Here is a 56,715-nt window from a genome sequence, read left to right as displayed (position 1 = left end):
CAGCGCCTTGCCGGGGCGCCACGACGCGAACACCACCAGCGCCACGCAGACCCAGCCACGGCCGTTGACCATGTTGAAGAAGAACGCGTTGAACGCGGCCAGCGTCAGGAAGCTGCCGGCCACGCCCATCAGCGCGGAACCGGCCACGATGGCGCCCATGCGCAGCCGCGTGACGGACAGGCCCTGGCCTTCCGCAGCAGCCGGGTTTTCGCCCACCATGCGGATCGCCAGCCCGACCGGCGTGCGGTTCAGCACCCAGGCCAGGATCGGCACGGCGGCCAGCGCAATCAGCGTCATGGGCGTTTGCCCCGCCAACACCGGGCCGATCAGCGGAATGCCGTCCAGGAATTTCATCTCGGCAAACGGCGTGATGGTGGGCGGCGTGTTCACGCTGGGAAACGTCACGCGGTAGGCAAAGTACGACAGGCTGGTGGCAAGCAGCGTCACGCCTAATCCCGACACGTGTTGCGACAAGCCCAACGGCACCGTCAGCACGGCATGCAGCAAGCCGAACACGGCGCCGGCCAACGCCGCCGCCAGCACGCCCACGTACAGCGGCGCACCCAAATACACGACGAGCCAGCCGGTGAACGCACCCGCGGCCATGATGCCTTCGATGCCCAGGTTCAACACCCCCGCGCGCTCACACAGCAGCACGCCCAGGGTGCCCAGAATCAGCGGCGTCGCCAGACGCAGCACGGCGACCCAGAAGGCCGAGGAACTGATCAGATCCATCCATTCCATGGCGTGCTCCTCAAGCCCGGTTGCGGCGCAGGCGGTACTGCGCGAATAGCGTCGCAACCAGCATGGCAAGCAACGAGGTGGCGACGATGACGTCGGCGATATAGTTCGGCACCGCGATGGCGCGGCTCATGCTGTCCGCGCCCACCAGCATGCCGGCGACAAAGATACTGGCCAGCACCACGCCCAACGGATGCAGCCCGGCCAGCATGGCGACGACCACGCCGGTGTAGCCGTAGCCCGGCGACATATCCAGCGTGACGTAGCCGGTGCGGCCCGCCACTTCGATGGCGCCCGCCAGGCCGGCCAGCGCGCCCGACAACATCGCGGTGCCCAGCATCACGCGGTTGACCGGCAGGCCAAGGAAACGCGAGGCGTGCGCATTGGCACCCACGGCGCGCATCTGGAAGCCGAAGACGGTGTAGCGGTTCAACAGCCACAAACCCAGCGCCAGGCCGGCCGCCCACAGCAGGCCGGTGTGCGCACGCGTGCGTTCGATCAGCTTGCCCAGTTCCAGGTCGCCGTTAAGCGCTACCGATTGCGGCCAGCCCATCGCCATCGGGTCCTTCATCGGGCCGTCCAGCATCATGGACACGAACAGCAGCACGATGAAGTTGCCCAGCAGCGTGGTGACCACTTCGTCCACGCCCAGGCGGGTCTTCAGCAGCGCGGGAATCAGCAGCAGCAAAGCGCCCGCCAGGGCGGCCGCCAGCATCATGCCGCCGAACAGTACCGGCACGGGCAAGTCGAAGCCGGTGCCGTCATGCAGGCCGCCGATGGCGACCGCCGCCAGGGCGCCCAGATACAGCTGGCCCTCGGCGCCGATGTTGTAGAAGCGGGCGCGGAACGCCACGGCACAGGCCAGGCCCGTCAGCATCAGCGGCGTGGCGCGGGTCAGCGTTTCAGACAGCGCAAAGCGTGAGCCGAACGCGCCTTCGAACAGCAGCGCGTAGGTGCGGCCGACGGGGGCTCCCGCCCACGCCACCAGCAAGGTACAGACCGCCAGCGTAAAGAGGATGGCCGCGATGGGGGCCAAGGCCAGCGCCAGACGGCTGGGCTCGGGGCGGCGTTCCAGGATCAGTTTCATGCGAAAGATGCTCAATAGAGGGGGCGTCGGCGCGGGGCGGAGCGATCCGTCACGCGCGGGTTCCCGTCATGGCCAGGCCGACGGTGGCCGGCGTCCAGTCGGCCACCGGTTTGACGGCGACCAGCTTGCCGCCGCACAGCACGGCGATGCGGTCTGCCAGGGCGAAGATTTCTTCCAGGTCTTCAGACACCAGCAGCACGCCGGCGCCGCGCGCGCGGGCGGCCAGCAGTTGCTCGCGCACATAGGCGACGGCGCCGATGTCCAGGCCCCAGGTCGGCTGGTCGGCCACGATGAAGCGCGGTTCGCGCGCCAACGTGCGGCCCAGGATCAGTTTCTGCATATTGCCGCCCGACAAACTGCGCGTGCGCACGTCCAGCGAGGCCGCGCGCACGTCGAACTGCTTGGCCAGCGACGCCGCATACGCGCGGCCCGCGCGGGCGCGGATCAGGCCGTAACGCGCGAAGCGCTTGTCCTTCAGGTCTTCGACGATGGCGTTTTCCCATAGCGGGCTGTCACCGATCATGCCTTCGCCGTGGCGGTCTTCCGGAATGCGGCCGACGCGGGCGGCCGTCCAGCCGGCCGGCGTGGTGGGCGCGGCGGCATGCTCGGCGCCCAGCCGGATCGTGCCGTCGGAGGGCTGGCGCAAGCCCGTCAAGACCGACACCAACGCCTGCTGGCCGTTGCCGGCCACGCCCGCGATGGCCACGATTTCATGTTTGTGGACGGTCAGGTCCAGGCTGTCCAGACGCGGCGCGCCATCGCGGCCGTCGCGCACGGTGACCTGCGACAGGGTCACGACGGGCGCGGCCTGTTCGGCGGCGGCCACCGCTTCGGCGCGCGGCATGACGACCTTGCGGCCGACCATCAATTCCGCCAGTTCGGCGGGGCTGGTGCCGGCGGTGTCGCGCTCGGCCACCAGTTTGCCCTGGCGCAGCACCGCCACGCGGCGCGAGACGGCCATCACTTCGTCCAGCTTGTGCGAAATGAAAATCACCGCCAGGCCATCATCGACAAAGCCGCGCAGGGTGGCGAACAGGTCTTGCACTTCCTGCGGCGTGAGCACTGCGGTGGGTTCGTCCAGGATCAGCACGCGTGCGCCGCGGTACAGCGCCTTCAGGATCTCGACGCGCTGCTTTTCGCCGACGGAAAGCGTGCCCACGCGCGCATCCGGATCCACCGCCAGGCCAAAGCGCTGGCCCAGTTCAACCAGGCGGCGGCGCGCCTTGCCGCGGCCAGATGCCAACTTCCACAGCGATTCGGTGCCGACCATGATGTTGTCCAGCACGGTCAGGTTGTCGGCCAGCGTGAAGTGCTGGTGCACCATGCCGATGCCGGCCGCCAGCGCCGCGTCGGGCCGGCCGGCGGGCAACGGCTTGCCGAAGACTTCGATACTGCCGGCGTCGGCCACATAGTGGCCGAACAGGATCGACACCAGGGTCGACTTGCCGGCGCCGTTCTCGCCCAGCAGGGCCAAGACTTCGCCTTGCGCGAGCGTCAGCGAAACATCGTCATTGGCCGTCAGGCTGCCGAAGCGTTTGGTGATCCCCGTCAGTTGCAGGGCGAGAGGCGCTTGATTCATCGTGCCGAGGACTTGGGTTCTTTGTCGACGACCTTCACCGTGAAGCTGCCGTCCAGGATGGCTTTCTGCTTGGCCTGCACGCGGGCGACCAGTTCGGCCGGGATCTTCGATTCAAAGGTGCCCAGCGGCGCCAGCGACGAACCCTTGTGCTTCATCAGCGAATATTGGCCGTAGTCATCAGCCTTGAACGTGCCGGCCTTCACTTGCTTGAGCGCTTCATCGATCGTGGGCTCCATGCTCCACAGGGCCGACGCCACCACGGTTTCCGGGTACTGCGGCTGCGTGTCGATCACGTTGCCGATAGCCAGCTTGCCACGCTCTTTGGCCGCATCCGACACGCCGAAGCGTTCGGCGTACAGCACGTCCGCGCCCTTGTCGATCATCGCGAAGGCGGCTTCCTTGGCCTTCGGGGGATCGAACCACGAACCGATGAAGGTCACGGTGAATTCGGCCTTCGGGTTCACTTCCTTGGCGCCTTCGATGAAGGCCTGCATCAGGCGGTTCACTTCAGGGATGGGATAGCCGCCCACCAGGCCGATCTTGCCGGTCTTGCTCATGCCGCCGGCGATCATGCCGGTCAGGTAGGCGGGTTCCTGGATGTAGTTGTCGAACACCGAGAAGTTGGGTTGCTGCGGCTTGCCCGAAGAGCCCATCAGGAAGGCGGTCTGCGGATAGTCCTTGGCCACCTTGCGGGCGGCGGCTTCCACGGCGAAGGCTTCGCCCACCACCAGCTTGTTGCCTTGCTCGGCGTACTGGCGCATGACGCGCTCGTAGTCGGCGTTGGTGACGTTTTCCGAGAAGGTGTATTCGATGTCGCCGCGGTCCCGGGCAGCGGTCAGCGCCTTGTGGATGCGCGACACCCATTGCTGTTCGACCGGCACCGTATAGATGGCGGCGACCTTCGTTTTGGCCGGCGCCGCGGCCTGGGCTTGCACCGCGCCCGAGAACAGCAGCGCGCCAGCGGCGGCGGCCGCCAGCTTGAGCAGGCCGCGGCGGGCGATGGCGCCGGCGGACGAGGTGGACAGGGATTTCATGCGGATGACTCCTTCGCGGGGATGGAAAGGGAACCGTGGGAAGACGATGCGGATGCCCGACCGCGGCCGCCGGCGGGCATGTTCGGCGCGAGCGGTCGGAAACGTGGGCGTGGGATCGGTCATGGGATGGGGGCGCCAGGGGCGCGTCCCATCCGAATGGTCGGTGCGCAGCCAGTCCAGGCGAAGCAAGTTGTATGCCATGAGGCATTCCTGCGACAAGTCGGGGAAACCTGATGGACGGGCAGGATTATAGGCACCCCGGCGGGGAAACGTGGCACCAAGGTGGTGCGCCGTGTCCCACGGAATGGACATTGGGCGGGTGAAACGCCGTGTTGCGATGCAAGGCGCACGCGCGGCCCGCCCGGCAGACCGTGGCAAGCCTAAAATCCGGGAATAAGCCGCGCGGGGCGCGGCAAGCTGGAAGATCCATGCAAGACATTCAATTGCTGCTCGAACAGTACGGCGGGTGGCTGGTGTTCGCGAACGTCCTGGTCGAACAGGCGGGCTTGCCCGTGCCCGCTTATCCCATGCTGATCGCGGCGGGCGCCTTGGGCGGCGCGGCCGGATGGCTGACGCCCTGGCTGGCCGCCACCGTGGCCTGCCTGCTGGCCGACTCGCTTTGGTACGTTGCCGGCCGGCGCTACGGTGCGCGTCTGCTGGGGGTGATCTGCAAGATGTCGTTGTCGCAGGATTCCTGCATCCGCCAGACGCAGCGCCTGTACCTGCGCATTGGCGTGCGGGCCTTGCTGGTGTGCAAGTTTCTGCCGGGCGCGGGCGCGCTGTCGACCGTGATGGCGGGCCTGACGGGCACCGCCTATCGCCGTTTCCTGCTCTACGACTTGGTGGGCGCCATGATCTGGTCCGGGTCCGCCTTGCTGTTGGGCGGGCTGTTCCATAGCGTCATCAATGACGTGCTGGAAATCCTGGGCACCTATGGGGCCATGGGCCTGGGCGTGCTGGCGGCGGTGCTGGCGCTGTATATCCTGGCCCGCTTCCTGCGCCGCCGGATCCTGCTGCGCAGCCTGCGCGTCATTCCCCGCCTGTCGGTGGACGAACTGATGCAATGGCGCCAGGACGGCCGCAATACCCTGGTTTTTGACGTGCGCCCCGAAGCGCAGCGCGACGCCGAACGCATTCCGGGCGCCATCGCCGTGGACCTGAAGGCGCCGCTGCCGGCATTGGACCCGCAAGCCCTGGAGTCGGACATCGTGGTGTATTGCGCGTGCCCGAACGAAGTATCGGCCGCGTTGCTGGCCTCGCGCTTGCGCACGGCGGGCTATCCCAAGACCTGGGCGTTGCGCGGCGGCTACGAGGCCTGGGCCGAGCACAACCACGCGGTTTGAGCACGCGGCTCGCCATAGCGACCGCGCTGTCCGGCGGGTGGGCGGCGGCGGGTTTTCGGGCAGGCCCGGCGGGCGCGCCAAGCGCATAATTCCATATCAGCCCGCGCAACAGGCGGGCAGCGACAGGAGAGACAAATGCGGTTGTTGTTCTTGGGTGCCGGCGGCACCGGTGGCTATTTCGGCGGACGCGCCGCCCAGGCGGGCGCGGACGTGACCTTCCTGGTGCGCGAACCGCGCGCGGCGCGGATCCGCGAGCACGGCTTGCGCATCCAAAGCCCGTTCGGCGACGCCACGCTGCACCCCAAGCTTGCGACGCAGCAGACGTTGCAGGGGCAGTACGACGTAGTCGTGCTCAGCTGTAAAGCCTACGATCTGGCCAGCGCCATCGAGGCCATCCGACCCGCAGTCGGCCCCGATACGGCGGTGCTGCCCATCATGAACGGCGTCTTGCAATACGACGTGCTGGACCGCGAATTCGAGCCGCACCGCGTGCTGGGCGGACTGTGCCAAATCAACGCCACGCTCGGCCCCGAGGGCGAAGTGGTGCACCTTGGTAAACATGCCAGCATCGTCTTTGGCGAACGCGCCGGTCCGGCCCGCAGCGCGCGCGGCGTGGCGCTGGAGCAGGCGCTGATGGGCGGCGAATACGTCAGCCGCCTGAGCGAAGACATCTACCAGGACATCTGGGAAAAGTACGTCATGCTGACGACGCTGGCGGCCGGCACCTGCCTGATGCGCGGCGCAATCGGGCAGATCGCGTCCACCGACGACGGCATCGACATCCTGAAAAGCCTGCTGCAGGAATCGCAAGCCGTCGCGGCCGCGTCCGGCCACGCGGTGCGCCCCGAAGCGGATGCGTTCGCGCAGAAGCTGATGAGCGACCGCACGCAGCCCATGACGGCATCCATGTTCCGCGATCTGCGCCAGGGCTTGCCGGTCGAAGCCGACCACATCGTGGGCGACATGGTGCGCCGCGCCCGCACGCTGGGCGTGGACGCGACTTACCTGCGCGTGGCCTACTCGCACCTGCAGGTCTATCAGGCGCAGCGCAACGCCGGTTGAGTCCCGCTGATTGATGCACGAATTGCAAAAAACTCTTCCGCTTTACCGGGTTTTTTGTTCGGATTCGACCGAATAGTATGGATTTGCCTGAACCGGGGCGTGTCGCGGCGCGTCGTGCGCCCCCTCCCCGGTTCTTCCTCCCTTAGGAGCAAGACCATGAAAATTGCATTGATCGGCATCACCGGCCGCGTAGGTTCACGCGTGGCCGACGAATTGTTGAAGCGCGGCCATCAAGTGACGGGCATTGCCCGCACTCCGGCCGACGTGAACGCGCAGCCCGGCCTGACCATCCAGCAAGGCGACGCCACCGATCCCGAAACGCTGACCCCGCTGTTGACCGGCCATGACGCCGTCATCAGCGCCACGCGCTTTGTCTCGACCGACGCGCGCCCGCTGCTGGCCGCCGTGAAGAACGCCGGCGTGCCCCGCCTGTTGGTCGTGGGCGGCGCGGGCAGCCTGCTTGTGGCCCCCGGCAAGCTGCTGATCGACACCCCGGAATTCCCCGACGCCTACAAGCCCGAGGCCCGGGCCGGCGTCGTATTCCTGGATACGCTGCGCCAGGAAAAAGTGCTGAACTGGACCTTCCTGTCGCCGTCCGCGTTATTCGAGCCGGGCGAACGCACGGGCACGTTCCGCGTGGGCGATGACCACCTGCTGGCCGACGACGAAGGCAAGAGCTGGATCTCGATGGAAGACTACGCCATTGCGCTGGCCGACGAGATCGAGACACCCAAGCACTCGCGCCGGCGCTTCACCGTCGGCTATTGATTCCGCCGTCAGGCAATGAAAAAGGGAGCCCGTCAAGGCTCCTTTTTTCGCTGTGCGGCGGGGCCGGAACCGCCGGTTTTATTTGTAAACTGGCAGACCGCCAGCCGGCGTCACCTGAGTTGTCCTGTATGCGTATGAAGTTGAAATCGTTGGCCGTCTGTGCGCTGGTCGCCTCCCACTGCCTGGCGTCGGCGCCAGCGCTTGCGGCTGCGCCCCAGTCGAACAAGGACATCGTCACGGCGTTCTTCCGGATGATGTTCCAGGACCGCGAGATCGACGAGGCGGTGCGCCTGTACGTCAGCCCCGACTACATGCAGCACAACCCGTACATGCGTGATGGTGTCGGGCCGATGGTGGATTTCTTTCCGCCGTATTTCGACCAGCATCCGCAAGCCATTGTCGAGATCAAGCGCGTGATCGCGGAAGGCGATCTGGTCGTCATCCACAACCAGTGGCGCGATTCGCCGGAAGACCGCGGCCAGGCCGTCGTGGACATCTTCCGCGTCGACAAGGGCAAGATCGTCGAGCACTGGGACGTCAGCCAGGAAATCCCCGAAAACCCCGCCAACCAGAACGGCATGTTCTAAGCGCCCTGCCATGTCCAACATCGAAGCCGTAGACCTGCCCCGCGCGTATCTCCTGCTGAATCACGGCCCCACGGTGCTGGTGACCAGCGCCCATGGCGACGCGCGCAACGTCATGGCGGCCGCCTGGGCGATGCCGTTGGATTTCAATCCGCCCAAGATGCTGGTGGTGGTGGACAAAAACACCTACACCCGCGAACTGATCGAGGCGTCGGGCGAATTCGCGTTGTGCATCCCGTCGCGCGCGCAAGCCGCCGCCACCTTGCAGGTGGGCTCGGAATCGGGCCGCGGCGAAGACAAGTTCCAGGCCAGCGGCCTGTCGACCTTCCCGGCCAGCAAGATCGGCGCGCCGCTGGTCGCGGATTGCCTGGGCTGGCTGGAATGCAAAGTCGTGCCCGAGCCGCACAACCAACAGGCTTATGATCTGTTCATCGGCGAGGTCGTCGCCGCGTGGGCGGCGCTGGATGTGTTTTCGGGTAACCGCTGGCACTTTCCGCAAGACGACCGGCGTTCGGTCCACTATCTGGCCGGTGGTTCTTTCTTCGCCACTGGCGAGGCTTTCAACGTTTCAGAATCGGAGTAGCCCTTATGCGCAGCGTGTATCTCGCGGGTTTCGACGTATTCCTGCCCGATGCCGTGGCGCATGGACAGCGGCTCAAGGCGTTGTGCGCCACCTATGGGTTCGACGGCCTGTTCCCACTGGATAACACGGCCCCCAAAGACCTGTCGGGCGCGGCGCTGGCGCAATGGATCTACCGCGAGAATGTGGCGCTGATCCGGCGCGCCGACATGGTGATGGCCAACCTGAACGTCTTTCGCGGCGCTGAACCCGATTCCGGCACGGCCTTCGAAGTGGGCTACGCCATCGCTTGCGGCAAGCCGGTATGGGGCTATACCAGCCAGGCGGGCTCGATGATCGATCAGGTGGCGGTGGGCGCGGCGGCGGACGACGGCGCGTCGCGCATGGTCGATGCCGAAGGCTATACCGTGGAAGACTTCGGCCTGAACCTGAATTTGATGCTGGCGTGCAGCGCCCGCATCGTGGTGGGCAAGGCGTCGGATTGCCTGGCCCGCATGGCCGAAGACGCCAGCCGCTGATTGCGCGGGCTGGTTGGCGGCCGCCAGTCGGCAGCCGCCGGCTTCCTGATCAAGCCGCTGTTTTTCGGCGCGTGGTCTTCTTGGCCGCGGCAACGGACTTGCCGGCTTTCGGGGCGCTTGTCCGCTTGCGCGGCGCGGCGCCGCCCGGCGTCGCCAGATACCCCATCACGGCATCCACCACAGCCTGTTCAAGCTGCCCGGTGGAAAACCCCGCCGGCGGCTCCAGCGCCGCCGCATGCACCAACGATTCCATGATGCGCAGCACGACGTAGGTCGCCAGGTCGCGGTCTTGCTGCGCGATCTCGGCGCGGTGCAACTCCAGCAGATGCCGCATGCGGCGATGGATGTCCTGGTCGGCCAGGCTGTGTTCGCGCGGCGTATCGAACAGCGGGAATTCGCGTTCCAGCACGCGGTGCAGCGCGGGATCAAGCAGATGCGCGTGCAGCATCGCCTGCACGATGGCTGCCACGCGCTCTTGCAGCGTGGCGGCGGGGTTGCTGTTGAGCACGTCGTCGATGACGTCCAGCATCTGGTTGTCGTGGCGCTGATGCAGCGCCGCGATCAGCGCATTCTTGTTCGGAAAGTACTGGTACAGCGACCCGACGCTGACGCCGGCGGTCTCGGCGATCAGGTTGGTATTGGTGCCCGCATAGCCATGCGTGGCCAAAACGCGAGCCGTCGCCTGCAGGATGGTGTCGACGGTGTGCTGCGATCGAAGCTGGCGCGGTGATTTTCGGGGCTGTGGGATGGCGGTCATGGATGCGGGGAAAGGCGAGTATCAAACCTGAGCATCGGCTCATAAAATTTACGGCAGGCAATCCGATTTGGTACCCGCAAGCGCGGATTATGCCATCCGCGAATTCTCCGCGATGGTTTCGGATTGTCATGACCCTTTCAAGGATTTTTCATGTCGAACGTTTCGACGGCCGAGGCTTTGCCTGCGGCCCACGGACCCGTGCGCTCTGTTTTTGCGCAGCTGCTGCCTTTGGTCTTGGCCGTGTTCATCGGGTTTTTCATGGTTGGCCTGCCGATGCCGGTATTGCCGCTGTACGTGACCGGCACGCTGGCGATGGGCGCGTTGGTGGTGGGCGTGGTGGCGGGCCTGCAGTTTGCCGCCGCGCTGTTGTCGCGGGCGTATTCCGGCGCGCTGGTCGATCGCCGCGGCGCCAAGCGCGCGGTGGTGACGGGCTTTCTGCTGGGCGCGGCAGCGGGTTTGCTTTATGTGCTGGCCGAGGCATTGTCGGCACGCCCGCAAGCGGCGCTGACCGCGTTGCTGGCGGGCCGCGCGCTGATGGGATGCGCGGAAAGCCTGATCGCCACCGGCGCGCTGAGTTGGGGCGTGGGCCGCGTGGGACCGCAGAACGCCGGCCGCGTGATGGCCTGGGTGGGCGTCGCGATCTACGCCGCCTATGCGCTGGGCGCGCCGGCCGGGATGCGGCTGTATGACGCCGCGGATTTCGCGGGCATCGCGTGGGCGACGGTCCTGATTCCGCTGGCGGCCTTGGCGGTGGTGCTGCCGCAGGGCGGCGTGGCGGCGGTGGGCGGCGCGCGCACGCCTTTCTATCGCGTGCTGGGCCTGGTGCTGCTGCCCGGCATGGGCCTGGCGTTGACCAGCGTGGGCTTTGGCGTGATCACCGCGTTTGTCAGCCTTCTCTTCGCGGAGCGCGGCTGGGAAGGCGCCGCGTGGATGTTCAGCGCTTTCGGCGTGGGTTTCATCCTGGCCCGGGTGTTTTTTGCGGGCCTGCCCGACAAGTTGGGCGGCGCGCGCGTGGCGCTGGTGTGCGTGATGGTCGAGGCCGTGGGCCAGTGGCTGATCTGGTCGGGCGCGACGCCGCTGTGGGCGTATGGCGGCGCGTTGCTGACGGGGGCGGGCTATTCGCTGGCTTTCCCGGCGTTTGGCGTGGAGGCCGTGCGGCGCGTGCCGGCGGCAAGCCGTGGCGCGGCCATGGGGGCGTATGTGGCGTTCCTTGACGTGGCGTTGGGGATCAGCGGGCCGGCGGCAGGTTGGCTGGCGGCCAGCCAAGGGTATGGCGCGGCGTACCTGATGGGCGGCGCATGCGCGCTGGCCGCGGTGCTGGTGGCGGTAGCGTTGAGGCGTCCGGCGCGGCCGTGACGCGATGCTGTTGCCAATCGGGGCCGGGCGTCGCCTCGGCCCCGATGGCCTGCGCGGGACTTAGACGGTGGCGGCCATTTCCAGGACTTCGTCGTCCACGGTTTCGGCCTGACCGTCCTTGAGCTTTTGCAGGTGGTCGGCAAGTTCGGCGATGGTCAGCGCCACCAGGCCGTGCTGGGCGGCGTAGCGTTCAAGCGCCGCGCCGCGCATCATGGTGCCGTCGGCGTTCATCAGTTCGCAGAGCACGCCGGCGGGCCGCAGGCCGGCCAGGACGGCCAGGTCGACGGAGCCTTCGGTGTGGCCGCGGCGGGTCAGCACGCCGCCGGGCTGGGCGCGCAGCGGGAACACATGGCCGGGGCTGACGATGTCTTCGCTTTGGGCCGAGGGCGAGATGGCGGCGCGGATGGTGGTGACCCGGTCGACGGCGGATACGCCGGTGCTGACGCCTTCGCGCGCTTCGATGGACACGGTGAAGGCGGTGGCGAAGCGGCTTTGGTTGCGCTGGACCATGGGGGGCAGTTCCAGGCGGTCGAGCGTTTCACCGGGCAGACAAAGGCAGACGATGCCGCTGCCGTCGCGGATCAGCTGGGCCATGACGGGCACGGTCAGTTTGTCGGCGGCGACGATCAGGTCGGCCTCGTTTTCGCGGTCGAAGTCGTCCATGAGGATGACGGGACGGCCCAGGCGCAGGTGATGCAGGGCGCGCTGCAAACGAGCGGCGAAAGGCTGTGAAGCCAGGCTGGGAAGGGATTGCTGGGTATTGAGGGTGGACATTGAAACGCTCTCGCAAATTAAAGTGGGCGAAAAACGTTTCAGGGCTAATCGACAGCCGAACGCAATACGGTCATCCGGGCGCAAGTGCGCCCGGGCAATCGGGAATGTGCCGGCACATCTTCTCTCATCCGGACTATGACCGTCGGCTCTGGCATTTCACCAGATCTGCTGACCCCGATGTCCGTGAAGGACGCCGGGCGCTCGCGGGCTCGCCACATTGCATGGCATACCGCCGGTGGGGAATTGCACCCCGCCCTGAAGACGTACTGCATGTCGTGTTAACGACTTTTGGAATTGTACGCCTGTCTGGTTTTTGGGGGGGAATATGCTTATCGCGGGTGGGGATTTGGGAATGCGGGGGGTGGGGTTCTTGGGACGCCTGGCGCCAGGGTGGCCCGGGGTGCGCGGGTCAACGATTGCGGTCCGGAGCCTTCGCTCCGGACTGCCCCTGCGTCATCCTCGTTGCCGCCTGCGGCGGCTGCCTTCGGATTCCCTTGGGCGCATCGACTCCCCGCGCACCCCGGGCCACCCCCGCGCCAGGCTCTGTCAGCTGGATCATGGCGTCAGCCGGAGAGAGTGGTGTGCTTGGCGTTTTGCTGGCGGACGGGGCGGCGCGGAGGGGGGGCGGGGTCGCCAAAAAAGGCCGCGCGGGCGGCCGTTTTTGGCATTTGGGTGTCTAGCGGGTTGAGACGGCCCTGCGGGCGGAGGGAGGCGGGGCGCGTCGCGTCGCGTCGGTTGGCGGTTGGGCTGGCTTACTTTGCCGGGGCGGGCGTTTCCGCCGATTTTGCTGTTTTTGCCTGCTTTGCCGGTTTTGCCGAGTTTGCCGGTTTGGCCGGTTTTGCCGATTCGGCGGGTTCGGCTGCTTCCGTGACTTCCACTGGCGCAGGCTTCTCTGCTTTTTTCTTCTTCTTTTTCGGCAGCGCCAGCATCGTGCCGCGGCACGGGGGGGTGCCGCACAGGCAGCGGTAGCCTTCCTTCAGCGCCTTGGTGATGCGGCCGTCCAGGACCAGGCCGTAGTCGTAAGACAGTTCGGTGCCGCGCGGCAGGTCGCGCAGGGCGACGATGTAGACGCGTTTGCCGTGCTTGCCTTCCTGCGCCTCGCAGTTGGGTTCGCAGGAGTGGTTGATCCAGCGGGCGTCGTTGCCTTCGTCGCCGCCGTCGATCACGCGGCCGGAGCTGAGCGCGAAGAAGAAGGTGTGGAAGGGATCGTCCGGATTGGTCGGGTGGCGGCGGTCGGCTTCCTTGGCGCTGATGCGCGCGCCTCCGTATTCGATGATGCGCGTGCCCGCGGGAATCTTGCGGGCGGCGAAGACGCCGTTGCCGTGCAGCTTGGAGCGGCGGACGACATGCCAGGGCTTGATCGGGGTGTCTTCGGTGGTCATGGAGGCGTGGGTGGCGGTGAGACGAAACAGAATTATATCGACGCGTCTTTGACAGGACGACAGGCGTATAGTGGGCGCGCCTCATCCTTACTTGATATTCATCATGATCGTCCGTCCGCGTCCCTCTGCGCTGGCCTTGTTCTTTATTTTGCGCGGCTCCATCATCCCGCGCATTTTCAGCAGGCTCATCGTCATCACGCTGCTTGCTTGCGTGGTGGTGTGGATGTACCACCGGCAGCTGTTTTCGCCCGCGCACCTGACGGCGGTGCCGTTTTCGCTTTTCGGCCTGGCGCTGTCGGTCTTCATGGGGTTTCGCAACAACGTCTGCTATGACCGCTGGTGGGAAGCCCGTAAGCAGTGGGGCGACTTGATCGTGCAGGCGCGCAGCCTGGCGCGCGAAAGCGCGGTGCTGCTGGCGGCCAGCACGGCCAATCCGGTGCAGGAACGGCTGGTGCGGCGCTGCATCGGTTTTGGGTACGGCCTGGCGGCGCGCTTGCGCGGCCAAGACATGGTCGAGGCGGTGCGGCCCTGGGTGCAGCAAGACGAGCTGGACACGCTGGCCGGCTGCCGCAATGTGCCGGACGCGCTGCTTATGGCGATCAACCGCGATCTGGCGGCCTGTCTGCGGCGCGGCGAACTCAGCGACATCCTGTATCAGGGCCTGACCCAGCGCGTGGCGCAATGCGCCGCCATCCAGGCCGCCTGCGAACGCATTAAGTTCACACCTTGCCCGTTCGCCTATTCGCTGTTGCTGCATCGCACCGCGTGGCTGTTCTGCCTGCTGCTGCCGTTCGGGCTGGTGGGCACGCTGGAATACCTGACCCCGGTGGCGGTCATCATCATTGCCTACACCTTCTTCGGGCTGGACGCGCTGGGCGACGAGCTGGAAGACCCGTTCGGCCTGGAAGAGAACGACCTGCCGCTGTCGGCGCTGGCCCGCGTGATCGAGATCGACCTGCTGGAAGGCCTGGGCGTGCGTCCGTTGCCGCAAGCGGCTATGCCCGTGGATTACGTGCTGCGCTAAGCGCGGGTCATCCCGCCGGGCCCATCAGCGGCAGCATGGTTTCCTTCAGGCGGCGCAGCACGAAGCAGGATTTGCTGTGGCGGATGCCGGGGATGCGGTAGAGCTGTTCGCGCAGCAGGCGTTCGTAGTCGCGGGTGTCGCGCACGGCGATGCGGATGTAGTAGTCGTAATCGCCCGACACCAGAAAGGCTTCCAGCACTTCGGGGATGGCCGCCAGGGCGCGGCCGAACTCGTACAGCGTTTCCTCGCTGTGGCTTTCCAGCGTGACGTGCACGATCACCGTGTCCATGAAGCCCAGGCTGGCCGGGTCGATGTCTACGGTGTAGCCGCGGATCACCCCGGCGCTTTCCATGCGCTTGATGCGGTTCCAGCAGGGCGTGGACGACAGGCCCACCGCGGCGCCGATGTCGTTCAGGCTGGCGCGCGCGTTCTCTTGCAGCACCTTCAGAATGGCCAGGTCAAACTTGTCCAGGTTCATTTTCTTTGATTCCTCCAAATCGAAGATAAATTTACTCCGTCTGGCTGGGAATCGTGGAAAAGAAGATAAAAATTCTTCCAGGCTACGAATAAGATAGATAGCATGAACGATCGCCTGCACCCCACCGCCGCCGCCGCGCTTGCCGCCACTGAAGCCCCTGTTTCGAATGGGGCGAAGATTCTGCTCGATACGCTGATTGCGCACGGCGTCGACACCGTGTTCGGCTACCCCGGGGGGGCGGTCCTGCCGCTGTACGACGCGCTTTACGCGGAACCGCGGCTGCGCCATGTGCTGGTGCGCCACGAACAGGCCGCCGTACATGCGGCGGAAGGCTATGCCCGCAGCACCGGGCGAACCGGGGTGGTGTTCGTAACATCCGGCCCCGGCATGGCCAACACCACGTCCGGCCTGCTGGACGCGATGTGCGATTCGATCCCGGTGCTGTGCGTTAGCGGCCAGGTGGCTACCGCCGCCATCGGCACCGACGCGTTCCAGGAATGCGACGCCATCGGCATTTCGCGTTCCGTGACCAAGTGGAATACGCAGATCCGCGCCGTGGATGACGTGGCCAATGTGGTGGCCCGGGCGTTCGAGCTGACCCGCCAGGGCCGGCCCGGCCCGGTGCTGGTGGACTTTCCTAAAGACGTGCAGTTGGCGGTGCCGCGCGATGCGGACGACGACGCGTCCGGTCTGCCCTCGCAGCAAAAGCTGGCCGCGCTGCGTGCGCGCCGCCAGTCGGGCAAGCTGGCGCCCAAATTGCCGCAATCGGCGGTGCGTCGCGCGGCCGCGCTGATCGCGCAGGCCAAGCGGCCCATCTTCTACGGTGGGGGCGGGCTGGTGAACGCCGGCCCCGAGGCCTGCGACGCCTTTGCCGATCTGGTCCGCCACACGGGGGCGCCCTGCACGCTGACCCTGATGGGCCTGGGCGCGTTCCCGGCGTCCAGCCCGCAGTTCGTGGGCATGCTGGGCATGCACGGCACGGTCGAGGCCAACCTGGCGATGCACAACGCCGATCTGGTCGTTTGCATCGGCGCCCGCTTCGACGACCGCATCACCGGCAAGATCTCCGAATTCTGTCCGCATGCGCGCAAGATCCATATCGATATCGATCCGGCTTCGATCAATAAGGTTGTTCGGGTCGATGTGGCGCTGGTGGGCGATTGCCTGCCGCTGGTGCGCGCGTTGCGCGCCGAGCTGGGCGACGAACCGATGGACGCGGCGCGTCTGGCGCCGTGGTTCAAGCGCATCCACACGTGGCGCAGCCAGGATTGCCTGGGCTTCACACCCGCCGCCGACGCGATCCTGCCGCAGCATTTGATGGCGAGCCTGAACGACGCGCTGTCGGGCCGCGACGCCATCGTCTCCACCGACGTGGGCCAGCACCAGATGTGGGCGGCGCAGTATCTGCGTTTCGACAAGCCGAACCGCTGGCTGACTTCAGGCGGCGCCGGCACGATGGGGTATGGCGTGCCGGCCGCCATCGGCGCGCAGGTCGCGCACCCGGACAAGACGGTGGTGTGCGTCAGCGGCGACGCGTCGGTGCTGATGAATATCCAGGAACTGTCCACGGCCATGCAGCACCAGACGCCCGTGAAGGTCGTGCTGTGCAACAACGGCTACATGGGCATGGTGCGTCAGTGGCAGGAACTGATCCACGGCGGCCGCTACAGCCACAGCTACAACGCGTCCTTGCCCGATTTCGTGGCGTTGGCGCGGGCGTTCGGCTGGGGCGCGGCGCGGGTGGACGACCCCGCCAAGCTGGAGGCCGCGCTGGCCGAATGCCTGGCGCATGACGGCCCCTACTTCCTGGACGTGGCGGTGTCGGCGCAGGAAAACTGCTTCCCGATGATGCCGGCGGGCCACGGCCATCAGAAGATGATGCTGGCTGAAGGCGTCTGGTATCAGGACGAGACGACCTGATTCTGGCGGCGAAGGCGTCTGGTGTCAGGATGAGATGACCTGATTCTGACGGACGGTGATGGGTTGCGCGCGGCGGGGGCCGTCTTGCGCGGGTCGATCATTCCGCGCTTCACCCATCCTACAAGGCGCCGCACATCATTCTTGGCTGGCACGTCACCCGTAGGATGGGTGGAGCGCGGCCAGCCCTGCATGTTCCGGGACGGTCGCGGCCGCGCGAAACCCATCGCGCGAGCCTCCGGCCCACCTTAAAACTGAATCGACAACCCGCCGTCCACCACCAGCACGTGGCCGTTCACATAGGACGCGGCCGGCGACGCCAGGAACACCGCCGCGCCGGCGATTTCTTCCGGTTCGCCCCAACGCCCCGTCGGGTTGCGCGCGGCGATGCGCGGGCCGAAATTCGGGTCCGCCACCATGGCCGCATTCGTTTCCGTCGCGAACGTGCCGGGCGCGATGGCGTTGCTGGTGATGTGCTGGCCGCCAAATTCCGCAGCCAGCGCGCGCACCATCCCCGTCAGCCCCTGCTTGGCCGCGGGATAGACCGCGTCGCCCGCGCGCGCCAGTTCGCCCACCACCGACGTGATGGCGATCAGCCGCCCGCCGCCCTGGCGCACCATGCGTTCGGCCGCGAACTTGGCCAGTAGCATCCCGGCGACCAGGTCCGTATCGATCAATTCCCGGATTTCGGCCGGCGTGGTGTCGCGCAACGTCTTGCGATTGCGCGCGCCCACGTTGTTGACCAGCACGTCCAGGCGCCCGTGTTCGTCGTCGATGCGCTGGAATGCGCGGGCCATGTCGGCGTCGTTGCTGACGTCGAACGGCAAGGAATGCGCGGCCAGGCCCGACGCCGTCAGATCGGCCACCGCGGCATCAACGGCCGCGGCGTTGCGGCCGTTGATCAACACACGCGCACCACAGCCCGCCAGCGCCCGCGCAATACAAAACCCCAGCCCGCGCGCGGACCCGGTCACCAGCGCGACCTGTCCGGTCAGATCGAAGTTACGCAGATAAGGTAGTGTCTTCAACGTCAAGTCTCCATCCTCCCGCGCCACTCGTAGCGCTTTGGCGGCGGGTTTCCTTCATTCCCTGAACTCCGGCGCCCAATGCAGCAGGCGGCGTTCCAGCCAGGTCACACAATAAACCAGCGCGATGCCCACGATGGACAACAGCGTCACGGCTGCGAACATGTCGGTGGCGTTCAACGTGGCCAGCGCGGTGATCATCAGGTAGCCCATGCCGGTGGTGGAGCCCACGAATTCCGCCAGCACCACGCCAATCAGCGCGAAGCTGATCGCGTTGGGCAAGGCGGCGAAGGTCCACGCGGCGGCGGTCGGGATGCATACCCGCCACAGGATCTGGCGCGGCGAACCGCCTAGGGTGCGGCAGAAATCAACCAGCTCGCGTTCCACGCTGCGGCCGCCCTTGTAGGTGTTGAAGAACACCAGGAAGAACACCACGAACCACGACGTAACCACCTTGGATGCCAGCCCCAAGCCGAAGAACATGGTGATGAGCGGCACGAACGCGATGCGCGGCATGGAATTGAACGCGACGATGAAGGGGTTGAACACGTCGGCCAGGAAACGGCTGCGGCTGAGCGTCATGCCGACGATGAAGCCGCTGCCCACGCCCACCACCAGCCCCACCATCGTGGCCTGCAGCGTCAGCCACAGGTGCGGCCAGACCGAGCGCGGCCCGGGCTGCACCCATTCCCACAGACGCACCGCCACGCGCGACGGCTGGCTGATGAAGAACGGGTCGAACAGCGTGTTCTGAGTGAACCATGGGATGCGCGTCAGCGTCTCCCATGCGCCCAGGATGACAGCCAGGATCAGCACCTGCCACACGGTGATGCGCACGCGGCGGGCGACGGCGGCGCGGCGGTCCAGGCGCAGCTGGTCTTGCAGGAAATCGGAGGTTTCAGTCGGGATCATGACGCAAGGGATTCAGGCGGCGGCGCGGAACTGCTGGCCCAGCACGCTCCAGAGGCTTTGCACGTGGGCGACGAACTGCGGCGTTTCGCGCAGCGTGAAGACGTCGCGCGGATGCGGGATGCGGATGCGCTCGTCCAGCAGCACGCGGCTGGGCGGACCGGACAGCACCACCACGCGGTCCGACAGCAGGATGGCTTCGTCCAGATCGTGCGTGACCATGACGATGGTCTGGCCCAGTTTGCGCCAGATTTCCATCAGTTCGCGGTGCAGGTGCGTCTTGGTGTGGGTGTCCAGCGCGCCGAAGGGTTCGTCCAGCAGCAGGATGCGGGGCTCGACGGCCAGGCTCATCAAGAGGGCCACGCGCCGGCGCATGCCGCCCGACAATTGATGCGGGAAGGCGTCGGCGAAGGCGCCCAGGTGCCCGAGTTCAAGCAGTTCCGCCACGCGGTGCTCGATTTTATCGGCGGCCACGCCCTGGAATTTCAAGCCCAGGGCCACGTTCTTCTTGACGCTGAACCAGGGCAGCAAGGTGTCTTTCTGGAAGATGTAGCCCAGCGCGGGCGGCACCTGGCCGTCCACCACCCGCCCATCCACGCGGATGGTGCCGGTGGTGGGGCGCAGGAAGCCGGCGATCATGTTCAGCAGCGTGCTCTTGCCGCAACCCGAGGGGCCGACGATCGACACGAATTCGCCCTGTTCGACCGTCAGGCTGACCTCGCCCACCGCGTGCGTGGTGCCCTGGCGTGACTGGTAGGCTTTGCCAACGCTGTCCAGCGTGATCATCACAGGCCCCGCGCTTTCCGCACGAAAGCCATATTCACGCATTTGGCATAGGGCACCGTCTTGATCTCGTCGTTCGAGAACTGCCGGCCGTCGCCCATGATGGCCGTCATGCGGTTGTACGCGTCTTCGGTGATGAGGTTGTCTTTCAGGAACACGGTGTCTTTGTAGACGCCCAGCGTTTTCTCGATGGCCGCGCGCGGGAAGGCGTTCAGGTAGTCGTCGTAGATGACGTCGGCGATGCCGGCGGCGCTGGTGGCGGTGATGAAGTCTTGCGCCTTGACCATGGCGGTCACGAAGGCCTGCACCACCTCAGGACGCTTCTGGATAGTGTCTTCCAGCGTCAGCGCCGCGATGCCAGGGACGTCGCCGCCCATGAATTCGTTCCACGAGCTTTCGGTGGTGGCGTCGAAAATGGGCACGCCCCAGCCTTCCTGGCGGGCCTGTTCCATCATGGACATGGTAGCCATGCTGGCCGACACCGAGCCCGTCTTGAGCGCGCCCAGCATTGTGGCCAAGTCGCCCAACGGACGAATGTCGACCTTGTCGGCCACGCCCGCTTTCTGCATCAGGTACAGCGCCATCAACCAGGTGCTGGACTGGGGCTGGGTGGCGCCCACCCGTTTGCCGGCCAGGTCCTTCAATGATTTGATCTTGCCGCTGTCGAAGTCTTCGCGGCGAACAATGACATTGGCATAGGTAAGCTTGCGGTCAAAGCCGAACACCAGGGTCGCGGGCTTGCCGGCGATGGTCAGCGCGGGCGCGGCGGTAGCCGCCGTGGCGCCGAATGCGATCTGGCCGGCGGCCAGCAGTTGGTTGGTGCGCGGGCCGCTTTGCGAATTCAGGTACTCGACGTCCAGCCCGCCTTCACCGAAATAGCCCTTCTTAAGCGCCACGTAGCCGGCCGCGAAAAACGGGTCGATGCTGCCCTGTCCGTAAACGACGCGGCCCAGCTTGGGCTGCGCGAACGCCACGCGCCCATTGAGCAGGCTGACGCCGGCAAACGCCCCGGCGGCGGCCAGCATGCGGCGGCGGGTGGAGAAATCGGGGCGGTAGGTCATGTCTTCCTCGGACGTTGGTTGGGTTGCAGCTGTTTGGCGTAAACAATACCCCAGCGTCTGCCGCCCAACAATGGAAAACGCCCGGTTGCCCGGGCGTTGGTCGACTTCAGCGTGGTTGAAGGGTTGCGCGCTCTGCGTCAGTGCGCGCAACCTATCAGGCTCGCGTGTGGCGTTATGGCGGTAGCGGTTAAGACATCACCGCTGCTTGATGGGTTGCGCGCGATCGGCGTCCGCGTTCTTGCGGGCACTTTCTCGCGCTTCACCCATCCTACGATGCCGTTTTCTTGGGGGCGGCCTTCTTCACGGCCTTCTTGGCGGCGGTTTTTGTCGCTGTTTTCGTCGCGGTCTTCTTGACCGCGGCCTTCTTGGCCGGCGCCTTCTTCGCGGCGGTCTTCGTGGCTGTCTTTGCCGCCGTCTTGCCCGGCGCGCGGCCCGGCTTTTCAGGGCGCGGCTCGAACTCGAAGCCGACCTTGCCGTCCGGCTGGCGCACCAGGAACGCCTTGAACTTGCGGTTGGTGCGGCTGGACACAAAGCCTTCCAGCAAATCGGTGCGGCCATCGGTCAACAGCTTGCCCATCTGCTGGGCCGAGATTTCCTGCTGCAGGATGACCTTGCCCGAGCGGAAGTCGCAGCTCTTTTCGGGGCCGACGGATTTTTCGCAGACGTAGCTCATGCCGTGTTCGAACACGCGCGATTGGCACTTCGGGCACGGACCCACCGGCGTGTGGCCAGAGAAGTCCACGGCTTCGGCATCGTCCTCGTCGTTTTGGCCGAAGTCGAATTCCAGCTTGTATTCATCGCTGATGCGCAGGATGGCGGCAAACGGCCGGCCCATTTTGCTGATGAAGCCTTGCAACGGACCGATCTCGCGCTTGGCCAGCAGTTCTTCCACTTCCGGCAGTTCGAACGTGCGGCCGCCCGGGTGCTTGCCGATCGAGAAGTCGCACGCCGTGCAGGCGAAGCGGCGATAGTTTTCCTTCACCACGGCGCCGCACTTCGGGCACGGCGTTTGCAGCGTGGCGTAGTCGCCCGGCACCGTGTCGCGCTCGTATTCCTTGGCGCGCTTGACGATCACCTGGGTCATCTGCGCGATTTCGCGCATGAAGGCTTCGCGGCCCAGGCCGCCCTGCTCGATCTGCTTGAGCTTGTGTTCCCATTCGCCAGTCAGTTCCGGCGAGGTCAGTTCGGTGACGTCCAGGCCGGACAGCAGCGTCATCAGCTGGCGCGCCTTGGCGGTGGGCACCAGGTCGCGGCCTTCGCGGCGCAGGTACACCTCGTTCAGCAGGCCTTCGATGATGGCGGCGCGCGTGGCCGGCGTGCCCAGGCCGCGCTCGGACATGGCTTCGCGCAGCTCTTCGTCGTCCACCAGCTTGCCGGCGCCTTCCATGGCCGACAGCAAGGTGCCTTCGTTGAAGCGGGCCGGCGGCTTGGTCGACAGGCCCACGGCTTCGACGTCCTCGGTGCGCACGGTCTCGCCGTCCGCCACGGGGACCAGGTTGGCGTCTTCGCCCTGGGCTTCCTTGCCGTAGACGGCCAGCCAGCCCGGGGTGACCAGTACCTTGCCGTCGGTGCGGAAGCGGTGCCCCTGCACTTCGGTCAGGCGGGTGGTCACGCGGTATTCGGCGGCCGGGAAGAACACGGCCAGGAAGCGCTTGAGCACCAGGTCGTACAGCTTGGCCTCGGCTTCGCTCAGGTCATGCGGGATCTGCAGCGTGGGGATGATGGCAAAGTGGTCCGACACCTTTTTGTTGTCAAAGATGCGGCGGTTAGGCTTTACCCATTGCTGGTTGACGACCGTATCCGCATGGCGGGCCAGGCCGCCCACGGCGTTCGAGCCGCCCTTGGCCAGCGCGCGCATCGTTTCCTGCACCGTGGTGATGTAGTCCTCGGGCAGGTAGCGGGAATCGGTACGCGGGTAGGTCAGCGCCTTGTGGCGTTCGTACAGGGTCTGGGCCAGCGACAGCGTGGTCTTGGCCGAAAAGCCGAACCGGCCGTTGGCCTCGCGCTGCAACGACGTCAGGTCGTACAGGGCCGGCGACATCTGGGTCGACGGCTTGGATTCTTCGGTGACGTTGCCCGGCTGGTCGCGGCAGGCGGCCACCACGCTTTGCGCGGCGGCGGCCGACCACAGGCGCGATTCGCGCTTTTCCGGGTCGCGGTCGTCTTTCTTGAACTGCGGGTCGATCCAGCGGCCTTCGTACAGGCCGGCGGCCGCGATGAAGGTGGCACGCACTTCCCAGTAGTCGCGCGGCACGAAGCGGCGGATGCGCTCTTCGCGCTCGGCCACGATCGCCAGCGTGGGCGTCTGCACCCGGCCCACCGGCGTCTTGAAGAAGCCGCCGTCCTTGCTGTTGAAGGCCGTCATGGCCCGCGTGCCGTTGATCCCGACCAGCCAGTCGGCTTCGGCGCGCGAACGGGCGGCCGCTTCCAGCGGCTTGAGCTGCACGTCGTCGCGCAGGTTGGCGAAGGCTTCGCGGATGGCGGCCTGCGTCATGGATTGCAGCCACAGGCGCTGGATCGGCTTCTTCACGCCCGCATACTGAATGATGTAGCGGAAGATCAGTTCGCCTTCGCGTCCCGCGTCACAGGCGTTGATGATCGCGTCCACATCCTTGCGCTTGGCCAGGCGGACCAGCAGCTTCAGGCGTTCGGCGGACTTCTTGTCGGTGGGGCCCAATTCGAATTCCGGCGGAATCACGGGCAGGTGCGCGAAGCTCCACTTCCCCTTGACCGGATCGTTGGGCGCGACCAAGCTCAGCAAATGGCCGATGCTGGACGCCAGCACGTAACGTTCGCTTTCAAAATAGTCGCCCTCGCGCGCAAAGCCTCCCAAGGCGCGTGATATATCAAGGGCCACCGAGGGCTTCTCGGCAATAATCAGCGTTTTATTCATGTGTATCCAGTGGCGGTAGTCCCGCCTTAGTAGCGCGGATAATAAGATCGGAGATTCGCCAGATGCAAGTCGGCACTGAAAGACAAGCGGGATCCGAACTACACGCTTGGCGTCAATTCTTGGCCCGAAGCACCCTTTGGCTAGGCGTTTTGCTGCTGGGCAGCGCCGCGATTTGCTGGGTCGCCGCCAACTGGCAGGACATGACAAAAGTGCAGCGCTTCGCCGGCACGCAAGGTCTGCTGGCGATTTCCGCGCTGGCTGCCGCCTGGGCCGGATTGCGCCTTCGCGGCACGCCCGGCGTGCGGCGCAGCATCCCTGGCGCGCTTCTGGCCTTGGCCGGCATTTTGCTGGGCGCCTTGCTCGCGTTATTAGGCCAAACTTACCAGACTGGCGCCGATACCTGGGAATTGTTCGCCTGGTGGGCGGTCTTGCTGCTGCCGTGGGCGCTGGCCGCGGCCAGCCAGGCGGTGTGGCTGCTGTGGATCCTGGTGCTGAACGTGGCGGCCGCGCTCTGGCTGGGTGAACGGATGTTCTCGTGGCTGTCCGTGTTTGGCGGATCGGACACCGTCAGCCTTGTCATGGCGGCGCTGAACCTGGTGCTGCTGCTGGGCTGGGAGCTCGCCGCGCACCGCTGGCGCGCCAGCACGCTGATCGGCCCGCGCATCCTGGCGGCCCTGGTCATCAGCGCGCTGGTCATGGCCCTGATGTTCGTCGGCTTTTTCTTCGGCCGCGAGCAAGGGTTCAGCGGCATTGCGTGGCTCGCCGTGACGGCGGGGCTAGGCTTTTATTATCAGCGGGTCCGGCGCGACCTGGTCATCCTGGCCATGCTGGCCGCTGGCGTCATCTGCGTGTCGCTGCGATTCGTAGGTGAATGGCTGCTGCGCCTGGAGCCCGGCGTGTGGGCCGCGCTGCCGCTGGCGGCCTTGCTGATGGCCGAAGCCGTGCTGGCGGCGCGCTGGCTGCGCAAGCTGGCGGCCGAACCTCGCGCGGCAGGGCCCGCCGCCGCCGACGCCGAGCCGGCTTCGGCATCGGCCGGCAATGCCGTGGAGCCCGCCGATTCCGGCGCGCCCGTGGCGCAGCTGGCGCCGGCGGCCGCGCCGCACGCTGAACCGCCCTGGTATGTGCAGTGCCTGCTGGGCCTGAGCGCCTGGCTGGCCACGCTGCTGCTCCTGGTTTTCGTGGGCTTCTCGGGCATCGTCACGTCCGAAGAAGGCGCGCTGGTGGCCGGGCTGGTCCTGTGCGGGGCCGGCGTTGCGGTGCTGCGCAGCGACGCGGGCCCCTTCTGGCGGCAATGCGGCACGGCCATGGCATTCGCCGGGCAGTTGCTGATCATTTACGGTTTGTCCGATTCCACCTCGTTCACCAGCGCTTGCGTGTTCGTGCTGCTGATGGCCACGGCCATCTATGTGCTGGGCCCCGATGTGATCCTGCGTTTCCTGTCCGGACTGCTGATCGCGGGAGCCGGCGCCAGCCTGATCTGGCGCGGCCTGTCGCCCCAGCTGATGCGCGACGACCTGGTGGAGGCGTGGCTGGATTTCGATCCCACGTTGTCCAACGTCGTGTGGCTGCCCATCGCCGTGATCGGCGCCTGGGCCACCGCCGTGATCCTGACCATGGGCCATCGCGGGGGCGCCAAGCGAGACCATGCGCTGCAGCCGCTGGCCTGGGCCTTCCTGCTGTCGGTGCAGGGCATGGTGTGGCTGGCGGGCGGGATTTCCGCCCTGCATCTGCCCGCGATGTGGCAGCTGAATCCCCAGGGCGCCCTGTTCGTCACCGCGGGCGCCTTGCTGCCGGCGGCAGCGGCGATGGCGGTGCTGTGGCCCCGCCGCCATATGTTGACGGCCGGCGTTACCTGGGGCGTACCGATCGCACTGCTGATCCTGGCCGGCTTCTGGCTGCCCAGCCCGGGCGTGGGGTTCGCGCTGGCCTGGCTGCTGTTGGGCTTTGGGTTGAATCAGCTGCGCCTGATCGTCTTCGGCGTGATCAGTCTGCTGGCCTACCTGGGCGTGTACTACTACCAACTGGATGTGCCGCTGCTGCAAAAGGCGCTGTGGCTGGGCGGCGGCGCCTTGCTGCTGTTCGTCTTGCGCGGCCTGGTCTGGCTGGTGCCGCGGCTGATGCGCACCCAGTCGCCCGACCGGCGTGCCCCGCTGCCGCCGGTTTCGGCGCCGTTGCGCTGGCGCACGCTGGCTATCCTGGGCGGCCTGGCGCTGGTGCTGGTGGTGGCCAACGGCGGCATCTGGCAGCGTGAAAAGCTGCTGGCCTCGGGCAAGGTCATTATTCTGGAACTGGCGCCGGTGGACCCTCGGTCGCTGATGCAGGGCGACTACATGGCGCTGGACTTCGCGGCCAGCCGCGATATCACGCGCCTGCGGCTGGGCGGCGAGCGTCCGGTCGACGACGAAACCCTGCCGGGCTTCGAGCCCGACGGCTATGTGATGCTTCAGACCGACGCGCGGGGCGTGGCCACGCCGCTGCGTATCCAGCCCGACGTGCATCCGCATACGGACAGCGAGGTGCCGTTGCGCTACCGCGTCCGTGACCGCGGCGTGCGCATCGTGACCAATGCCTGGTTCTTCCAGGAAGGCGAAGCCAAGCGCTTCGAGGTCGCCCGCTACGGCGAGCTACGCGTGGGCGACAACGGCGAGGCCTTGCTGGTGCGAATGCTGGGCGCGGACTTGCAGCCGCTATAGCGGCAAGGCCGGCTCAGGGTCCGGCTCAGGGTCAGGGCCCGGCTCAGGGTCAAGGTCAGGGGAAGCGCCGCGCCCAGTGCGCGGTGGCTTCGCTTAGAAACTGCCCGCAGTCGGCGCCGGCTGAAAGGGGGGCAAATCCCAAGGCGCGCCAGGCGCCCCGTAGCGCCTCCAGGGGCGCTTGCATGTCAATGGCGGGGGCCCCGTTCTGCTTGGACAGCTTCAGGCCGCTGGCGGGGTCCAGGATCAGCGGCACATGCAGGTAGCGCACGGGGGGCAGGCCCAGCAGCCGGCCCAGCACGCGTTGGCGCGCCGTGGAACTGAGCAGGTCGGCCCCGCGCACCACGTCCGTCACGCCCTGTTCGGCGTCGTCCACCACCACCGCAAGCTGATAGGCCCATAGCCCGTCGGCGCGTCGCAAGGCAAAGTCGCCCACTGCCTGCGCCACGTCTTGCGCTTGCGGCCCCAGCCACCGGTCTTCAAAGTGCTCGACGCCAGCGGGAATGCGCAGGCGCCAGGCGCGCGCCTTGCGGCCTTCCGGTAAACCGTGGCGGCAGGTGCCAGGGTACGGGCGTTCGCCGTCCGCGCCGGGTGCGGCCTGGCCACGCAAGGCCGAATCGGCGATTTCGCGGCGCGTGCAGCCGCAGCCATAGGTCAGGCCGCGCGCGGCCAAGGCATCGAAAGCGGCTTGGTAAGCGGCGTTGCGTTGAGACTGCCACATGACGGCGCCGTCCCAATGCAGGCCCAGCGCGTCCAGTTGCGCCATGATGGTATCGGCGGCGCCCGGCACGGTGCGGGGCGTATCCACGTCTTCCATGCGCAACAGCCAGCGCCCGCCGTGGGCGCGCGCATCCAGCCAACTGGCCAGCGCAGCCACAAGTGAACCCGCATGCAGCGGGCCGCTTGGGCTGGGGGCGAATCGGCCTACGTAGTTCACAGCAACGACAAGGGGCCCCAATGTATGGGGCCCGAGCGCAGGATCATCAATGCAGCAACCGCACGCCTTCTTCGTCCAGCAGCTCTTCCAGGACCAGGTTGTCGATCTCGGCTTCCTGGCTCCAGAGAACCATTAGGGCGATGATCTTGATCTTGGACAGCGGCACGGGCGTTTCCGGCGAAGCCAGGCCCCGGTCGATGACGATTTCGCGCAACGGCGCCGGCAACACGCCGGCCGATTCCAGGAAGGCGATGAAGCCAATGGATTCGGTGCCGAGCTGGCTGTATTCGTTGTCGGTGTAGATCCGGGTTCCCGAAGTGGGAGCCTGAGCGAGGTCGACGCATCGTTCCGTGGTCTCGGCCAAACCGTACAGCCAGCCGAGAGCGTCGTCGATGTCTTCGTGCTCGAAACCGGCGGCGGCAAGCCGCTTAGCGAGCACATCGGCCGCAGGACAGGCTTGCGGCGTGTAGTAATTCTCGAACAGATAAACCAGGATATCGAACATATGGCGCAGTTTTGTGCCTGTTTGCACAGTCGGCCCGCAGATCGGCAGACCAGCAAACATGAATTTTACTTTACGCTGATTTATTTAGCCGGGCAACCGGCGGAAAGGCGGAATGTTGTATGTCGTCACCCTGTGGATACAGGCCGCCATTCTGCCGGGATTTGCTGCCAAAATACGGGATTGCGCGAAATAAAAAAGGGGCGGACTGTGGTCCGCCCCTTTTATTTTCAAGCCTTCCCGGTCAGGCCGCTTTGGCAGCGGTCTCCAGTTTCAGTTCCGCCAACTGCCGGATGAAGACGGGGATGCAGATGGCGAGTCCGATCAGGCCGGTGGTCAGGCCCGGGACGATCGTGAGCAGCGCGCCGAGGGTGCACAGCCACCGTTCCCAGCTTTTCATGCCCACCAGCATGTAACGCGAGAACGCCGCCGACAGCAGCACCAGCCCGACCATGCAGCCGGCGAGGGTCACGAAGAAGTCGTACCAGGTGAAGCCCTGCACCGAGATCAGCAGCGATGGCGAAAACACGAACACGAAGGGCACGATCAGTTTGGTGATGCCCAGCCTGAACGCCGTGTTGCCGGTCTTGAAGGGGTCGCTGCCCGCCATGCCGGCCGCCGCATAGGCGGCAAGCGCAACCGGTGGCGTGATGTCGGCCAGGATGCCGAAATAGAACACGAAGAAGTGCGCCGCGATCGGCTGCACCCCCAGCTGCACCAGCGTGGGTGCGGCCACGGCGACCATGATCAGGTAATTGGCCGTGGTGGGGATGCCGCAACCCATCAGGATGCACACGAGGCCCGTCATGATCAGCGCGGCGACAAGCGTCAACGACTGCGTGTTGGCGATCGCTTCCGGGATCACCACCGACGCAACGCCGGCGATGGACTGCGCCGCCGAGATGACGATGTACGAGATCTTGAAGCCCACGCCCGTCAACGTCACCACGCCGATCACGATACCCACGGTGCCGGCCGCGGCGCCCACGGCCAGCGCGTACTTGGCGCCGGTCTCGAACGCTTCGTACAGGTCGCGCAGGCGCAAGCGCTGGAATGGATTCAGCAGGCCCACCAGGATGCAGCCGGTGATGCCCGCGAACGCCGCCAGATACGGCGTGCGGCCGCTGGCCAGCACGCCGATCAGCAGAAACAGCGGAATCAAGGTCGGCCAGCGCATCTTGAATGACTGCTTGAGCTTCGGCATTTCTTCGGGCGTCAGGCCGCGCAGCCCTTCACGCTTGGCCTCGAAGTGCACCTGCATGAACAGGCCGAAGAAGTACAGGAAGGCCGGGAAAATGCCTGCGATGGCGATCTGCTGGTAGGGGATGCCCAGGAATTCGATCATCAGGAACGCGGCCGCGCCCATGATGGGCGGCGTGATCTGCCCGCCCGTGCTGCTGGCGGCTTCGACGCCGGCGGCGAAATGCCGGGGGTAGCCGACGCGGATCATCGCGGGAATCGTCAGCGAACCCACCGTGACCGCATTGGCCACCGACGAACCGGACAACATGCCGAACATGGCCGAGCCAAACACCGACACCTTGGCCGGGCCGCCCGCATAGCGGCCGGCAACGGTCGAAGCCACGTCCAGGAACAACTGGCCCAGCCCGATGCGGGTCGCCAGCACGCCGAACAGCACGAAGTGGAACACGTAGGTCGCCACCACGCCCACCGCCACGCCGTACACGCCCTGGCTGGTCAGGTACATGTGGTTGACGATCTGGGACCAGGTGTTGCCGGCGTGCTGCAGCAGCCCGGGGAAATACGGGCCGAACATGGCATAGGCCATGAACACCAGCGCGATGACGGGCAGCGGCCAGCCCATGGCCCGCCGCGTGGCCTCCAGCAGGCCGATCAAGAGGATCGAGCCCATGAACACGTCGATCGGCAGCGGATTGCCGACGCGGAACGCAAGGTCTTCGAAGATATAAGGGATGTACATCACCGACAGTGCCAGTGCCACGGCGATGACCCAGTCATACAGCGGTATGCCCCCCGGCGCGTACCAAGTGGACTTGGGTTCGCGCTGATAGTGCGACTTTGAAAATCCGAACACCAGGAAGATCAGGCTTAGCACGAAGGCCAGGTGCACGCCGCGGTGCGTGGCCTCGCGCAGCAGGCCGAAGCCGGCGGTGTAGTAATGGAAGATCGAGAGCGTGACGAGCAGCCCTGAAACGATCCAGGTGGCGGTCTTGTCCAGCGGCCGGAAGCGGATCTCGGCATCGTACTTCTCCGCCAATTGCTGGGTTTTTTCGTGGTCTATTTCCATCGCCGTGATTCTCAGGATGATTCAGCAAGCAGGGCCGCTCATGGCGGCCCGACTCAAGCGCGGCGCATAACACGCCGCAGGTAGATACACTTTCCCGCCCCCTTGCAGCGAAACGGCACGCCCGCCGCACAACGCCGCCGCCACCGATCCGGGCCGCGTGGATCCGGCTTTGCCGGTCCACAGCGGCGCCCCTGGGGGAGGCGCCGCAGGCGCCAGGGGGGGCCTACTTCACTTCAGCAGGCCGATTTCCTTGTAGAACTTTTCGGCGCCCGGGTGGAACGGAATGCCAGCGCCCTTGATGGCGTTGTCGCGCGTGATGAGCTTGCCCTTGGCGTGGCCGTTGTCCAGCGTCTTGCGCGTGGCGTCGCTGTACAGCGCCTTGGTGACGTCATACACGACTTGTTCCGGCAGCTTGGCCGACGTGACCATTTGCGCGTTGACCGAGATGGTCTTCACTTCGCCGACGTTCTGGTAGGTGTTGGCGGCGATGGTGTCGGGCGTGAAGAACTCCTGCTTGGCGCGCAAGGCGTCGATTTCCGGGCCGACCAGCGGCACGATCTCGATGCCCGCGCCGCTGGAGGCCAGTTCGGCGATGGCGCCGGCCGGCGCGCCGCCCACGAAGAAGAAGGCGTCCAGGCCGCCGTCCTTGAGCTTGTCGCCCGCCTGGTTCGGCTTCAGGTATTCGGCCTTGATGTCCTTGTCGGTCATGCCGTAGGCGCCCAGGATCAGGCGCACGTCCACCAGCGTGCCGGAGCCCGGCTCGTCCATGGACACGCGCTTGCCCTTCAGGTCGGCCACGCTTTTGATGCCCGCGCCCTTGCGCGTCACCAGGTGGATGCTTTCCGGATACAGGGTGGCGATCAGGCGCAGGTCTTGGGCTTTGGGCTTGCCTTCGAACGTGCCGGTGCCGCTGTAGGCCCAGAACGCCACGTCGGATTGCGTGAAGCCGGCTTCAAACGAGCCGCCCAGGATGCCGTTGATATTGGCTACGGATCCGTTGGACGCCACTGCCGTGGCGACCAGCTTGCCCGGTTGGGAGACGGCGTTGGCGATGATGCCGCCGATCGGATAGTAGGTGCCGGCGGTGCCGCCCGTGCCGATGCGGAAGAATTGCTGGGCCTGTGCGGAACCGACGGTGCCGACCGCGGCGACGGCAACGGTCAGGGCGGTAATCCAATGCTTGAGTTTCATGCGAGCTTCTCCGGGACTTTATGACGGGTTTATCAACGTGACGCCTTGCGTCGGGTCGTTCTTGCCGCGCGCGTTCGCCAAGGCAAAAACGGGCCTCCCCCTGGGGGCCTTTCTATGATGAAATTCTGGCATGTAGGGGTCCCGTAGCCAATGGTTACGGGGCTATCGTTTACCTGGGGGTGAATTGTCCTTTGGGTTATGGACGGTCATGTTTTGGTTATGGCGTGCGGTTACACGATCACGCGCTTACGTCCCATGCGGTACAGATAACGGAGTCACCCTGATGTCCCAGGAAGTCATACGCGGCATAGCGCTGCCCCCGCCCGCGCAACCGGGCGACCCTCTGGCCCGCGTTGACACGCCCAGCCTGGTGCTGGACCTGGCGCCGTTCGAGGCCAACCTGCGCGCCATGCAGGCCTGGGCCGACCGCCATGACGTAGCATTGCGTCCGCATGCCAAGGCGCATAAATGCCCGCAAATCGCATTGCGCCAACTGGCGCTGGGCGCGCGCGGCATCTGCTGCCAGAAAGTCAGCGAAGCGTTGCCCTTCGTGGCGGCGGGTATTCGCGACATCCACATCAGCAATGAAGTGGTGGGGCCCGCCAAGCTGGCCCTGCTGGCGCAATTGGCGCGCACCGCCAAAATGAGCGTCTGTGTCGACAACCCGCAGAACCTGGCGCAGATTTCCCAGGCCATGACGCAGGCCGGCGCCGAGATCGACGTGCTGGTCGAAGTGGACGTGGGGCAAGGCCGCTGCGGCGTGTCGGACGACGCCCTGGTGCTGGCGCTGGCGCAACAGGCGCGTGACCTGCCCGGTGTGAATTTCGCCGGATTGCAGGCCTATCACGGCTCGGTGCAGCACTTTCGCACGCGCGAAGAACGGTCGCAGGTTTGCCGGCAGGCGGCGCGCATCGCGGCGTCGTATGCGCAACTGCTGCGCGAAAGCGGCATCGCGTGCGACGTCATCACCGGCGGCGGCACGGGCAGCGCGGAATTCGACGCGGCAAGCGGCGTCTTCACGGAACTGCAGGCGGGGTCCTACGCATTCATGGACGGCGACTACGGCGCCAATGAATGGGATGGTCCGTTGACGTTCCAAAACAGCCTCTTTGTGCTGTCCACGGTGATGAGCGTGCCCGCCCCGGACCGCGTCATCCTGGATGCCGGGCTGAAGTCCACCACCGCTGAATGCGGCCCGCCCACGATCTTTCAGGAAGAGGGCCTGGTCTGTGCCGCCATCAACGACGAGCACGGCGTGGTGCGGGTGACGCCGGGGGCGCAGGTGCCCGCACTGGGCAGCGTGTTGCGCCTGGTGCCTTCGCACGTGGACCCCACCTTCAATCTGCACGATGGGCTGGTCGTGGTGCGCGACGGCGTGGTCGAGGACATTTGGGAGATCGCGGCGCGCGGCTTCTCGCGCTGAACCGCAGCGGGCCGCCGGCGCGCGCATGTTGTGCGCGCCGCGTCTGCGCTTCAGGCCGCCAGGTTCGTCATCCCCAGGAATTGCCGTAATTCGGGGGTGGCGGGCGCCGAGAACAATTCCTCGGGCGGGCCGATCTCGTGCACGCGGCCTTGATGCATGAACACCACGCGGTCGCACACTTCGCGCGCAAAGCGCATCTCGTGCGTGACCATCAGCAAAGTCATGCCGTCGGCCGCCAGTTCGCGCACCACCGACAGCACTTCGTTCACCAGTTCCGGGTCCAGCGCGGACGTGATTTCGTCGCACAGCAGCGCCAACGGCTGCATGGCCAGCGCGCGGGCAATCGCCACGCGCTGCTGCTGCCCGCCGGACAGCTCTTCGGGCCAGGCGTCGAACTTGTGCGCCAGCCCCACGCGGGTCAGCATTTCGCGCGCCATGTCGGCCGCCTGCGCCTCTGGCATGCGCTTGGCGACCATGGGCGAGAGCATCACGTTGCGCCCCACCGTCAGGTGCGGGAACAGGTTGAATTGCTGGAAGATCATGCCCACCTTCAGCCGCAACGCGCGCAATCGCAACTCGTCGTCGCCCAGTTGCGCGTCGGCCACCATGATGGCGCCGCCGTCGATCTGTTCCAGTCCGTTCACGCAGCGCAGCAGCGTGCTCTTGCCCGAGCCGCTTTTGCCGATGATGGCGATGACCTCGCCGGGTTCGACGCGTAGCGTCACCCCCTTCAGGACTTCGTTGTCGCCGAATTTCTTGCGGACGTCTTCAAGGGCGATGAGGGGCATGCAACTTCCTTTCCAGCCGGAGGCTGAGGCGCGACAAGGGCCAGCACAGCGCGAAGTAGATCAGCGCGGCGCAGGCATAGACGGTGAAGGGGCCGAAGGTGGCGTTGGTGATGACGGTGCTGGCTTTGGACAGCTCCGTGAACCCGATGATGGACGTCAGCGCGGTGCTCTTGACGATCTGCACGGCGAAGCCCACGGTGGGCGCGATGGCGATGCGCAACGCTTGTGGCAGCACCACATGGCGCATCTGCTGAACGTAGCCCAGCGCCAGGCTGGCCGACGCCTCCCATTGGCCCTTCGGAATGGCCTCGACGCAGCCGCGCCAGATCTCGGCCAGGAAGGCGCCCGACCACAATGTCAGCGCCGCGCCGGCGGCCAGCCAGGGCGGCACTTCCACGCCCAGCAGCGACAGGCCGAAGAACGCCAGGAACAGCTGCATCAGCAGCGGCGTGCCCTGGAACAGCTCGATATAGGCCCAACTGACGCGGCGCATTGCGGCCACGCGCGAAGTCCGCATCATCAGCGCCAGCACGCCCATCAGTGCGCCGCCGACAAACGCCACGAGCGATAGCGCCACGGTCCAGCGCGCGGCCAACAGCAGGTTGCGGACGATGTCCCAGGGGGTGAATTCAATCATCTTGCCGCCTTGCGGAACAGGCGCCGTCCGGCCAGGCGCAGCAACTGGCGTAGCAGGATAGCCAACGCCAGATAGATGCCGGTGGTGATCAGGTACACCTCGAACGCGCGGAAATTGCGCGACTGGATGAAGTTGGCGGCAAAGGTCAGGTCTTCGGCGGCGATCTGCGAACACACCGCCGATCCCAGCATCACGATGACGATCTGCGACGACAGCGCCGGCCAGATGCGTTGCAGCGCCGGTTTCAGCACCACATGCCGGAACACCTGCAAGCGTGTCATCGCCAGGCTGGCGCCGGCCTCGTACTGGCCCTTGGGCGTGGCGTCGATGCCGGCGCGGATGATCTCGGCGCTGTAGGCGCCCAGGTTCAGCGCCATCGCCAGGCAAGCGGCCTGCATTTCGCCCAGTTGCACGCCCAGCGACGGCAGGCCGAAGAACACGAAGAACAACTGGATCAGGAAGGGCGTGTTGCGGATCACCTCGACATAGGCCGCCACCGGCACGCGCAGCCAGGCCGGACCCTGCGTGCGGACCCAGGCGCAGGCGATGCCCAGCGCCACGCCGGCCACCGCGCCGAACGCGATCAATTCGACCGTAACGCCGATGCCCTTGACCAGCACCGGCGTGTAATCGAAGACCGCGCCGAAATCGTATTGGTAAGCCATGATGGCCGCCGGCGGGGCTTACAGGTCCTTGGGCAGTTCGGCGCCCAGCCACTTCTGCGAAATCGCGGACAGCGAACCGTCGCGCCGGGCCGCGGCCAGGATGTCGTTGACCTTGGCGCGCAACTTGGGCTCTTCCTTGTTCATGCCGATGTAGCACGGCGAATTCTTGATCAGGAACTTGGTTTCCGGTTTCTTGGCCGGATTGCGCGCCAGGATGGCGGCGGCGACCACGTTGCCCGTGGCGATCATCGGCACCTGACCCGACAGAAAGGCCGTGATGGTGCCGTTGTTGTCTTCGTAGCGTTTGAGCGTGGCGGATTCGGGAGCAATCTTCGACAGTTCGATGTCTTCCACCGAGCCGCGCGTGACGCCGATGGTCTTGCCCGCCAGGTCGGCCGCCGACGACACCTTCAGGTCCGCGGGGCCGAACACGCCGTTGAAGAACGGCGCATAAGCGTCCGAAAAGTCGATGGCCTTCTCGCGTTCGGCGTTCTTGCCCAGGCTGGAGATCACCAGGTCCACCTTGCGGGTCTGCAGGTAGGGCACGCGGTTGGCGCTGGTGACCGGCACCAGTTCCAGCTTCACGCCCAACTGCTTGGCGATCAGTTGCGCGGTGTCGATGTCATAACCCAAGGGCTTCATGTCGGCGCCCACCGAACCGAACGGCGGGAAATCCTGCGGCACGGCGATCTTGATCGTGCCCGCGCGGACAATATCGTCCAGCGTGTCGGCGTGCGTCAGCGGCGCGGCCAGCAGGCTGGCGGCGGTGCAAAGGGACAACAACAGGGTTCTACGGTTCATGAGGGACTCTCCAGGGCGCGCACCGCCCGGGACGGGTCAATGCGTTGCACACCGATTCGGTATACAAAGCTGGAAAAGCAAGTTCCGTGCCATTTCACGCCTGCCACGCAGCGGCCGGATACAGCCCGGCGATGCTCCGGTTTGGTGCGGCGAACGCGCCGGATGCGGGCATGCGCGGCACCGGTTTGGGTCGCGCTGCCGGACGCGGGGTCAGCGCTTCATTTGGGGCGCCCTGCCGGACGCTGGGTCAGCCCTCCAGATGGGGCTGCATCAGGGCGGCGAACCAGTCGTGGAAGACAGCCAGGCGGCGCGAGCGCTGGCGCCGGTGGGGGTACAACAGCGACACCGGCATCGGCGCCGGGCGCCAGCCCGGCATGACCTCAACCAACTTGCCGGCGTCCAGCAAGTGCTGCACATCAAAACGGGGAATCTGGATAAGCCCCAGCCCGGCCAGGCAGCAGGCGATGTAGTTTTCGGCGTTGTTCACCACCACGCGGGCGGGCACGCGCGCCAATTGCCCGGCGCCGCCTTCCGCCAGGTACTCCCACGGCAGTTCCCGGCCGGTCTTCGGCGACGCGTAACCCACGGACCAATGCCCCGCCGACAAGTCATCGGGCAGGCGCGGTTCGCCCTGTTCACGCAGGTAGTCGGGGCTTGCGCAATTGATCAACGCGATATGCCCCAGCGGCCGCACGACCAGGCTGCTGTCATCCAGCGCGCCGATGCGCACCGCGCAGTCCACCCCTTCCTGCACCAGGTCGATGGCGCGGTCGGTCGAACTGAGCACGAGTTCAAGGCGAGGATGGCGGCGCAGCAAGCCCGGTAGCGCGGGCGCGATCAGCCGGCGTGCGACGCGGCTGGGTGCATCGATGCTGAGCCGGCCCGACACCTGGCGCTGCCCGGCGTGGAACAGCTGGTCGATGTCTTCCACTTCCGCCAATAGCGGGCGGACGCGTTCCAGCAGTTGTTCGCCGTCCGCCGTCAGCCGGACTTGCCGCGTCGTCCGATGCAGCAAGCGCACGCCCAACTGCGTCTCCAATTGCTGAATGGCAGCGGAGACCGACGCGCGTGGCACCTCCAGGGCGTTGGCGGCCTTGATGAAACTGCCCATGTCGGCGACTTGGGCGAACACGCGGTATTGGTCGAATCGGTCCATGCGTTTGGCTTCCCCTGCCGCCCACGGGCGGATCGCCCTGTGGATAACGGCAGGTAAGAGTGTTGGGCCCGTCAATACTATAAGGAACCCCGCCCAGACCAAAAGGAACCTTGCGCAGGCCCGGCTGCTTACTTCGTCGTATAGCCGCCGTTGATCAGGATGGTCTGGCCGGTGATCCACCAGCCGTCGCTGACCAGATGGCGGATGAAGGGAACCACGTCCTCGATGTCGGTCAGCCCGGTCTTGCTGAACGGCGACAGCGCGGCGGCGGTCTTGTGATACGCCACGGCGTCGGCGCCTTCGGCCGGGTAGAAGAACGGCGTGTCCATGGGGCCGGGGCCGACGGCGGTGACGGAAATACCGCGTGCGCCGAACTCCTTGGACGCGGCGCGGGTGTAGTGCTCGACAGGCGCCTTCGTGCCCGCATAGGCGGCGTAGAACGGCGTGAACGCGCCGAGCAACGACGTCACCAGCGTGCAGACCTTGCCGTTGTCGTTCACGTGGCGGCCTGCTTCGCGCAAGAAAAAGAAGGCGGTCTTGGAGTTGACGGCGGTCATCTTGTCGTACTCGGCTTCGCTGATCTCGGTGAAGGGCTTCTTCAACACTTTGCCGACGGTGTTGATGGCAATGTCGGGTCGGCCCACGGCGGCGACGGCGTCGGTGAACAACTTTTCAACGGCGGCGGCGGTGGTCAGGTCGCCTTGCAGCGCGACGGCTTTGGCGCCAGCCGCCTGGATGGCGGCAACGGTCGCATCGGCATCGGCCTTGGACGCCGCGCTGTTGTAGTGGATCGCCACGGCGCGGGCGCCATGCTGCGCCAGGTCGCGCGCGATCAGCCCGCCCAGGTTCTTGGCGCCGCCGGCGATCAATGCGACTTTGCCCTTGATGGAATGGTCTGCCATGGAAAAACCCCTTCATGAATCGATGGAGCTTCGAGCTTAGGCAAGCGCATCCCTGCGATAAACCACCCGGGGCTGGATGGATCATCCAGAAAATCCGCCCAATCGCGATGAAAAAAGCCGTCCCTTTTTACGGGAACGGCTTTTGTGGCAAGGGGCTGCCCGGTGCCACGGACAGCGGGCGCCTTGTCCTGATCGTTGATCTTCAGTCCACCTGCGCGCCGGACTGCTTGACGGCTTTGCCCCACTTGTCGACTTCGCTGGCGATGAACGCGCCGGTGCCTTCGGGCGTCAGCGGCATGGGTTCGGCGCCGCGGTCACGCAGGAACTTCTGCATTTCCGGCGTGCCCAGCGCATGGCCGATCTGCTTGCTGAGGTAATCGGTGATGGCCGGCGGCGTGTCGCGCGGAGCCAGCACGGCGGCCCAGCCGATGGCCTCAAAGCCGGGGTAGCCGGACTCGGCCACGGTCGGAACCTCCGGCAGTTGCGGCAAGCGCTTGGCCGTGGTCACGGCCAGCGCCACGGCCTTCTTGCTTTGCACGTGCGGCAGGCCAGCGGTGACGGAATCCACCATCAGCGGCACCTGGTGGCCCAGGAAATCGGCCTGGGCCGGGCCGCTGCCCTTGTAGGGGATGTGGCGAATGTCGATATCGGCCGCGGCCTTGAACATTTCCGCCGACAGGTGCTGGGTGCCGCCGATGCCCGCGCTGGCGTAGGCCAGTTCGCCCGGATTGGCGCGCGCTTGCGTCACCAATTGCTTAAGCGAGGTGATGCCGGACGCGGGCGTGGCCAGGAACATCAGCGGTACCGAGAACACGCCCGACACCGGCGCAAAATCCTTGGTCAGGCTGTAGTTGATGGTCTTGTACAGCGTCTGGTTGACGGCGGCGGCAGAGCCCGCGATGACCAACGTGTAGCCATCGGGCGTGGCGCGCGCGGCCTGCTCCATGCCGATGTTGCTGCCGGCGCCCGCGCGGTTTTCCACCACGATGGGCTGCTTGACGGCGGCGCCCAGCTTTTCAGCCAGGGCGCGGGCGAAGATGTCGGTGGCCTGCCCGGGCGGGAACGGCACGATCAGGCGGATGGGGCGTTCGGGGTATTCGGCATGTGCCGGCGCGCCGGCCGCCGCCAGCGCCAGACCGGCGGCAAGACTGGAAAGGATACGTTTCATGATTGGTCAGTAAAAAGCGACAACGGGCGGCGCGCGTGGGGCGCGCCACTTGCATAAAATAGAGCGCCCGGACGGCAGGCCCTTTTGAGGCAGCCCGGGGCGGATCGGCGGGGGGTGCGTCACGATAGCATCCCTCTGTCGGTGCTACATTTGCGTTTTCGCGCTTCCCCCTTGAAGTTTCCCCTTCATCCCTGTCCTTTTACCCCGCAGGAACCGCCATGGAATTCAGCCAGTTCAACGTCAACACCCTCATGGAGATCACCTCCCGCCCGGACCTCGTGTTCGTCAGCGGCAAGGGATCCTGGCTGGAGGATCACGCGGGCAAGCGATACCTGGACTTCGTGCAGGGCTGGGCGGTGAACACGCTGGGCCATTCCGCGCCGGAAATGCAGCGCGCGCTGGTGGAACAGTCGCAAAAGCTGATGAACCCGTCGCCGGCGTTCTACAACATCCCCTCGATCGAACTGGCCCAACGCCTGACCGGCGCGTCCTGCTTTGACCGCGTCTTCTTCGCCAACAGCGGCGGCGAAGCCAACGAAGGCGCCATCAAGCTGGCGCGCAAGTGGGGCCAGGTCAAGAAGAACGGCGCCTACAAGATCATCACGATGAACCACGGCTTCCACGGCCGCACGCTGGCCACGATGTCCGCGTCCGGCAAGCCGGGCTGGGACAAGATGTTTGCCCCGCAAGTGGAAGGCTTCCCCAAGGCCGAACTGAACGACCTGGAATCGGTGAAGAAGCTGATCGACGACAAGACCGTCGCCATCATGCTGGAACCGGTGCAAGGCGAAGGCGGCGTGATCCCGGCCACCAAGGAATTCATGCAAGGCCTGCGCCGCCTGGCTGATGAAAACCAGTTGCTGCTGATCGTCGACGAGGTGCAGACCGGCATGGGCCGCACCGGCAAGATGTTCGCCTATCAGCATTCCGACGTCATCCCCGACATCATGACGCTGGCCAAGGGCATCGGCGGCGGCGTGCCGCTGGCTGCGCTGCTGGCCCGCCAGGACGCTTGCGTGTTCTCGCACGGCGACCAGGGCGGCACGTACAACGGCAACCCGCTGACCACCGCCGTGGGCGTGGCCGTGTTCGACGCACTGGCCGCCCCGGGCTTCATGGACGCCGTCAACGCGCGTTCCAAGCAACTGTCCGAAGGCCTGCTGGCCCTGTCGGCCAAGTACGGCATGAAGGGCGAACGCGGCATGGGCCTGCTGCGCGCGCTGGTGATGGACCGCGATGATGGTCCGGCCATCGTTGAAGCCGCGCGTAAGCTGGAACCGCAAGGCCTGCTGCTGAACGCCCCACGTCCGAATTTGCTGCGCTTCATGCCGGCGCTGAACGTGACGGCGGAAGAAATCGACCTGATGCTGAGCGAACTGGACAAGCTGATCGCGCAGGCGCGCAAGGCTTGATCGGGTTTGTGGCATCGTAAGGAGCAAGGGTCGCGTATTCGCGGCCCTTATGCTTTGGAGCGCCAAGCGAACGACGGCCGTTTGGGCGGCATTCCCTGGCGCAGGCGGCCTGCTACGTTGGCGGGTGAGCCCGAATATCCTGGGCTACGAGGAGGGCACGCCCACCGTCAGCGACATCCTGAGTGACTCGTGGATTCGATGACGGACAACGCCGTTTCGCAGACACCATGCGTCACATCGGGCAAAACCACCTCGTTGTTCGTCACCAGCGATTGTCGGTTCGATGGCTATCCCCAGGTGCCGATCGCCAAGTAGCCGGCATCACGGGACTGGTTTCGACCGGATAGTTCCGCTTGGCGTATCCAAGGCCCCGCCTGCGGTCGTTGAAAAGACACAGGGGAGCCGTTGTCGTCAGCCTCAAGCACGCCGAGATGCAGCGCAAGCTCGAGGAATTGGACCGGGTGATTGTCGGAAGTACATCCTCGCTGAAAACTGAACGGGCTCGCACGGACTATGCCAGGCGGGGGGTAGGCGGGTCGGGATGTTGATTTGAAGCCGAATTGACGGAATTGTGGGGAGCGGTAGGGGCGGTCTGTGTGTACGGCTGCGCCGACGGCTGAGGCGGCTACTTGCGCAGCTTACAACTGGGGCGCGGGGATTCGTCTGTGTCTGGCTGCGGGATATCGCTTTCCGCGGAAGTCTCTTTCAACAGGACGAGCGCTTCCACGCACCCGGCAGCAGCATGGATGCGAAAGTGAAGTCTCACGCCTTACGCGGTGAAATTTGTATCGCTAACGTCAACCTATGGCGAAGTTGCATTCGAACGGCCAACGTAAGGTTTCGCATGTCCAAGGGATTCGATCTCGGGCGCAATTTCACCGGCCAGGTTGTGCCGCGGTAGCTGGCCCTCATTTGTGCGGTCTGCATCTAAAAATGGCGCCCGGACTACAATGGCGATCGACCAATATGGCTGGTACAGCCGCTGACGAAAAGATCTGACTGAATGGCTTCGTTACAGTCCGCCGCCCCACTTGCAAAACCATGTGCGCCCTGCCGAACGTTGAGTTCGGCGGAACGGCTGCGGCTGCTTGCGCGCATGTTCACGCGGCCGGTTTTCGCAGATATTGCTCGGTCTGGAAACTGGCAGGTTGCGCTCGGGTTTTTGAGGGAGCACGGGCTGCTGATTCGGGCATCCAAGGGCCAGTCGCTGGCATCGTTATTTGAGTCTGCATGGCACGAAATGCGGCGCGCATATCGTAATGAGTTTGTATACAAGACCGAAATTGCCGGCCGGATTGTGTTTGGAAGGCATAGCCCGAACACTGCATCACTGCACGTGGAGCTTCCTGTCGGTCGCTCAATCGTGGACCTTGCTGTCTTCAACGGCACGTCAACGGCATACGAAATAAAAACTGAGTTCGACACACCACGACGCCTGACGACACAGACCTCGGACTATCTGACAGCGTTTGACCGGGTGTGTTTGGTGACTCATCCGCTTCGCGCGGAAAGCTACGCTGAAATTGCTGACCCACGCGTTGGTATTTTCGTGCTTACCGATAAAGGATTTCTACGAAAAATTCGCGAGCCGTTGAGCAATATCAATAATTTATCGCCCCAAGCTATATTCAGTTGTCTTCGAAAAGCCGAATATGTCGATGCTGTTTCTGTGAAAACCGGTGAGCCGGTGGTGAAACCATCCGGGATTATTCAAGCCTATTGTGGGGAAATTTTCCAACAGTTCACGCGCCTAGAAGCACATGCAGTGTTCGTAAACGCATTGAGAAAAAGGAAAACTGACGGGGAAACCGTGCGCTTTGTGACCGCGCTGCCTGACAGCTTGCGCGTTCTTGGCTACGCCACTCCGTTGTCTGGGCGCCAGAGAGAAACCGCGCTCTCTGCATTGAGAGAGGACATCGGCTTTCAGCTTGCCTGATGCTCTCTCCGTCTAAATGGCGGGATGAGAGAGGGTCAAGCTTTGTATTTCCCATATTTTTATGCCCGACAGTCGGAGATGTTGGCATTACGTTCGTTGCGCGGTAATTATCCGCTTCGAGACATCGTCATTCCCATACTGGAGCCAGTGAACCGCGCCCATGCGCCGCTGCAGCGATTGTTGAGCGACTTCGGAGAGGCTGATGACAATCTCGTTGTCGTTACGAACCCATACCAGCACGAGTTCCGTGATGGTCTTGATGGTTGGATTGAGCCAATTGAGGCAACTATCGATGCGCACGGTTCTCTCATTCCTGGCTTGCTATGCACGCAAGCCACGACCTTTGAGCAAATCAAGAATTTTCTCGCACAATATCGGGAACGCGACGTTGCGCTGTTGTACATGAATGCCCGATTAACGGAAGCGAATGCACAACGGCTAGCAGACAGGCCAAACATCCGATTCCATATCAACCTCCAAGAGCGGATGAGTGCGGCACATCGGGCGATGCTCCCTCGCCAGAAGGTTGTGGATATACGTGATGACTTCCAACGCAAGGCGCGCAATTCCGATTACGAAGGTATCGAGTTCTTCACGGACCGGCATCAGAATTTTCACGAAATAGCGATCGGGTTCGGCGATTACACGATACTTGGGGCAATTTTTGAGGCAGGAGGCGGCCCTGCAGCTGCGGTTGCAATACACGGCACCTTCAAAGAGCGAGGTGGAGATGTGTGGGTCGAACACTTCATTTCCGACGATATCCAACTCAACATTGGTACTGTCGGTGAGAAGTTTCTCCAAGCTGCGGGGAAGTTTGTCGCCCGTGCACAAAGTCTTCCCCGAAAGTTCGGCAACGACCAAGCACTGCAAGATTACGCTGCAGACGTTGCGGCCCAGCACTACCCGGGACTGGGGAAGAGCAAAGAACGGCAGATTTATCACCACGTCGCGCTGATGTATCAGTTGCTCACCGGCCAGCTCTGAGTAAGGGGCGGCTTACACCTCTGGCGCACTGCAAGATTGTGAGCAGTGCGACCGCTGCGGTGACGCTGCGCCCGATCGAGACCACTCTCCAGACCCTGTCGGTCAAATACGGAATGAAGGGTGAGCGCGGCATGGACCTGCTGAACGCCCCACGTCCGAATTTGCTGCGCTTCATGCCGGCGTTGAACGTGACGGCAGAAGAAATCGACCTGATGCTGAGCGAACTGGACAAGCTGATCGCGCAGGCGCGCAAGGCGTAAATCCCTACGCCAGATTGTCAGCAGCAAGGGCCGCTTTCGCGGCCCTTGTTTTTTGGCGGGCCGGATGACGCCATTGATTTCATTGTCGCCCCGAAGCGGTGCCGCGTCATACCAAAACGCTTATGGAAACCTCAGGTTTATTCATTGGGCTGACATGCCCGATCTCCCCATAATCTTCTCGCAGGCTTCAAAAGCCGCCGTCCAGTCGCGACGCATTTGATGATTCATGGGGATGACATGTTGAGGACAGTACCGGGACGCACCCGCTGCGTAGCAGCAGGGATCGCGCTCTTGCTTTTCGCAGGCGCCAGCGCTTGCGCCGCCGCCGACTATCCGGATAAGCCCATCAAGCTGGTCGTGCCGCAGGCCGCCGGCGGCGGCACGGATGTGATCGGCCGCTTGTGGGCGGACTACCTGGCACGGCAGCTCAAGACGCCGGTGGTCGTTGAGAACCGGCCGGGCGCCAACGGCATCCTGGCATCCAGCTACGTCGCCAAACAGCCGGCCGACGGATACACGGTGCTGGTCAGCGGGGTGTCGTACCTGGCCTTCAACCCGCATATGTACAAGAACATGCCGTATGAGCCGGCGCGGGATTTCGACGGCGTCAGCCTCTTGGTGAATACGCCCTTCTTGCTGGTCGCCGGCACGCAGACGGGTATCCGTTCGTTGGACGACCTGGTTGCCCGCGCCAAGGCCGAACCCGAGTCGCTGAATTTCGCGTCGGCGGGCAAGGGCAATTCCACGCATCTGGTCGTGGAGATGCTGGCGCAGAAGACGGGCATGAAGCTCACGCATGTTCCGTACAACGGCGCTGCTGCCGGGCTGACCAGTGTGATGGCCAACCAGACCCAGGTGATGGCCGACGTGCTGAACACGGGCGCCGTGCAGGCCAACGCGGGCAAGGTGGTGCCGTTGGCCGTGGTGGGCAACAAGCGCGCGGCAAGCGTGCCGGACGTGCCCACGCTAGCCGAACTGGGCTTCAAGGATTTTCCGATGCCGGGCTGGTACGCGCTGGTGGCGCCCAAGGGCACGCCGCCGCAGGCCATCGCACGGCTCAACGCCGAGACCCGGCGCTTCTTTGACGACCCCGCGGTCAAGGCCCGCCTGCAGGAGCTACAGCTTGAGCCCCTGCCCTCGTCGCCCGAGACCGTGGGCGAATGGACCGAACGCGATAGCGCTACTTGGGGTCCGCTGATTCGCCAGCTGGGCCTGAGCAACGACTGAAACCACGACAAAGGACACACCATGCCCAAACTCACCCAGGCTGTCTGGCACTACCGGTTCGACAAGATGACGTCCATGATGGACGAGCTGGCCGTCGATGCCGTCATCTTCACGTCGGCGGACTTCTTCCAGTTCGCCACCAATTTCCACACCGACGTCTTGCCCTGGGAACGGCCGATCTTTGCCGTCGTGCCCCGCAACGGCACGCCCTTTCTGGTGATGAACGAGCTGTCCACGCATCACATGCAGTTCTCGCAGGAACAGGGCAAGGTCTGGATCACTGACATCAGCTACTACGCCGAGCATCCACGGGTGCAGAACCGGCTGCCTTTGATTACGCAGCTGCCCGAGGTGTTGGCGGCACGGTTGAAGGCCGCCGGCCTGGCGCGGTCGCGCATCGCCGTCGAAGGCGGCAGCCCGGTGCTGGCGCAGTTAGCGCGCTTCCTGCCCGACGTCGTCTTGCGCAACGCCACGCCCGAGTGCCGCGCGCTGCGTTGGCAGAAGCACGATGAAGAGCTTGCCGTGATGGCGGCCGCCGCGTCCATCTCCGACTGGATTCAGGACCGCTACCGCGAGAACATCCGGCCCGGCCGGCTGGTGCAGGAACTGGACTTCGCCATGGCGTCGCTGTTCGTGCAGGAGGCCGCCGAGCGCTTTCCGGGCGAGCACTTCGAGGTGATCCGCTGCTGGACCTTGAGCGGCCCCGCGTCGGCCTCGCCGCATGGTGATGGCGCGTCATGCGGCGCGCGGATCCAGGAAGGCGACGTATTGGTGAACATCGTCATTCCGCGCTTGAACGGCCTGACGATCGAGAACGAGCGCACGTGGTTCTGCGGTACGCCTTCCGCCGAGCAGGTGCGGTTGTGGACGGCGGCCAAGGCGGCGAACGAGGCGGCCATTGCCGCCGCGTGTACCGGTAATCCCGTCTGCGCGATCGACGCGGCCGCGCAGGCCGAGATCGAGAAGGCCGGGTACGCGGACTTCATCCGCCATCGCACCGGCCATGCCGTGGGCATCATTCACCACGAGTACCCGGAAGACATGGCATTCAACCAGCGGCCGCTGCTGGACAACGAGGTGTATTCGGCCGAGCCGGGCATCTACGCCTACGGTATCGGCGGTTTCCGTCTGGATGACACGGTCGTGGTCGGGAGCACGCCGCGCGTGCTGACCCACACGCCCAAGACGCTCGAGTACGCGACGGTCAAGTAGCGGCGTCGTTTGAAGCGCTGCCGTGGGAGGTGCCCTGCGCCTCCTGGCGCAGCGTTTCACGCAAGGCCGGCAGCACGATGCTGGGCGAGTCGGCCGCCCACAACATGCCGATGGGGCCGAACTCCAGGCGGGACGGCGCGCGCACGATGCTGATCAACTGAAGCCGTTCGTACATGTGCGCAACGGAGCTGGCCAAGGTGGCGATGTAATCGCGGTCTTGCAGCATCGACAACAGCGCAACCAGCGAACTGGTCTCGACGGACGGCTTCGGGGGCGGCATGCCCGCGTCCACCACGGCCTGGTCCAGCCGCCCGCGTGACAGCGTGCCCAGCGGCGGCAGGATCCACGGATAACGCTGGGTGTCTTCCCAGCAAGGCGCATCCAGTTCCGCCAGCGGATGCCCGCGCCTGGCCACCACGCTGAAAGTGTCGGTCATCAGCCATTCGGTGCACAGGCCAGAGCGGCTTGCGCGCACATCCAACGGCCCGATGATGAGGTCGATTTCGCGCCGTTCGACGCGCTCAATCAGGGGTTCTAGCAAGCCCTCTATCAGTTCGATCTGCACATTGGGCGAACGCTGGTGCAGCGCGGCGATGGCGCGCGGCAGCAAGACGGGCGCCGCGGAAAGAATGGTGCCGATATGCAGATGGCCGGCCACGCCGCCTTTGACCGCTTCGATTTCTTCGCCGGTGCGCGCGGTGTCGCCCAAGACGCGGCACGCGTAGCGCCAGAGCGCACCCCCCGCCTCTGTCAGTTCAAGCGACCGGCCACGCAGGAACAGCGGCGTGCCGACCAGGTCTTCCATGTCGCTGAGCCAGTGCGACAGCGCGGGCTGCGTCATGTGCATGGCTTTGGCGGCACCGGTAACGCTGCGTGCGCTTTCCAGCGCCGCCAGCACTTGCAGGTGGCGAAGCTTCAGCCGGCGGGTCCAGGGCGGGTCGATCGAGGTGGCGTCCATGCGGAAATGGTAATGGATCTCTCAGCTTTATTCATTAGCGCCTTATGGTCCTTGGCGGCCAAAATGCCTTTCCCGATAGACGAGGGCAAGCGGTGACGAACGCAACAGAAAACATGGCCCAGACGCGGGCCTTAAGCGACATGGCGCAGGCCCTGGCCGCCGCGCCCCAACCCGAGCGCGGCCTGCAGGCGCTGGCCACGGCACTTGCCACCCGGATCGGCTATCGGCTGTTCACGGTACTGGTGCTGGACCGGCAGGCGGAGCAGAGCCTGCGGTATTTCTCAAGCCAACCCGGGGCTTATCCGCCGGGCGGCGCCAAGCCCATCCGCGAGGACAGCGAGTTTTTCGCTTCTGTCGTGTTGGGCGGACAGGCACGAATTTGCGTGGACCGCGCGGAGTGCATGCGCGCGTTTCCAGACCACGAGCTCATTCATTCCCTAGGCTGCGAGAGCGCCGTGAACGTGCCCGTCCGCTGGGACGGCCAGACCATCGCATCGCTGAACCTGCTGCACGAGGCCGGTTGGTATCGCCGGGACATGTTGCCGGAACTGAGCTGGTACGCCGCGATGGCCATTCCCATCATCCAAAAGATCATTCACACAACCCGCTCGTAGAGAGAGAAAACGATGACACGCCTTCGCATCGCCATCACCGCATTGTTGCTGTCGACGGGATTGACACCGGCTCATGCGGCGGACGCCTACCCCGCCAAACCGATCACGATCATCTACCCCTATGCCCCGGGATCGGCGTCGGACACGATGACCCGCCTGCTTGCGGAAGCCATGTCCAAACGACTGGGGCAGCCCGTGATCGTCGACGGCAAACCCGGCGCCGGTGGCTCCATTGCCACCGAGCACGTCGTCAGGGCCGCACCCGACGGCTATACGCTGCTGCTCAGCGCAAGCGGCACCATCGCGGTCAATCCGCATATCTACAAGCTGCGCTACAACCCCGTCGAGGATCTGGCGCAGATTTCGATCGCCGTGGAAGTCCCGTTCGTCTTCGTCGTGGGCAAGAATTTTCCGGCGCAGGATTACGTGGCGTTCAAGGCGTTAAGCAGCACGAAACCCGGCGGCCTCTCTTCGGCGAACGCCGGGCTCGGTACTCAGGCACACCTGACACAGGCGGCCTTTGCCAAGTTGGCGGGGGTGAACCTGAGCATCCTGGGTTACAAGGGGGCCGCGCCCGCCGTCAACGACATCCTGGGCGGACACGTGGATTCGATGATGGACAACGCAGCCTCGCAAATCCCGTATGTCACATCGGGCAAGACGACCGCGTTGTTCGTCACCAGCGATTATCGGTTCGACGGCTATCCCAAGGTGCCTACTGCGAAGGAACTGGGCATCACCGGGTTGGTTCCGACCGGGTGGTTTGGTTTGGCGGCGCCCAAGGACACGCCGCCTGCGGTCGTTGAAAAAATACAGGGTGCGGTGGTTGCGAGCCTTAAGGATGCCGAGATGCAGCGCAAGCTCAAGGAGTTGGGCTGGGTGATCGTGGGGAATACGTCGCAGCAGGCCACTGAGCGGGCTCGCAGGGACTATGAGCTTCTGGGGAAGGTGGCTCGGGATATTGAGTTGAAGCCGAATTGACGGATTCGTGGGAAGCGCCCGGCCTGTTGCCTGTGTCCGGGTTCGCAGGCGTCAGAGACGACTACTCGCTCCATTTATATACGGGCTTAGGGATTCGTTGCCGCTCTGGCTGCGGGATATCAACCCCTGCAAAAATCTCTTTCAACATGACGGGAGCTTCAGCGCACCCCGCAGCAGCGTGGATGAGGTTTGCCTCTTCCTGCGAGTAGCACTTAACCGGGAAGGACGCGACCTCGTTTGCGATGAGCCAAAGGCTTCGCGTTACTCCATTGATAAACGCGACATTGATTCCTGACGCATCGTGGTACCCCGACACCTCTGCTAGGGGGACGGGGTTGTCGATACCGTGAGAAAACCCCAATTCAGCTCGCGAGAACTTGTAATCCCGGGGCATATGCTCTCGCAGGGGACACGGTGCGTTGCGCCCATTGCCGCGCAATGTCGTTTCTAGCCATAGGCGGTAAAACGCGTCAGTGCTCACGTGCACGACGAAATGATCATCTACCGCGCCTCGACTGACACACATGTACCGTCGCGATGTGTTGGCACATTGAAGCTCCCAGATCGCCCAGAATGGATCTACGTAGACCTTCTTGGGTAGGGGCGCTTCACGACCTGGCGGCAGGCTCGCGAGTTCCAGATGCCCATTAATGGGATCGAGCTGCGCGCGTGGTTTGACGGCGAATGTGTGAACCGGCGGAGCAGAGATCCGAGCGCGTAACAGATTCCAGATAGTCTTCTTCATATCGCGGTGTCAGGCGGAGGTTGAATTGTAGTTTGACACCTATTTTTCCAGCGATATTAAGGCCGACATTTTTTATTGGTCGAGAGCCACCATTCGCAAACGTCTGTTTTCGACCCGAAGCAGCCGTTCGGCAGCGGTGTGCCAAAACCGGCCATTCGCCCAGCGCGACGCCGTCAGGAAGAAATGCAAAGGGCGGCGGGCCTGGCCTAGGACTCCGCGAAAGCCGCGATCGGCGTCGGGGCCTACCTGGGGACGCACGGATCAGCAGCTATTCGAAACTCTGCTCGCCTTCCCGATCGCGCTTGCTCTCAAGCTCGATCCAGCGTTCGATTTCGGGCAACATGTCAGTGACCCATTGCCGAACCTCGCCTCCAACATTGTCACCCAGCGTTGTGATAGCCGCGTGACGCCGAACCAGGATATCGGCGAGCGAGCCGCTACTGCTGCGCGGATGCAGCCGCGACCAGATATCACCGAGGAACGCCCGCTTGTCTGGCGCGTGGCCCAATATTTCCAGGAAGAGCGTGGAGACACCATTCTCCTCTTCGCCCTGCTGCCGCTTGAACATGGGGATGCTTTCCCCGAGCAGCGGATAGCGCTGATCCGGATCGATATTCGCCCACTGAACAAGGGTCTCCGCGCCGACATCTTCCTCCGGCGTGCCAGACCCGAAGTCCCCCTCAAACAGCCTCCGATTGCTCGGCCTGAGTTCGGGGAGCAGGAGTTCGTCGAGTGCGATCAGGGGATGGGTCTCGAAGATCGCCTTGAGGACATAACTAAGATCGTAGGACGAGAGATAGGCGGTCTCCAGTCCGGCCCGAACGCGAGCGCAGATTTCCCGCAATGTCGCCTCTCCATCAGGTCCGGCGCAGCAGACCAGAATAACGGTATGCAGCGCAAAATCGAGTAGCGACTGCGTCTTTCCGATGTCAGCGCGCAGTAGCAGCTCACGGCCAACAGCGATCAAGGATGGCGCACGTTGACGGCCTTCTTCCTGATCGCGGTAGAAGTGCATGTGCAATATATCGAGCGCGATCTCGACGCCGTCGGCTAGATTGCCGATGTCGGTGAGCAGCGGGCCAAGCGCGTCGGGTGGAGACTCCCCGACACTGCCATTGGCGATGCTTTGAAAATTCGGCGCCGAAAGGACGCCACGTTCGATCGCACGCCGAAGCCGCGCTATGCCTTGGGCATCGATAGCAACACGCGCCTGAAGATACGGAAGACTCGCGGCGAGATCGGGATTCTGGATCACATCCTCTAGCGTAGCGTTGGCAAAGGCCGAATCCTTGGCGTGCGCGTCATGGATAAACCCGCCCAGCACCGTCGCATTCCGGCTGTCCGCCTCGGCGGCGGAGAAGAGGTCCAGCAGTTCCCGCCACATCGCACCAAGATCGGCGGCACCATCCGACAGGCCAACGCCGCATTCATAGGCGCGCTGCGGATTTTGTTCGACGAGCAGTTCGGCGATGAACACAGCGCGCGTCTCCGCGTCGTGCGCGAGTGCGGTGCCGATCTCTTTCGCCAGCTGGGAGGCGCGTTCATAGGGTTTTATGACGTCGCCGTCATCCGCATCGCCATCGGCCACATCCCAACCGAAACTGCTGCGCCCAAGTACGACCGCACGGGCCCGATGGAGAAGATCGGTGGGTTTCAGGCGTTCGATGAGCGCTACGAGACGGGCGCGCACCTCATCCGGCATCGCGTCGCCCTCGAAGCGCAGCGCTGTGCGGAAGCCGATCCACCCCTCGATCCAAGGTCGCTCGGAAGAAAAGTGGGTCGCTGACCGTTCGAGCGCATCATGGCAGGCGCCGAAGCGCCACAGCCCTCTTACGCTGTGGGCAAGGTGGTCTCTTGCGTTTTCGATCATTGGCGAGAGCTCCACCGCCAGGTCGACCGCGCCGTTGTACCAGGCCCAGATGTCACCATAGGTCGGCGGATGCCAGCCATAGTCCCGTGACCGGGCGCCGAAGTCGAAGTCGCTGGATGAACTGAAATGGTGCGCCTTCAGCAGCGCATCGAGGGCGACGCCGGCACAGCGCACCAAAGCCGGATCACCCGATTGTGCGAACCGGCGAACGAGCGCTCGCCGCTGATCTGGCAAAGCTATGGTGCCGGACAGGTGTAGGTGAAAGAGCTCGGCGAACATGTCCGATGCCGAGTTGTGGCGGTGGTGGGGCGATTCAGCGGAAAGGAACCGCGCAAGCAAGGTTGCGGCGCGGTCAAACAGCGGCGGATCGTAAGCGAGGAGCTTGATCAACCGCATCCATTGCCACCGGTTGCTCGACTGCGGATCAAGTATCTCGCCACCATTTGGGCCAGCAATATCTCGCTCGATCCTCACGAGTACGGCTTCGGGCTCGACCGGGGCGATGTTGGCGATGATCTGACGGCCGTCTTCTCCCAATGCCGCAAGATCGCCGAGTGGCCCGTCGGCACGGAGCCAGCGCTCGACCGCGGCCCGCGCCTCGGCGCTGTCGTGCAGATAGCCGAGGCGGCGCGAAAGGGACTTCTGCATCCGCGTTGTAAGCGACGCACAGAAGCGATCGAAATCGGCTGGCGGTATGCGTTCAAGGGCGAACCCGGCGAGCGGGTTGGCGATCGCATGCGGCAGGATAGCGCGCCACCGTCCCCGCAGCTGCGCGATCCCCCGCCGTCGAAGCGCGTTCAGCGCCGCATATATCGCCGCCACTGGAACACCACGAATAGCGGCGACCCGCGCAAGTTCACCGCCTTCCGAAGTGTCCTCGCCATCGATCGAATAGAGCAGGGCAAGGTCTTCGGCAGCGGAAAGCAGATCCCGGTCAGGCTCGTTGCGCTGATGAAAAATCCGCTCGAAGAGGTCGCGGCTCTTGAGCTTTCCCAGGGTTTCGCCTTTTCCGAGCGTGTCGGCGAGAGCGCGCGCCACGCGGAAGTTACCGTCGCTGAACTCCGATATGGTTCGCCGGTCGACCTGCGTCACATTGGGGAAGGTCTTTTCCAGCCACTGCTCCACCATTTCGGGTGATGCTGATTGCAGGCGAAAGACCTCGGTACGCTCGGGCTCGTCGTCGCGAACATCATATTCGACAGTTAAGAGACTGACTTGGCTCCCAGCTTCCGAACAGATGCGGGCCAGTTCGCTGTGCGTCGCCGGGTTACAGTTGTCGACGATTAGGATCGCGCGTCGTCTTGCGATCACCAGCTGGCGCGCCATGTCCCGTGCGGTCGGGTAAGTCTCCGCCGAATAGTCGGTATAGACGGCAAACCCCGGATCGAGCGGCACCTCGCCCACACCTTCCTCGAACAGTGCCTGCACGAGACGAGTCTTTCCGAGGCCGGACAAGCCGATCAACCGGATACATTGGCGAGCTTTGGTCAGAGAGGCGCGAAGCCGGGCGATACCCTCGCCGATGGTGAGTTGCTCGCGGTCGCTCGTTCTTTCATCGGTTAGGCAGGCCTTGTCGTTGAAGAGATAGGGCGTCTCCTCGCGCACGCCGACGCCGCACCAATCGCCGATGCTGCTCCAGCCCGACATACCGATGCCGAGCCGCGTGCGGACCCAAGCGGCGATTCCGGGATAGTGATTGACCCATGTCGCCAGCCGGTCGCGATCGTAGAAGTCGCTATGCAACTGCCCGGCCTCAGGCAGATCGTCGAGCTGCGCCCGGATCGCATCGCGACGATCGCTCAGCGGCTTGTCTGCGACCGATCCTTGCGCGCTGACGATGATGTAAGCGCCGGAGCGAGCGGCGAGTTCGGCGATGACCGGCCGTAGTACGCCGCGAGGACGCATCTCATCGCGGATTGCGCTCGCCGGCATGTCGGGCTTTTTTACCTGAAACCCTGTGTGCTGGCGCGGTACGAAATCCGGCCTCGGCAGTGCGGACGGGCACTCGACCCGGACATCAAGCCCGCCATCGGCCGCATCCTGATTGCCGCCAGAGGTTACCGACGAACTGGGGCAACCCTGCGCCCGCAATTCTGCCAAGGCGAGACGTGCGACGAGTGTTCGCAGATCGGCGTCATTGAGGTCGGCGACTTGTGCGCCAGTAATTTCGAACATCGTTCTTCAACCCCCTTTCATCAAGTATAGGAGAGCATGCGGGAGAACAAAGAGCGGTCAAGCGATAGTTGGTCCGCCACGGCCGCGACCGAACTGCCAGTTGATCCGTCGCCACGCATGATGCCTGCGACTGGCTTGCTGAGCTGGCGCTCCAGCGCCGGTGGCCACGGCATGAGCGCGAACTCGCGCGATCCGGCGGAGAGGCTGTTGGGTCGCCATCCGCGCGATTTCTGCTAGGTGCAGAGCACGCGAATCGTCTCGAGATGCTTGAGCGCCGCGCTATCTAGGCCGCTCGTAAAGAAAATGCGTTTGCCCTTCACGTCGCCGAAGAACTTCTTGATCCGATTGACGCTGGCGTCGGCATCGGCGCCGCCGGTGGTGCTGCCTATGCTATTTCCTCGAGAATGATCGGCGGCCTCAAAAGGGCCAGCCTGAACGAATGTCCGTTCAGCACGATCTTCGGCTCAGAAACTGCCAGTGTGGTTCCGGCCCAGTTTTTGCCTTTTCCCGTAGGTCGCCTTGGTGATCGCCGAATGTCAGCTGTCGGCCGAAAGCAGACAGGTAGTCACAATATGGTCAGCATTCCCCAATGGCAAACTTGTCATTCACCCCACTGAAGGCCACGGGCCTTCTCCCATATACTCCTTCCACTGCTGGAACAACGGTAGCCCGGTTTGGAAGCCGGTAAATCGTCGGATTTCCCACATCGTCGGAGGAAGTCCATGCCATCCCACCCCCTCACCCAAAACCCCTGGTCCGTCGACTCTGACCCCGAGCACGGCCTGGTCCCCCTATCCCCTCTCTACCAAATCGACCGAGCCCGTTACGCCATCGCGGCCATGGCCCGCATGGTCGGCAATAGCGCATCCGAGCCGGACGCGACCGGCGGGCAGCCGCTAGACGCGTGGACGGTGGCGGCGTTGATGGGCGGGGTGGAAGGCTTGAGCGATCACTTGGGGACCTTGGCGGACGCCATGCTGGAGCAGGCGCGGGCTTGCGGCGCGGATGCGGACCCTTACGGTGTGTTGCACGACGCGCCGGCGTCGTTGCAGTAGTAGGCGCCCGCCCAAAGACAAAGACCCGCCCGCGCCGGCGGGCATGCGGGACGAATACCGGGCTTGGGCAGGCGTTCGATGCCTGGCTGCGGGCGCAGCCGGCGCATGCGTTGGTATGGGAGCGTTTGCAGGCGTCGGCCTTCTTACAGCGTGTGGAACACCCGTGTCGCGTATGACGTGACGTCGAATTAAACGGCGGCGTTGAACGTGAACAATCTGTTCGACAAGGTGTATTACGAGTATCCAGGCTATGTCGAGAACCGCAACAACTACGGCGCGCCGCGCAACATGATGTTGACGTTGCGCGGGCGGTTCTGAACGCCTGGGCAACAAGGAGCAGGCGGCCTGAGGTGCCACCTGGTCCTCTAGCGTTGCCCTCAGGAGGACTGGTGTAATGCGCATCTTTTAAGATGTCTCCATCCACACTGCCAGAGTCCCGACATGCCCTCCTCTCCCGCTGACGACGTGATCGCCCTGTACCAAGCGCATGCCGCGGCGTTTGCGGCGCTGCGGAGTACAGAATTGATCGAGCGCGCCTGGCTGGCCGCGTTCCTGGAACGGCTTGCCGTCCCCCATCCGCAGGTGCTGGATGTCGGTTGCGGCACTGGCGTTCCCATCGCCCGCCACCTGATCGAAAGCGGCTGCCGCATCACCGGCATCGATACCTCGTCGCCGCTGCTGTCCAGGGCCAAGGCGTCGTTTCCCGACCATCATTGGATCGCCGCCGACATGCGGCAGTTGGCTGGCATCGGACCGTTTCATGGGTTGATCGCCTGGCACAGCTTTTTCCACCTTCGGCCCGAGGATCAGCGGCTGATGTTCCCCATCTTTCGGCGCCTGGCCGCGCCGGGCGCGGTGCTGATGTTCACCAGCGGCACGGCGTTGGGCGAAGCCATTGGGACGTTTGAAGGCAAGCCGCTTTATCACGGCAGTCTGGATGCTTGCGAATATCGCCAATTGCTGGCGGAAAACGGATTCTCGGTGGTTCGGCATCAGCAGGAAGACCCGGCGTGCGGCGGCGCGACGGTGTGGCTGGCCACGCAGACCGGCTGTTAAGCAAGAGCCGGCGCCGACGCGATATCATGGCCCCGCCTTTCCCCGCCGGGGTATTGCCTGGCCCTGCCTCTTGCAATGCTCCGTTCCTTCCCCCTTGGAAACAGGAACCCAGAACGATGCCGTTTTTCCCCGCGCTTGCCCGTGTTTGCCTGCTTGCTCTTCTTGCCCCGACGCTGTCGCTTGCCCAGCCGGCCCGGCCGGATTTCGCCGCGCGCACCGCGGCGATGGTGGAGCGGCATCGCGTGAATGTGGACGACTTGCTGGGTGAAGCGCGGAAGGATGGCATGGCGCTGCTGGTGATCCCGACCCTGAACCTGGATGCCGAGCCCCGGCGCGATTTCAACGATGATGCAACGCGCGACCGCTTTGTGCGTCAAAGCCGCACGTTCATGCGGTGGGACCACGCGTCCAAAAAGGGCCAGGCGATCAGCGCCGGCGCGGGGGACCACAAGATGAATGCGAACGACCCCGGGCCGCAATTCCAGACGGTACGCGGCAAGCTGCTGTATCAGGTGATTCCGGTGTGGCCGGGCGAATACCGGCTTAACCGCATTACCTATCATCAGCCCCGCACCGAGCTGCCGGAAACCGTGCCGCCTCAGAGCGCCATGGAGCGGATTAAAAAAATCGGCATCGCGACGCTGGATTACACGGTGGACCGAGAGTTCAAGACGGCTGTGCCCCAGCCGCAATCCGGCCAGGATGAAGACGATGGCTTGGGCAAGGGCTGCGAAGTGATGTTGCGGTCGGGTGGGGGCTGCGACGAAGCGGCGCGTGAGGTGCGGTGGCGTCTCAACGGGGAGATTGCGTTCAATGCCGGCGAGGCCGATGCCGCGCCGGCGCCCGGTTTCGAGGCTGAATTGATTTTCTCGCCGATCGCTTCGATCACGCTTGAGGCGGGGGAAGCGGTGCTGACGGACGGTTTCGTGCTGCCCGTCGACCAGCCCGTCATGACCCCGGATTCGTGCGAGGACACCTCCCTTGGCCCTACCTGCACGATGGACTCGCTGACCTTGACGCGCTTGCCCGCCAGCCTGGAAGATTTCCGGCAGGCGCCAAGCGCGGGCAGTTTCAATTTGCCCAAGCTGGATGCTGCGCTGCGCGACCTTACTTATCGGGCGCCCACGTTGCACTACCCGCCGGTGTCCAAGGCGGCGCCGAACCAGATCCGAGCCGTGGGAACGGACTAGGTTTCAAAACAACGTGGATGCCGTCGTCCGAGACACGATGGTCATGCTGCTGCCGGGTCTTATGCCCTTTCGCCTATGCCGTCCACGGAATCGCGATACGCGACGGCGTACATCGCCGTGGCCGCGAGTGTGATCAGGACACAAAGCACGACGCCTAGCGCGGCATAGGCCAGGTCTGCGCCCACCGCGAACTTGTACGTCAGCGGATACAGCGTAGTGGCGGTGAAACCGGCCACGACCACGAGTGCCAACA

50 protein-coding genes, 1 pseudogene and 1 riboswitch (2 of these 52 cut by a window edge) are annotated in these 56,715 nt (G+C 64.7%); of the genes and pseudogenes, 23 read left to right on the top strand and 28 right to left on the bottom strand.

The genetic code is table 11. The annotated features are described in order from the left end of the window. The 4 genes in view from ACI0FO_RS11550 to ACI0FO_RS11535 are tightly spaced (at most 49 nt apart) and all read right to left on the bottom strand, a layout consistent with a single transcriptional unit that may run on beyond the window. Nucleotides 1–744, bottom strand: partial view of an ABC transporter permease gene (locus ACI0FO_RS11550; protein WP_088589856.1) — the 5' portion only. The gene continues 207 nt to the left of window position 1, outside the view; the window shows 744 of its 951 coding nt (coding positions 1–744); its start codon is at nt 742–744; the stop codon falls past the left edge of the window. Nucleotides 745–754: 10 nt separating this feature from the next. Continuing rightward, complete coding sequence (locus ACI0FO_RS11545; RefSeq protein WP_416026791.1) at nt 755–1,828, bottom strand: ABC transporter permease; 1,074 nt, start codon at nt 1,826–1,828, stop codon at nt 755–757. A 49-nt stretch (nt 1,829–1,877) separates the two neighbouring features. Beyond that, a complete protein-coding gene (locus tag ACI0FO_RS11540) occupies nt 1,878–3,407 on the bottom strand; it encodes an ABC transporter ATP-binding protein (protein WP_416026789.1) in 1,530 nt (509 codons plus the stop codon). Further along, the gene (locus tag ACI0FO_RS11535; protein ID WP_105555601.1) at nt 3,404–4,441 is read right to left on the bottom strand and encodes a BMP family protein; all 1,038 of its coding nucleotides are present in this window, start codon (nt 4,439–4,441) and stop codon (nt 3,404–3,406) included. Before ACI0FO_RS11535 ends, ACI0FO_RS11540 begins: the two co-directional genes overlap by 4 nt. 428 nt (nt 4,442–4,869) lie before the next feature. On the opposite strand from ACI0FO_RS11535, the gene ACI0FO_RS11530 reads away from it, so the two are divergent. The 6 genes from ACI0FO_RS11530 to ACI0FO_RS11505 all read left to right on the top strand — a co-directional run bounded on the left by ACI0FO_RS11530 (nt 4,870) and on the right by ACI0FO_RS11505 (nt 9,296). Beyond that, entirely contained in the window at nt 4,870–5,784 is a 915-nt protein-coding gene (locus ACI0FO_RS11530; RefSeq protein ID WP_416026787.1) for a DedA family protein/thiosulfate sulfurtransferase GlpE, read from the top strand. A 135-nt stretch (nt 5,785–5,919) separates the two neighbouring features. Further along, on the top strand, nt 5,920–6,846 hold the full coding sequence (gene panE / locus ACI0FO_RS11525) for a 2-dehydropantoate 2-reductase (RefSeq protein ID WP_105555598.1): 927 nt from the start codon (nt 5,920–5,922) through the stop codon (nt 6,844–6,846). A gap of 156 nt (nt 6,847–7,002) precedes the next feature. Beyond that, on the top strand, nt 7,003–7,614 hold the full coding sequence (locus ACI0FO_RS11520; RefSeq protein ID WP_416026784.1) for an NAD(P)-dependent oxidoreductase: 612 nt from the start codon (nt 7,003–7,005) through the stop codon (nt 7,612–7,614). A gap of 128 nt (nt 7,615–7,742) precedes the next feature. Then, a complete protein-coding gene (locus ACI0FO_RS11515) occupies nt 7,743–8,201 on the top strand; it encodes a nuclear transport factor 2 family protein (protein WP_416026782.1) in 459 nt (152 codons plus the stop codon). 10 nt (nt 8,202–8,211) lie between these two features. Beyond that, a complete protein-coding gene (locus ACI0FO_RS11510; RefSeq protein ID WP_416026780.1) occupies nt 8,212–8,781 on the top strand; it encodes a flavin reductase family protein in 570 nt (189 codons plus the stop codon). A gap of 5 nt (nt 8,782–8,786) precedes the next feature. Next, nucleotides 8,787–9,296: a nucleoside 2-deoxyribosyltransferase gene (locus ACI0FO_RS11505; protein WP_416026778.1), complete on the top strand. Its 510-nt coding sequence runs from the start codon at nt 8,787–8,789 to the stop codon at nt 9,294–9,296. A 49-nt stretch (nt 9,297–9,345) separates the two neighbouring features. On the opposite strand, the gene ACI0FO_RS11500 is transcribed toward ACI0FO_RS11505, so the two are convergent. After that, on the bottom strand, nt 9,346–10,053 hold the full coding sequence (locus tag ACI0FO_RS11500) for a TetR/AcrR family transcriptional regulator (RefSeq protein WP_416026776.1): 708 nt from the start codon (nt 10,051–10,053) through the stop codon (nt 9,346–9,348). Between the two features lie 150 nt (nt 10,054–10,203). Here ACI0FO_RS11500 and ACI0FO_RS11495 point away from each other — a divergent pair, with 150 nt between their 5' ends. Beyond that, the gene (locus ACI0FO_RS11495; RefSeq protein ID WP_416026774.1) at nt 10,204–11,409 is read left to right on the top strand and encodes an MFS transporter; all 1,206 of its coding nucleotides are present in this window, start codon (nt 10,204–10,206) and stop codon (nt 11,407–11,409) included. A 60-nt stretch (nt 11,410–11,469) separates the two neighbouring features. On the opposite strand, the gene ribB is transcribed toward ACI0FO_RS11495, so the two are convergent. Continuing rightward, nucleotides 11,470–12,183, bottom strand: coding sequence for a 3,4-dihydroxy-2-butanone-4-phosphate synthase (gene ribB / locus ACI0FO_RS11490; protein ID WP_416026773.1), 714 nt, complete (start codon nt 12,181–12,183; stop codon nt 11,470–11,472). Between the two features lie 112 nt (nt 12,184–12,295). After that, a riboswitch (FMN riboswitch) is annotated at nt 12,296–12,450 on the bottom strand. A 485-nt stretch (nt 12,451–12,935) separates the two neighbouring features. After that, on the bottom strand, nt 12,936–13,565 hold the full coding sequence (locus ACI0FO_RS11485) for an SET domain-containing protein (protein WP_416026771.1): 630 nt from the start codon (nt 13,563–13,565) through the stop codon (nt 12,936–12,938). A gap of 103 nt (nt 13,566–13,668) precedes the next feature. On the opposite strand from ACI0FO_RS11485, the gene ACI0FO_RS11480 reads away from it, so the two are divergent. Beyond that, nucleotides 13,669–14,589, top strand: a complete 921-nt coding sequence (locus ACI0FO_RS11480) for a bestrophin family protein (RefSeq protein ID WP_416026769.1) — start codon at nt 13,669–13,671, stop codon at nt 14,587–14,589. 7 nt (nt 14,590–14,596) lie between these two features. Here the strand turns inward: ACI0FO_RS11480 and ACI0FO_RS11475 are convergent, their stop codons facing one another. Beyond that, nucleotides 14,597–15,067: an Lrp/AsnC family transcriptional regulator gene (locus ACI0FO_RS11475; protein WP_105559432.1), complete on the bottom strand. Its 471-nt coding sequence runs from the start codon at nt 15,065–15,067 to the stop codon at nt 14,597–14,599. Between the two features lie 93 nt (nt 15,068–15,160). Between ACI0FO_RS11475 and ilvB the strand changes: the two genes are divergently transcribed. Beyond that, entirely contained in the window at nt 15,161–16,987 is a 1,827-nt protein-coding gene (gene ilvB / locus ACI0FO_RS11470) for a biosynthetic-type acetolactate synthase large subunit (protein ID WP_416027397.1), read from the top strand. A 245-nt stretch (nt 16,988–17,232) separates the two neighbouring features. On the opposite strand, the gene ACI0FO_RS11465 is transcribed toward ilvB, so the two are convergent. The 5 genes from ACI0FO_RS11465 to ACI0FO_RS11445 form a co-directional block, all read right to left on the bottom strand. Next, entirely contained in the window at nt 17,233–18,012 is a 780-nt protein-coding gene (locus ACI0FO_RS11465) for an SDR family oxidoreductase (protein WP_416026766.1), read from the bottom strand. Between the two features lie 54 nt (nt 18,013–18,066). Beyond that, nucleotides 18,067–18,921: an ABC transporter permease gene (locus ACI0FO_RS11460; RefSeq protein ID WP_416026764.1), complete on the bottom strand. Its 855-nt coding sequence runs from the start codon at nt 18,919–18,921 to the stop codon at nt 18,067–18,069. A gap of 12 nt (nt 18,922–18,933) precedes the next feature. Next, entirely contained in the window at nt 18,934–19,704 is a 771-nt protein-coding gene (locus ACI0FO_RS11455; RefSeq protein WP_416026763.1) for an ABC transporter ATP-binding protein, read from the bottom strand. Continuing rightward, nucleotides 19,704–20,762 (bottom strand): ABC transporter substrate-binding protein, encoded by a 1,059-nt coding sequence (locus tag ACI0FO_RS11450; protein WP_416026761.1) that lies wholly within the window; start codon nt 20,760–20,762, stop codon nt 19,704–19,706. The genes ACI0FO_RS11455 and ACI0FO_RS11450 overlap by 1 nt, the downstream gene beginning before the upstream one ends. A gap of 268 nt (nt 20,763–21,030) precedes the next feature. Next, nucleotides 21,031–23,655 (bottom strand): DNA topoisomerase III, encoded by a 2,625-nt coding sequence (locus tag ACI0FO_RS11445; RefSeq protein WP_416026759.1) that lies wholly within the window; start codon nt 23,653–23,655, stop codon nt 21,031–21,033. Between the two features lie 62 nt (nt 23,656–23,717). Between ACI0FO_RS11445 and ACI0FO_RS11440 the strand changes: the two genes are divergently transcribed. Further along, a complete protein-coding gene (locus ACI0FO_RS11440; protein WP_416026757.1) occupies nt 23,718–26,348 on the top strand; it encodes a GDYXXLXY domain-containing protein in 2,631 nt (876 codons plus the stop codon). Nucleotides 26,349–26,403: 55 nt separating this feature from the next. Here ACI0FO_RS11440 and gluQRS read toward each other — a convergent pair whose 3' ends face one another. The 4 genes from gluQRS to ACI0FO_RS11420 all read right to left on the bottom strand — a co-directional run bounded on the left by gluQRS (nt 26,404) and on the right by ACI0FO_RS11420 (nt 31,244). Next, entirely contained in the window at nt 26,404–27,282 is an 879-nt protein-coding gene (gluQRS, locus tag ACI0FO_RS11435; RefSeq protein ID WP_416026755.1) for a tRNA glutamyl-Q(34) synthetase GluQRS, read from the bottom strand. A gap of 46 nt (nt 27,283–27,328) precedes the next feature. Next, entirely contained in the window at nt 27,329–27,787 is a 459-nt protein-coding gene (locus ACI0FO_RS11430) for a DUF494 family protein (RefSeq protein ID WP_006227779.1), read from the bottom strand. A gap of 241 nt (nt 27,788–28,028) precedes the next feature. Beyond that, nucleotides 28,029–30,053 (bottom strand): TRAP transporter permease, encoded by a 2,025-nt coding sequence (locus ACI0FO_RS11425; protein ID WP_416026753.1) that lies wholly within the window; start codon nt 30,051–30,053, stop codon nt 28,029–28,031. A 228-nt stretch (nt 30,054–30,281) separates the two neighbouring features. Beyond that, nucleotides 30,282–31,244, bottom strand: coding sequence for a TAXI family TRAP transporter solute-binding subunit (locus ACI0FO_RS11420; RefSeq protein ID WP_313460923.1), 963 nt, complete (start codon nt 31,242–31,244; stop codon nt 30,282–30,284). A gap of 283 nt (nt 31,245–31,527) precedes the next feature. On the opposite strand from ACI0FO_RS11420, the gene ACI0FO_RS11415 reads away from it, so the two are divergent. Beyond that, nucleotides 31,528–32,667: a DSD1 family PLP-dependent enzyme gene (locus ACI0FO_RS11415; RefSeq protein WP_416026751.1), complete on the top strand. Its 1,140-nt coding sequence runs from the start codon at nt 31,528–31,530 to the stop codon at nt 32,665–32,667. A 50-nt stretch (nt 32,668–32,717) separates the two neighbouring features. On the opposite strand, the gene ACI0FO_RS11410 is transcribed toward ACI0FO_RS11415, so the two are convergent. The 7 genes from ACI0FO_RS11410 to ACI0FO_RS11380 all read right to left on the bottom strand — a co-directional run bounded on the left by ACI0FO_RS11410 (nt 32,718) and on the right by ACI0FO_RS11380 (nt 38,784). After that, on the bottom strand, nt 32,718–33,455 hold the full coding sequence (locus ACI0FO_RS11410) for an amino acid ABC transporter ATP-binding protein (protein WP_416026749.1): 738 nt from the start codon (nt 33,453–33,455) through the stop codon (nt 32,718–32,720). Next, a complete protein-coding gene (locus tag ACI0FO_RS11405) occupies nt 33,436–34,092 on the bottom strand; it encodes an amino acid ABC transporter permease (RefSeq protein ID WP_416026747.1) in 657 nt (218 codons plus the stop codon). Before ACI0FO_RS11405 ends, ACI0FO_RS11410 begins: the two co-directional genes overlap by 20 nt. Beyond that, nucleotides 34,089–34,757, bottom strand: coding sequence for an amino acid ABC transporter permease (locus ACI0FO_RS11400; RefSeq protein WP_416026745.1), 669 nt, complete (start codon nt 34,755–34,757; stop codon nt 34,089–34,091). The genes ACI0FO_RS11405 and ACI0FO_RS11400 overlap by 4 nt, the downstream gene beginning before the upstream one ends. Nucleotides 34,758–34,775: 18 nt before the next feature. After that, entirely contained in the window at nt 34,776–35,558 is a 783-nt protein-coding gene (locus ACI0FO_RS11395) for a transporter substrate-binding domain-containing protein (protein WP_416026743.1), read from the bottom strand. 247 nt (nt 35,559–35,805) lie between these two features. Continuing rightward, nucleotides 35,806–36,714, bottom strand: a complete 909-nt coding sequence (locus ACI0FO_RS11390) for a LysR substrate-binding domain-containing protein (RefSeq protein WP_416026741.1) — start codon at nt 36,712–36,714, stop codon at nt 35,806–35,808. 128 nt (nt 36,715–36,842) lie between these two features. Beyond that, nucleotides 36,843–37,616, bottom strand: coding sequence for an SDR family oxidoreductase (locus tag ACI0FO_RS11385; protein WP_416026739.1), 774 nt, complete (start codon nt 37,614–37,616; stop codon nt 36,843–36,845). Between the two features lie 202 nt (nt 37,617–37,818). Then, on the bottom strand, nt 37,819–38,784 hold the full coding sequence (locus ACI0FO_RS11380) for a Bug family tripartite tricarboxylate transporter substrate binding protein (protein WP_416026737.1): 966 nt from the start codon (nt 38,782–38,784) through the stop codon (nt 37,819–37,821). Nucleotides 38,785–39,002: 218 nt separating this feature from the next. Between ACI0FO_RS11380 and ACI0FO_RS11375 the strand changes: the two genes are divergently transcribed. The 6 genes and pseudogenes from ACI0FO_RS11375 to ACI0FO_RS11350 all read left to right on the top strand — a co-directional run bounded on the left by ACI0FO_RS11375 (nt 39,003) and on the right by ACI0FO_RS11350 (nt 45,818). Next, nucleotides 39,003–40,196, top strand: coding sequence for an acetylornithine transaminase (locus tag ACI0FO_RS11375; protein ID WP_416026735.1), 1,194 nt, complete (start codon nt 39,003–39,005; stop codon nt 40,194–40,196). Between the two features lie 1,003 nt (nt 40,197–41,199). Further along, nucleotides 41,200–42,132 (top strand): sce7726 family protein, encoded by a 933-nt coding sequence (locus ACI0FO_RS11370; protein ID WP_416026733.1) that lies wholly within the window; start codon nt 41,200–41,202, stop codon nt 42,130–42,132. A gap of 24 nt (nt 42,133–42,156) precedes the next feature. Then, a complete protein-coding gene (locus ACI0FO_RS11365; protein WP_416026731.1) occupies nt 42,157–43,119 on the top strand; it encodes a sce7725 family protein in 963 nt (320 codons plus the stop codon). An 86-nt stretch (nt 43,120–43,205) separates the two neighbouring features. Then, nucleotides 43,206–43,379: pseudogene (gene argD / locus ACI0FO_RS11360) on the top strand (acetylornithine transaminase); the annotation flags it as partial. Between the two features lie 291 nt (nt 43,380–43,670). Beyond that, nucleotides 43,671–44,606: a Bug family tripartite tricarboxylate transporter substrate binding protein gene (locus ACI0FO_RS11355; protein ID WP_416026729.1), complete on the top strand. Its 936-nt coding sequence runs from the start codon at nt 43,671–43,673 to the stop codon at nt 44,604–44,606. 21 nt (nt 44,607–44,627) lie between these two features. Then, nucleotides 44,628–45,818: a M24 family metallopeptidase gene (locus ACI0FO_RS11350; protein ID WP_416026727.1), complete on the top strand. Its 1,191-nt coding sequence runs from the start codon at nt 44,628–44,630 to the stop codon at nt 45,816–45,818. On the opposite strand, the gene ACI0FO_RS11345 is transcribed toward ACI0FO_RS11350, so the two are convergent. Then, the gene (locus tag ACI0FO_RS11345) at nt 45,811–46,776 is read right to left on the bottom strand and encodes a LysR substrate-binding domain-containing protein (RefSeq protein ID WP_416026725.1); all 966 of its coding nucleotides are present in this window, start codon (nt 46,774–46,776) and stop codon (nt 45,811–45,813) included. The two genes, ACI0FO_RS11350 and ACI0FO_RS11345, sit on opposite strands and share 8 nt — an antisense overlap. Before the next feature lie 92 nt (nt 46,777–46,868). On the opposite strand from ACI0FO_RS11345, the gene ACI0FO_RS11340 reads away from it, so the two are divergent. Both ACI0FO_RS11340 and ACI0FO_RS11335 read left to right on the top strand, forming a co-directional pair. Next, a complete protein-coding gene (locus ACI0FO_RS11340; RefSeq protein WP_416026723.1) occupies nt 46,869–47,390 on the top strand; it encodes a GAF domain-containing protein in 522 nt (173 codons plus the stop codon). Between the two features lie 12 nt (nt 47,391–47,402). Then, nucleotides 47,403–48,371, top strand: coding sequence for a Bug family tripartite tricarboxylate transporter substrate binding protein (locus ACI0FO_RS11335; protein WP_416026721.1), 969 nt, complete (start codon nt 47,403–47,405; stop codon nt 48,369–48,371). Between the two features lie 61 nt (nt 48,372–48,432). Here the strand turns inward: ACI0FO_RS11335 and ACI0FO_RS11330 are convergent, their stop codons facing one another. Together ACI0FO_RS11330 and ACI0FO_RS11325 are read right to left on the bottom strand one after the other, a co-directional pair. Then, the gene (locus tag ACI0FO_RS11330) at nt 48,433–49,116 is read right to left on the bottom strand and encodes a plasmid fertility inhibition factor family protein (RefSeq protein ID WP_416026719.1); all 684 of its coding nucleotides are present in this window, start codon (nt 49,114–49,116) and stop codon (nt 48,433–48,435) included. 268 nt (nt 49,117–49,384) lie between these two features. Further along, nucleotides 49,385–53,161 carry a hypothetical protein gene (locus tag ACI0FO_RS11325; RefSeq protein WP_416026717.1) on the bottom strand — a complete coding sequence of 1,259 codons (3,777 nt, stop codon included), beginning with the start codon at nt 53,159–53,161 and terminating at the stop codon, nt 49,385–49,387. Nucleotides 53,162–53,883: 722 nt separating this feature from the next. Here ACI0FO_RS11325 and ACI0FO_RS11320 point away from each other — a divergent pair. From ACI0FO_RS11320 to ACI0FO_RS11305, 4 genes are all read left to right on the top strand, one after another. Next, nucleotides 53,884–54,216 (top strand): hypothetical protein, encoded by a 333-nt coding sequence (locus ACI0FO_RS11320; RefSeq protein WP_416026715.1) that lies wholly within the window; start codon nt 53,884–53,886, stop codon nt 54,214–54,216. After that, a complete protein-coding gene (locus ACI0FO_RS11315; protein ID WP_416026713.1) occupies nt 54,156–54,392 on the top strand; it encodes a DUF4880 domain-containing protein in 237 nt (78 codons plus the stop codon). Before ACI0FO_RS11320 ends, ACI0FO_RS11315 begins: the two co-directional genes overlap by 61 nt. Nucleotides 54,393–54,657: 265 nt before the next feature. Then, on the top strand, nt 54,658–55,272 hold the full coding sequence (locus tag ACI0FO_RS11310) for a class I SAM-dependent DNA methyltransferase (protein ID WP_416026711.1): 615 nt from the start codon (nt 54,658–54,660) through the stop codon (nt 55,270–55,272). Nucleotides 55,273–55,388: 116 nt separating this feature from the next. Beyond that, on the top strand, nt 55,389–56,462 hold the full coding sequence (locus ACI0FO_RS11305) for a hypothetical protein (RefSeq protein WP_416026709.1): 1,074 nt from the start codon (nt 55,389–55,391) through the stop codon (nt 56,460–56,462). A gap of 59 nt (nt 56,463–56,521) precedes the next feature. Here the strand turns inward: ACI0FO_RS11305 and ACI0FO_RS11300 are convergent, their stop codons facing one another. Continuing rightward, a protein-coding gene (locus tag ACI0FO_RS11300) for a hypothetical protein (protein WP_416026708.1) crosses the window boundary here: on the bottom strand, nt 56,522–56,715 show its end. It continues 499 nt past the right edge of the window; the window shows 194 of its 693 coding nt (coding positions 500–693); the start codon falls outside the window, past its right edge; its stop codon occupies nt 56,522–56,524.

Origin of the sequence: Achromobacter marplatensis, from assembly GCF_049060505.1 — a bacterium.
Lineage (GTDB): Bacteria > Pseudomonadota > Gammaproteobacteria > Burkholderiales > Burkholderiaceae_B > Achromobacter > Achromobacter marplatensis_A.
This window is presented reverse-complemented; position numbering and strand designations above follow the sequence as displayed.

Bases quoted from the DNA above. Each gene is read 5' to 3' on its own strand.
- ACI0FO_RS11430 (WP_006227779.1), bottom strand. From the start codon at position 27,787: ATGTTCGATATCCTGGTTTATCTGTTCGAGAATTACTACACGCCGCAA.
- ACI0FO_RS11540 (WP_416026789.1), bottom strand. From the start codon at position 3,407: ATGAATCAAGCGCCTCTCGCCCTGCAACTGACGGGGATCACCAAACGC.
- ACI0FO_RS11455 (WP_416026763.1), bottom strand. From the start codon at position 19,704: ATGATCACGCTGGACAGCGTTGGCAAAGCCTACCAGTCACGCCAGGGC.
- ACI0FO_RS11445 (WP_416026759.1), bottom strand. From the start codon at position 23,655: ATGAATAAAACGCTGATTATTGCCGAGAAGCCCTCGGTGGCCCTTGAT.
- ACI0FO_RS11390 (WP_416026741.1), bottom strand. From the start codon at position 36,714: ATGGACCGATTCGACCAATACCGCGTGTTCGCCCAAGTCGCCGACATG.
- ACI0FO_RS11495 (WP_416026774.1), top strand. From the start codon at position 10,204: ATGTCGAACGTTTCGACGGCCGAGGCTTTGCCTGCGGCCCACGGACCC.
- ACI0FO_RS11405 (WP_416026747.1), bottom strand. From the start codon at position 34,092: ATGATTGAATTCACCCCCTGGGACATCGTCCGCAACCTGCTGTTGGCC.
- ACI0FO_RS11520 (WP_416026784.1), top strand. From the start codon at position 7,003: ATGAAAATTGCATTGATCGGCATCACCGGCCGCGTAGGTTCACGCGTG.
- ACI0FO_RS11385 (WP_416026739.1), bottom strand. From the start codon at position 37,616: ATGGCAGACCATTCCATCAAGGGCAAAGTCGCATTGATCGCCGGCGGC.
- ACI0FO_RS11345 (WP_416026725.1), bottom strand. From the start codon at position 46,776: ATGGACGCCACCTCGATCGACCCGCCCTGGACCCGCCGGCTGAAGCTT.
- ACI0FO_RS11410 (WP_416026749.1), bottom strand. From the start codon at position 33,455: ATGCCCCTCATCGCCCTTGAAGACGTCCGCAAGAAATTCGGCGACAAC.
- ACI0FO_RS11415 (WP_416026751.1), top strand. From the start codon at position 31,528: ATGTCCCAGGAAGTCATACGCGGCATAGCGCTGCCCCCGCCCGCGCAA.
- ACI0FO_RS11510 (WP_416026780.1), top strand. From the start codon at position 8,212: ATGTCCAACATCGAAGCCGTAGACCTGCCCCGCGCGTATCTCCTGCTG.
- ACI0FO_RS11370 (WP_416026733.1), top strand. From the start codon at position 41,200: ATGGCTTCGTTACAGTCCGCCGCCCCACTTGCAAAACCATGTGCGCCC.
- ACI0FO_RS11450 (WP_416026761.1), bottom strand. From the start codon at position 20,762: ATGACCTACCGCCCCGATTTCTCCACCCGCCGCCGCATGCTGGCCGCC.
- ACI0FO_RS11400 (WP_416026745.1), bottom strand. From the start codon at position 34,757: ATGGCTTACCAATACGATTTCGGCGCGGTCTTCGATTACACGCCGGTG.
- ACI0FO_RS11515 (WP_416026782.1), top strand. From the start codon at position 7,743: ATGCGTATGAAGTTGAAATCGTTGGCCGTCTGTGCGCTGGTCGCCTCC.
- ACI0FO_RS11475 (WP_105559432.1), bottom strand. From the start codon at position 15,067: ATGAACCTGGACAAGTTTGACCTGGCCATTCTGAAGGTGCTGCAAGAG.
- ACI0FO_RS11425 (WP_416026753.1), bottom strand. From the start codon at position 30,053: ATGGAAATAGACCACGAAAAAACCCAGCAATTGGCGGAGAAGTACGAT.
- ACI0FO_RS11480 (WP_416026769.1), top strand. From the start codon at position 13,669: ATGATCGTCCGTCCGCGTCCCTCTGCGCTGGCCTTGTTCTTTATTTTG.
- ACI0FO_RS11305 (WP_416026709.1), top strand. From the start codon at position 55,389: ATGCCGTTTTTCCCCGCGCTTGCCCGTGTTTGCCTGCTTGCTCTTCTT.
- ACI0FO_RS11310 (WP_416026711.1), top strand. From the start codon at position 54,658: ATGCCCTCCTCTCCCGCTGACGACGTGATCGCCCTGTACCAAGCGCAT.
- ACI0FO_RS11545 (WP_416026791.1), bottom strand. From the start codon at position 1,828: ATGAAACTGATCCTGGAACGCCGCCCCGAGCCCAGCCGTCTGGCGCTG.
- ACI0FO_RS11530 (WP_416026787.1), top strand. From the start codon at position 4,870: ATGCAAGACATTCAATTGCTGCTCGAACAGTACGGCGGGTGGCTGGTG.
- ACI0FO_RS11460 (WP_416026764.1), bottom strand. From the start codon at position 18,921: ATGATCCCGACTGAAACCTCCGATTTCCTGCAAGACCAGCTGCGCCTG.
- ACI0FO_RS11420 (WP_313460923.1), bottom strand. From the start codon at position 31,244: ATGAAACTCAAGCATTGGATTACCGCCCTGACCGTTGCCGTCGCCGCG.
- ACI0FO_RS11330 (WP_416026719.1), bottom strand. From the start codon at position 49,116: ATGAAGAAGACTATCTGGAATCTGTTACGCGCTCGGATCTCTGCTCCG.
- ACI0FO_RS11335 (WP_416026721.1), top strand. From the start codon at position 47,403: ATGACACGCCTTCGCATCGCCATCACCGCATTGTTGCTGTCGACGGGA.
- ACI0FO_RS11395 (WP_416026743.1), bottom strand. From the start codon at position 35,558: ATGAACCGTAGAACCCTGTTGTTGTCCCTTTGCACCGCCGCCAGCCTG.
- ACI0FO_RS11380 (WP_416026737.1), bottom strand. From the start codon at position 38,784: ATGAAACGTATCCTTTCCAGTCTTGCCGCCGGTCTGGCGCTGGCGGCG.
- ACI0FO_RS11440 (WP_416026757.1), top strand. From the start codon at position 23,718: ATGCAAGTCGGCACTGAAAGACAAGCGGGATCCGAACTACACGCTTGG.
- ribB (WP_416026773.1), bottom strand. From the start codon at position 12,183: ATGTCCACCCTCAATACCCAGCAATCCCTTCCCAGCCTGGCTTCACAG.
- ACI0FO_RS11350 (WP_416026727.1), top strand. From the start codon at position 44,628: ATGCCCAAACTCACCCAGGCTGTCTGGCACTACCGGTTCGACAAGATG.
- ACI0FO_RS11500 (WP_416026776.1), bottom strand. From the start codon at position 10,053: ATGACCGCCATCCCACAGCCCCGAAAATCACCGCGCCAGCTTCGATCG.
- ACI0FO_RS11365 (WP_416026731.1), top strand. From the start codon at position 42,157: ATGAGAGAGGGTCAAGCTTTGTATTTCCCATATTTTTATGCCCGACAG.
- ACI0FO_RS11375 (WP_416026735.1), top strand. From the start codon at position 39,003: ATGGAATTCAGCCAGTTCAACGTCAACACCCTCATGGAGATCACCTCC.
- ACI0FO_RS11505 (WP_416026778.1), top strand. From the start codon at position 8,787: ATGCGCAGCGTGTATCTCGCGGGTTTCGACGTATTCCTGCCCGATGCC.
- ACI0FO_RS11535 (WP_105555601.1), bottom strand. From the start codon at position 4,441: ATGAAATCCCTGTCCACCTCGTCCGCCGGCGCCATCGCCCGCCGCGGC.
- ACI0FO_RS11320 (WP_416026715.1), top strand. From the start codon at position 53,884: ATGCCATCCCACCCCCTCACCCAAAACCCCTGGTCCGTCGACTCTGAC.
- ACI0FO_RS11325 (WP_416026717.1), bottom strand. From the start codon at position 53,161: ATGTTCGAAATTACTGGCGCACAAGTCGCCGACCTCAATGACGCCGAT.
- panE (WP_105555598.1), top strand. From the start codon at position 5,920: ATGCGGTTGTTGTTCTTGGGTGCCGGCGGCACCGGTGGCTATTTCGGC.
- ACI0FO_RS11485 (WP_416026771.1), bottom strand. From the start codon at position 13,565: ATGACCACCGAAGACACCCCGATCAAGCCCTGGCATGTCGTCCGCCGC.